The organism is Gordonia aichiensis NBRC 108223, assembly GCF_000332975.1.
Classification (GTDB): domain Bacteria; phylum Actinomycetota; class Actinomycetes; order Mycobacteriales; family Mycobacteriaceae; genus Gordonia; species Gordonia aichiensis.
This window is the reverse complement of sequence record NZ_BANR01000002.1, coordinates 1-57671: the sequence shown is the minus strand read 5'-3', so window position 1 is coordinate 57671 and position 57671 is coordinate 1. Positions and strand designations below refer to the sequence as shown.

General features: G+C 66.3%; 54 protein-coding genes and 1 pseudogene (1 of these 55 running past the window's edge). 18 read left to right on the top strand and 37 right to left on the bottom strand.

Features of this window, described 5'->3' with window-relative positions:
* From GOACH_RS01480 to GOACH_RS01440, 10 genes are all read right to left on the bottom strand, one after another.
* A protein-coding gene (locus GOACH_RS01480; RefSeq protein WP_005169402.1) for a zinc-binding dehydrogenase crosses the window boundary here: on the bottom strand, positions 1–691 show its 5' portion. Its footprint begins 473 nt before the window's first position; 691 of the gene's 1164 nt are visible here — the first part of the coding sequence; its start codon is at positions 689–691; its stop codon lies off the left edge, out of view.
* 175 nt (positions 692–866) lie between these two features.
* Positions 867–2024 (bottom strand): lysophospholipid acyltransferase family protein, encoded by a 1158-nt coding sequence (locus GOACH_RS01475; RefSeq protein ID WP_005169400.1) that lies wholly within the window; start codon positions 2022–2024, stop codon positions 867–869.
* A 218-nt stretch (positions 2025–2242) separates the two neighbouring features.
* Positions 2243–3307, bottom strand: a complete 1065-nt coding sequence (locus GOACH_RS01470) for an NAD-dependent epimerase/dehydratase family protein (protein WP_040517420.1) — start codon at positions 3305–3307, stop codon at positions 2243–2245.
* 110 nt (positions 3308–3417) lie between these two features.
* Entirely contained in the window at positions 3418–3519 is a 102-nt protein-coding gene (locus tag GOACH_RS23240; RefSeq protein ID WP_003402602.1) for a 30S ribosomal protein bS22, read from the bottom strand.
* A 276-nt stretch (positions 3520–3795) separates the two neighbouring features.
* A complete protein-coding gene (locus GOACH_RS01465; protein ID WP_005169398.1) occupies positions 3796–4026 on the bottom strand; it encodes a helix-turn-helix domain-containing protein in 231 nt (76 codons plus the stop codon).
* A 222-nt stretch (positions 4027–4248) separates the two neighbouring features.
* Complete coding sequence (proC, locus tag GOACH_RS01460) at positions 4249–5085, bottom strand: pyrroline-5-carboxylate reductase (protein ID WP_005169397.1); 837 nt, start codon at positions 5083–5085, stop codon at positions 4249–4251.
* 37 nt (positions 5086–5122) lie between these two features.
* A complete protein-coding gene (locus GOACH_RS01455; RefSeq protein WP_005169396.1) occupies positions 5123–6010 on the bottom strand; it encodes a thioesterase family protein in 888 nt (295 codons plus the stop codon).
* Complete coding sequence (locus GOACH_RS01450) at positions 6007–6903, bottom strand: sugar phosphate isomerase/epimerase family protein (protein ID WP_005169393.1); 897 nt, start codon at positions 6901–6903, stop codon at positions 6007–6009. The genes GOACH_RS01455 and GOACH_RS01450 overlap by 4 nt, the downstream gene beginning before the upstream one ends.
* A gap of 8 nt (positions 6904–6911) precedes the next feature.
* Positions 6912–8594 (bottom strand): Rv0497 family membrane protein, encoded by a 1683-nt coding sequence (locus GOACH_RS23075; protein ID WP_052003875.1) that lies wholly within the window; start codon positions 8592–8594, stop codon positions 6912–6914.
* A gap of 98 nt (positions 8595–8692) precedes the next feature.
* Positions 8693–9688 carry a Ppx/GppA family phosphatase gene (locus GOACH_RS01440; protein ID WP_174320791.1) on the bottom strand — a complete coding sequence of 332 codons (996 nt, stop codon included), beginning with the start codon at positions 9686–9688 and terminating at the stop codon, positions 8693–8695.
* A 127-nt stretch (positions 9689–9815) separates the two neighbouring features.
* Here GOACH_RS01440 and GOACH_RS01435 point away from each other — a divergent pair, with 127 nt between their 5' ends.
* From GOACH_RS01435 to GOACH_RS01425, 3 genes are all read left to right on the top strand, one after another.
* Positions 9816–10640 carry a DUF3109 family protein gene (locus GOACH_RS01435; protein ID WP_373279066.1) on the top strand — a complete coding sequence of 275 codons (825 nt, stop codon included), beginning with the start codon at positions 9816–9818 and terminating at the stop codon, positions 10638–10640.
* A 71-nt stretch (positions 10641–10711) separates the two neighbouring features.
* Positions 10712–11827, top strand: a complete 1116-nt coding sequence (locus tag GOACH_RS01430) for a GGDEF domain-containing protein (protein WP_005169383.1) — start codon at positions 10712–10714, stop codon at positions 11825–11827.
* A gap of 49 nt (positions 11828–11876) precedes the next feature.
* On the top strand, positions 11877–12995 hold the full coding sequence (locus GOACH_RS01425) for a GGDEF domain-containing protein (protein WP_005169381.1): 1119 nt from the start codon (positions 11877–11879) through the stop codon (positions 12993–12995).
* A 6-nt stretch (positions 12996–13001) separates the two neighbouring features.
* On the opposite strand, the gene GOACH_RS01420 is transcribed toward GOACH_RS01425, so the two are convergent.
* The 7 genes from GOACH_RS01420 to mshA all read right to left on the bottom strand — a co-directional run bounded on the left by GOACH_RS01420 (position 13002) and on the right by mshA (position 20317).
* Positions 13002–13688, bottom strand: coding sequence for a winged helix-turn-helix domain-containing protein (locus GOACH_RS01420; RefSeq protein WP_005169380.1), 687 nt, complete (start codon positions 13686–13688; stop codon positions 13002–13004).
* Complete coding sequence (locus tag GOACH_RS01415; protein ID WP_005169379.1) at positions 13685–15148, bottom strand: sensor histidine kinase; 1464 nt, start codon at positions 15146–15148, stop codon at positions 13685–13687. The genes GOACH_RS01420 and GOACH_RS01415 overlap by 4 nt, the downstream gene beginning before the upstream one ends.
* A 112-nt stretch (positions 15149–15260) precedes the next feature.
* Positions 15261–15599 carry a GNAT family N-acetyltransferase gene (locus tag GOACH_RS01410; RefSeq protein WP_005169378.1) on the bottom strand — a complete coding sequence of 113 codons (339 nt, stop codon included), beginning with the start codon at positions 15597–15599 and terminating at the stop codon, positions 15261–15263.
* Positions 15600–15676: 77 nt separating this feature from the next.
* Positions 15677–16423 (bottom strand): phosphoglyceromutase, encoded by a 747-nt coding sequence (locus GOACH_RS01405; RefSeq protein WP_005169377.1) that lies wholly within the window; start codon positions 16421–16423, stop codon positions 15677–15679.
* 146 nt (positions 16424–16569) lie between these two features.
* Positions 16570–18177: a 4-coumarate--CoA ligase family protein gene (locus GOACH_RS01400; protein ID WP_005169376.1), complete on the bottom strand. Its 1608-nt coding sequence runs from the start codon at positions 18175–18177 to the stop codon at positions 16570–16572.
* Positions 18178–18304: 127 nt separating this feature from the next.
* Positions 18305–18937 carry a type III secretion system chaperone family protein gene (locus GOACH_RS01395; protein WP_005169374.1) on the bottom strand — a complete coding sequence of 211 codons (633 nt, stop codon included), beginning with the start codon at positions 18935–18937 and terminating at the stop codon, positions 18305–18307.
* A 42-nt stretch (positions 18938–18979) separates the two neighbouring features.
* The gene (gene mshA, locus GOACH_RS01390) at positions 18980–20317 is read right to left on the bottom strand and encodes a D-inositol-3-phosphate glycosyltransferase (RefSeq protein ID WP_005169372.1); all 1338 of its coding nucleotides are present in this window, start codon (positions 20315–20317) and stop codon (positions 18980–18982) included.
* A 148-nt stretch (positions 20318–20465) separates the two neighbouring features.
* Here mshA and GOACH_RS01385 point away from each other — a divergent pair, with 148 nt between their 5' ends.
* The 5 genes from GOACH_RS01385 (at position 20466) to GOACH_RS01365 (ending at position 25060) form a co-directional block, all read left to right on the top strand.
* Positions 20466–21683, top strand: coding sequence for a cytochrome P450 (locus GOACH_RS01385; protein ID WP_040517419.1), 1218 nt, complete (start codon positions 20466–20468; stop codon positions 21681–21683).
* A complete protein-coding gene (locus GOACH_RS01380) occupies positions 21680–22261 on the top strand; it encodes a TetR/AcrR family transcriptional regulator (RefSeq protein WP_005169367.1) in 582 nt (193 codons plus the stop codon). Before GOACH_RS01385 ends, GOACH_RS01380 begins: the two co-directional genes overlap by 4 nt.
* Before the next feature lie 125 nt (positions 22262–22386).
* Complete coding sequence (locus GOACH_RS01375; RefSeq protein WP_040517417.1) at positions 22387–23304, top strand: metal ABC transporter solute-binding protein, Zn/Mn family; 918 nt, start codon at positions 22387–22389, stop codon at positions 23302–23304.
* Between the two features lie 2 nt (positions 23305–23306).
* The gene (locus GOACH_RS01370; RefSeq protein WP_005169363.1) at positions 23307–24143 is read left to right on the top strand and encodes a metal ABC transporter ATP-binding protein; all 837 of its coding nucleotides are present in this window, start codon (positions 23307–23309) and stop codon (positions 24141–24143) included.
* Positions 24140–25060 carry a metal ABC transporter permease gene (locus GOACH_RS01365; RefSeq protein WP_005169360.1) on the top strand — a complete coding sequence of 307 codons (921 nt, stop codon included), beginning with the start codon at positions 24140–24142 and terminating at the stop codon, positions 25058–25060. Before GOACH_RS01370 ends, GOACH_RS01365 begins: the two co-directional genes overlap by 4 nt.
* A gap of 355 nt (positions 25061–25415) precedes the next feature.
* On the opposite strand, the gene GOACH_RS01360 is transcribed toward GOACH_RS01365, so the two are convergent.
* Positions 25416–25940 carry a DUF2599 domain-containing protein gene (locus GOACH_RS01360; RefSeq protein WP_040517428.1) on the bottom strand — a complete coding sequence of 175 codons (525 nt, stop codon included), beginning with the start codon at positions 25938–25940 and terminating at the stop codon, positions 25416–25418.
* 36 nt (positions 25941–25976) lie between these two features.
* On the opposite strand from GOACH_RS01360, the gene GOACH_RS01355 reads away from it, so the two are divergent.
* On the top strand, positions 25977–27113 hold the full coding sequence (locus tag GOACH_RS01355; RefSeq protein WP_005169357.1) for a glycoside hydrolase 5 family protein: 1137 nt from the start codon (positions 25977–25979) through the stop codon (positions 27111–27113).
* Positions 27114–27128: 15 nt separating this feature from the next.
* Here the strand turns inward: GOACH_RS01355 and GOACH_RS01350 are convergent, their stop codons facing one another.
* From GOACH_RS01350 to GOACH_RS01335, 4 genes are read right to left on the bottom strand one after another with little or no spacing between them, the layout of a single operon-like run.
* Positions 27129–28817: an ArnT family glycosyltransferase gene (locus GOACH_RS01350; protein WP_005169355.1), complete on the bottom strand. Its 1689-nt coding sequence runs from the start codon at positions 28815–28817 to the stop codon at positions 27129–27131.
* Positions 28814–30466: a glycosyltransferase gene (locus GOACH_RS01345; protein WP_005169354.1), complete on the bottom strand. Its 1653-nt coding sequence runs from the start codon at positions 30464–30466 to the stop codon at positions 28814–28816. The genes GOACH_RS01350 and GOACH_RS01345 overlap by 4 nt, the downstream gene beginning before the upstream one ends.
* A complete protein-coding gene (locus GOACH_RS01340; RefSeq protein WP_005169352.1) occupies positions 30463–32001 on the bottom strand; it encodes a hypothetical protein in 1539 nt (512 codons plus the stop codon). Before GOACH_RS01340 ends, GOACH_RS01345 begins: the two co-directional genes overlap by 4 nt.
* Positions 31998–33935, bottom strand: a complete 1938-nt coding sequence (locus GOACH_RS01335) for a hypothetical protein (RefSeq protein ID WP_005169350.1) — start codon at positions 33933–33935, stop codon at positions 31998–32000. Before GOACH_RS01335 ends, GOACH_RS01340 begins: the two co-directional genes overlap by 4 nt.
* Positions 33936–34201: 266 nt before the next feature.
* On the opposite strand from GOACH_RS01335, the gene GOACH_RS01330 reads away from it, so the two are divergent.
* On the top strand, positions 34202–35011 hold the full coding sequence (locus GOACH_RS01330; protein WP_005169348.1) for an alpha/beta fold hydrolase: 810 nt from the start codon (positions 34202–34204) through the stop codon (positions 35009–35011).
* On the opposite strand, the gene GOACH_RS01325 is transcribed toward GOACH_RS01330, so the two are convergent.
* From GOACH_RS01325 to GOACH_RS01300, 6 genes are all read right to left on the bottom strand, one after another.
* On the bottom strand, positions 34982–36607 hold the full coding sequence (locus GOACH_RS01325; protein WP_005169347.1) for a carboxylesterase/lipase family protein: 1626 nt from the start codon (positions 36605–36607) through the stop codon (positions 34982–34984). The genes GOACH_RS01330 and GOACH_RS01325 overlap by 30 nt on opposite strands.
* A 68-nt stretch (positions 36608–36675) precedes the next feature.
* Positions 36676–37629: a 23S rRNA (guanosine(2251)-2'-O)-methyltransferase RlmB gene (gene rlmB / locus GOACH_RS01320; RefSeq protein ID WP_005169346.1), complete on the bottom strand. Its 954-nt coding sequence runs from the start codon at positions 37627–37629 to the stop codon at positions 36676–36678.
* Between the two features lie 27 nt (positions 37630–37656).
* On the bottom strand, positions 37657–39045 hold the full coding sequence (gene cysS / locus GOACH_RS01315) for a cysteine--tRNA ligase (protein ID WP_040517426.1): 1389 nt from the start codon (positions 39043–39045) through the stop codon (positions 37657–37659).
* A gap of 47 nt (positions 39046–39092) precedes the next feature.
* Complete coding sequence (ispF, locus tag GOACH_RS01310; RefSeq protein WP_005169344.1) at positions 39093–39575, bottom strand: 2-C-methyl-D-erythritol 2,4-cyclodiphosphate synthase; 483 nt, start codon at positions 39573–39575, stop codon at positions 39093–39095.
* Between the two features lie 10 nt (positions 39576–39585).
* Positions 39586–40335, bottom strand: coding sequence for a 2-C-methyl-D-erythritol 4-phosphate cytidylyltransferase (gene ispD, locus GOACH_RS01305; RefSeq protein ID WP_005169343.1), 750 nt, complete (start codon positions 40333–40335; stop codon positions 39586–39588).
* A gap of 22 nt (positions 40336–40357) precedes the next feature.
* On the bottom strand, positions 40358–40846 hold the full coding sequence (locus tag GOACH_RS01300) for a CarD family transcriptional regulator (RefSeq protein WP_005169342.1): 489 nt from the start codon (positions 40844–40846) through the stop codon (positions 40358–40360).
* A 429-nt stretch (positions 40847–41275) separates the two neighbouring features.
* Between GOACH_RS01300 and GOACH_RS01295 the strand changes: the two genes are divergently transcribed.
* Entirely contained in the window at positions 41276–41917 is a 642-nt protein-coding gene (locus GOACH_RS01295; RefSeq protein WP_005169341.1) for a copper chaperone PCu(A)C domain-containing protein, read from the top strand.
* A gap of 101 nt (positions 41918–42018) precedes the next feature.
* Complete coding sequence (gene radA, locus GOACH_RS01290) at positions 42019–43404, top strand: DNA repair protein RadA (RefSeq protein ID WP_005169340.1); 1386 nt, start codon at positions 42019–42021, stop codon at positions 43402–43404.
* 133 nt (positions 43405–43537) lie between these two features.
* Here radA and GOACH_RS01285 read toward each other — a convergent pair whose 3' ends face one another.
* Positions 43538–44086, bottom strand: coding sequence for a PaaI family thioesterase (locus GOACH_RS01285; RefSeq protein WP_005169338.1), 549 nt, complete (start codon positions 44084–44086; stop codon positions 43538–43540).
* A 66-nt stretch (positions 44087–44152) separates the two neighbouring features.
* On the opposite strand from GOACH_RS01285, the gene disA reads away from it, so the two are divergent.
* Entirely contained in the window at positions 44153–45253 is a 1101-nt protein-coding gene (disA, locus tag GOACH_RS01280; protein WP_005169336.1) for a DNA integrity scanning diadenylate cyclase DisA, read from the top strand.
* A gap of 58 nt (positions 45254–45311) precedes the next feature.
* Here the strand turns inward: disA and GOACH_RS01275 are convergent, their stop codons facing one another.
* Both GOACH_RS01275 and GOACH_RS01270 read right to left on the bottom strand, forming a co-directional pair.
* Positions 45312–46064: a hypothetical protein gene (locus GOACH_RS01275; RefSeq protein WP_040517414.1), complete on the bottom strand. Its 753-nt coding sequence runs from the start codon at positions 46062–46064 to the stop codon at positions 45312–45314.
* A 128-nt stretch (positions 46065–46192) separates the two neighbouring features.
* A complete protein-coding gene (locus tag GOACH_RS01270) occupies positions 46193–46912 on the bottom strand; it encodes a carbonic anhydrase (protein WP_005169333.1) in 720 nt (239 codons plus the stop codon).
* Here GOACH_RS01270 and GOACH_RS01265 point away from each other — a divergent pair.
* On the top strand, positions 46911–47804 hold the full coding sequence (locus tag GOACH_RS01265) for an iron-sulfur binding domain-containing protein (protein ID WP_005169332.1): 894 nt from the start codon (positions 46911–46913) through the stop codon (positions 47802–47804). The genes GOACH_RS01270 and GOACH_RS01265 overlap by 2 nt on opposite strands.
* A 69-nt stretch (positions 47805–47873) precedes the next feature.
* On the top strand, positions 47874–48977 hold the full coding sequence (locus GOACH_RS01260; protein WP_005169330.1) for a DUF2189 domain-containing protein: 1104 nt from the start codon (positions 47874–47876) through the stop codon (positions 48975–48977).
* Between the two features lie 68 nt (positions 48978–49045).
* On the opposite strand, the gene GOACH_RS01255 is transcribed toward GOACH_RS01260, so the two are convergent.
* Complete coding sequence (locus GOACH_RS01255; RefSeq protein ID WP_040517408.1) at positions 49046–49870, bottom strand: alpha/beta fold hydrolase; 825 nt, start codon at positions 49868–49870, stop codon at positions 49046–49048.
* A 67-nt stretch (positions 49871–49937) separates the two neighbouring features.
* Between GOACH_RS01255 and GOACH_RS01250 the strand changes: the two genes are divergently transcribed.
* From GOACH_RS01250 to GOACH_RS01240, 3 genes are all read left to right on the top strand, one after another.
* Positions 49938–50246, top strand: coding sequence for an antibiotic biosynthesis monooxygenase family protein (locus tag GOACH_RS01250; protein ID WP_005169327.1), 309 nt, complete (start codon positions 49938–49940; stop codon positions 50244–50246).
* Between the two features lie 69 nt (positions 50247–50315).
* Complete coding sequence (locus GOACH_RS01245) at positions 50316–50927, top strand: LON peptidase substrate-binding domain-containing protein (protein ID WP_005169325.1); 612 nt, start codon at positions 50316–50318, stop codon at positions 50925–50927.
* Positions 50928–51059: 132 nt separating this feature from the next.
* On the top strand, positions 51060–52553 hold the full coding sequence (locus tag GOACH_RS01240) for an aldehyde dehydrogenase (RefSeq protein ID WP_005169323.1): 1494 nt from the start codon (positions 51060–51062) through the stop codon (positions 52551–52553).
* Between the two features lie 127 nt (positions 52554–52680).
* Here the strand turns inward: GOACH_RS01240 and GOACH_RS01235 are convergent, their stop codons facing one another.
* From GOACH_RS01235 to GOACH_RS01215, 5 genes and pseudogenes are all read right to left on the bottom strand, one after another.
* Positions 52681–53451, bottom strand: a complete 771-nt coding sequence (locus tag GOACH_RS01235) for a hypothetical protein (RefSeq protein WP_005169320.1) — start codon at positions 53449–53451, stop codon at positions 52681–52683.
* A gap of 2 nt (positions 53452–53453) precedes the next feature.
* Positions 53454–54302 (bottom strand): Rv1363c family protein, encoded by an 849-nt coding sequence (locus GOACH_RS01230; protein ID WP_040517407.1) that lies wholly within the window; start codon positions 54300–54302, stop codon positions 53454–53456.
* A complete protein-coding gene (locus GOACH_RS01225; RefSeq protein ID WP_005169316.1) occupies positions 54299–55771 on the bottom strand; it encodes an MCE family protein in 1473 nt (490 codons plus the stop codon). Before GOACH_RS01225 ends, GOACH_RS01230 begins: the two co-directional genes overlap by 4 nt.
* Entirely contained in the window at positions 55768–57078 is a 1311-nt protein-coding gene (locus GOACH_RS01220) for an MCE family protein (RefSeq protein WP_005169314.1), read from the bottom strand. Before GOACH_RS01220 ends, GOACH_RS01225 begins: the two co-directional genes overlap by 4 nt.
* A pseudogene (locus GOACH_RS01215) lies at positions 57078–57671 on the bottom strand (MCE family protein); the annotation flags it as partial. The gene GOACH_RS01220 and the pseudogene GOACH_RS01215, both read right to left, overlap by 1 nt.

Genomic DNA, 57671 nt, shown 5'->3' with positions numbered 1-57671 from the left:
GGTATTTACCCTTCTTCGCGGCGATGTCCCAGGGCGACTCGACCGTCGGGTCGACGACGATGTCGGCGCCGCAGCGTCGGGCGAGGTCTCGACGACCCGCCGACAGGTCCGACGCGATGACCGTTCGCACGCCCTTGGCCTTGAGGACCAGTATCACCGACAGCCCGATCGGACCGCAGCCGACGACGACCGCCACGTCGCGCTTGCCCACGTCTCCACGGTTGACGGCGTGCACAGCCACCGACAGAGGTTCGGTCAGAGCGGCCTGGTCGATCGGCACGCCGTCGGGGACCGGCATCGTCATGTCCTCGGACACGACGACGTACTCGGCGTACGAACCGGGCGCGTCCGCGCTGAGTCCGACGAGATGCTCTGTCTCGCCGTGTTTGATGATCGGCAGCGCGGCCACCAGCGTGCCCGGCGCCCACTTCTTGCGGCATTTCGGACCGTAAGCGGCGATCTCGCCGATGAACTCATGGCCCATCACGACGTGATCGGACGATCGCATGAATCGGTCGTAGCCGACCTCCGCGGTGACGTCGGCGGTGTCGTCGCTGTGGGTTCGTGCATGCAGGTCGGAGCCACAGATGCCCGTGCGCACCACTTTCAGCAGAACCTGGCCCGGCCCGGGCTGCGGAGTCTCGATCTCCTCGACGCTCAGCTTGCCCTGGTGGCACACGACTGCACGCATCGGCTTCCTCTCCTCCGGCGGACGTTTCGTAGCAACGTGCGTTGCTACGTTCTACCGGACACTGTGCCAGATGGCTGTGACGCCGATCTCGTCGGGAGACGATTGCGGGCACGTGAACGTCTCGGCCACGCCGCGACCGACGGGTATGCCGTCGAGGTAGAGGCGCCGGGGGGATTCAGCCGAAGTACACGCTGCCCCGGCGGCTCAGCATGCGGAAGAGCGTCTGCTGGATCTCCTCGCGCACGTGGTCGGTGAGGTCGAAGACGACCATCGGGTCGTCGGCAGACGACTCGTCGTATCCGCCGGTCTCGATCGGACGCCCGAAGTGGATGTGCCACTTGGACGGAAGCGGCACCAGGCCGAGCGGCCCGAGCAACGGGAACGTCGGGGTGACGGGCAGATACGGGAGGCCGAGGATGCGGGCGATCGGTTTGAGGTCGGCGATCATCGGGTAGATCTCCTCCGATCCCACAATCGAGACCGGGATGATCGGGCTGGCGTTGCGCAGCGCCGTCGTCACGAAGCCGCCGCGACCGAACCGTGCGAGCTTGTAGCGGTCCTTGTAGAGCTTGCCGATCCCCTTGTAACCCTCGGGCCACACCGCGGTGAGTTCGCCCGCGCGCAGCAGGCGATCGGCGTCGTTGGTGCACGCGAGCGTCGCGCCGATGCGACGCGCCACCTCGCTGACCCCCGGGGTGTCAAAAGCCATGTCGGCGGCGAGGATTCGCAGATACCGCCCGGTCGGGTGATTGTCATGCACCGCGAGGCTGGTCATCAGTGCGTCGACAGGCAACGCTCCGGCGTGGTTGGCAACGAGCAGCGCTCCCCCGTCGACAGGCAGGTTCTCGACCCCGGTCACCTCGACGCGGAACCACTTCTCGTAGACCTGACGGATGGCCGGGAACCAGACGGACTCGGTGAAGTGCGGATCGAAGCCGAAATCGTCGATCTCGTAGTCGCCCGTCATCCGCTCACGAATGAAACCTGCTGTGGCAGTAAGTGAATCGGCAACGGCGCCTCGGATACCGCCGAGACTGAACAACGGGCTGCGCGCAGGACCACGCTGCTCGACGCCGAGCGCCTCCGTCCCGAGCGCGACGTCGTCTGTGATGGGGGTGACCGCAGCAGGCGGCCGACCGAAGCCATCCGTGTTGGGATGACCGATGGTCGACGGCGCCGTCGCCTGTTGACTCGGATGCCGACGACGTCCGGCCTCACGCGTGGCGCCGGGCTGATCACGTCGCGCGGCCTCGATGCCCGCGCCCGAGCTTGCGTACAACTGGATCACCTTTGCCGTGCGTGCATCACCGGAAGACGTCACGTGATTCGACAAGGTGCTCCACCCCCAACGGGTACGACGCAGAAGAATTGAGGAGGGGGAGAGCCCGGGTTCGCTGCGTCGACGCACCCGGGTCTGGCGTCCGAGTTTACGGGGTCATCTCTCATAGCGCACCTTGCACTGATGTATTTGCATTCTCATTGATTGCGTCGAATCGCGGATTCAAATTGACGCCTGAAACGGACACTCTGTGCGATTTACGCGGCTTCTCATCAGGCCAGCCGATGCGCCGCCGACACGACCCGCCGCTCGGCTCTGCGCCAGGCGTCCGGCGCGATCACCGGACTCACACCACTGCGCTCGACGAAGTCGTCGAGCGTCTCCGATGTCGAGAACCGCGGGGCGAATCCTAGCTCGGAACGCATCCGCGTGGTGTCGAGAACCCTTCCGTACGTGAGGAATTCGGTCTGCGACGAACGCAGCCGAGCGGATCGCAGGTTCTGCATCACCCCGGTGATCGGCGCGAGCAACCCTCCCACCACGGGGAGTTCGAGGTGACCGACCCGTCGGATCGCCTGCGTCAACGTGACCACTCCGTCACCCGCAATGTTGAAAGTTCCGGGTTTTCCGCGCAGCGTCACACGCTCCATTGCGGCGAGCGCATCCTCTTCATGGAGAAATTGCAACCGGGGCTGATACCCGATGACAGTCGGAACCACCGGGAGCGAAAGATATGAACTCATCCTGGTGTTGATTCGAGGCCCGAGCATGGCCTGCAATCGCATGATCGTCACGTCGATGTCCTGGCGCCGGCGCGCGAGGCCACGCACGTACCCCTCGACGTCGAGCATGTCGCGTCCGTAGCCTCGTCGCGGGTCTCGCTTGGCAGGCGTCTCCTCGGTGAACTGCGCGGGGTCACGCGGACTCGCTCCATAGACCATCGCCGTCGAGCGCAGGATGAGCCGCTTGACCGACGGACTGCGCTGACATGCGCCGCATACCTGCATCGCACCGAGAAGGTTGAACTCCTTGATGGCCGCCGAATGCGGGGCCGTCTCCATGATCGACGTCGCCGCATGCACCACGGTGTCGACCTCGTAGTGCGCGATCGCCTTCGCGATCGCGGGCCTTCGGATGTCGAGGCGCAGGAACTCAGCGCGCCCCATCCGGCGCATCAGGTCCTTGCGCGGCACGCGGGAGTCGACCGCCAGCACACGTTCGACGTCGGGGTTGGCAGCCAGTGCGGCGACGAGGTAGCCGCCCAGGAAGGTCGACGCCCCGGTGACCAGCACCGTGCGCGGAACCTGTTGAACGTCGGACGTTGAACCATCGGGCATGGTGGCAAGGCTAGCCCGACGAAAAAGAACCCGCACTCAGGCGGGTTCTTCGGCGCGCGGTCAGCAGTGTGACCGCGGGAAATCCTGTGACGCCTCGCGGCGCCGCAGGATCACTTACCGAGTTTGCGACGCTGCACGCGAGTCCGACGCAGAAGCTTACGGTGCTTCTTCTTCGACATGCGCTTGCGGCGCTTCTTGATCACTGAACCCATCGGGGCACTTCCTCACTTACACAGTCTCACGCGGTTTCACGGCACGCTGTCGTCGACACTCACACTTGGCGGTGAGGCCTGCCCGCCGGAACCAGCGGCGAGATCAGCTACGCGTTCATCAACACTACCGGTCGGTGTCGCCAAGAGAAAAATCAGGTCGCCTCTGGTGAACACCACAACTCCTGCCGACGGCCCGCACGGGGCCGAGCGACAGGAGTTGTCGGGACGTTCTCGGGTGCGCCCGGACCCGCGGTGCGGCTCCGACGGCTGCTGCGACTACCCGGCGTCGAAGTACGACGTCTCCAGGTAGTCGTGCACCGCCTTGGCGTGCACGCGGAACGAACGGCCCACGCGCACCGCGGGGAGTTCTCCGCTATGGACGAGACGATAAACGGTCATCTTCGAGACACGCATCAGGGATGCGACCTCGGCCACGGTCAGGAACTGCGAGCCTGAACCCGCATTGCCGACCGCACCTGACCTGTCACCAGGAGTCTCTGCTGCCATGAGTTACTCATACCTCCGGAGCACGCGTCGCGGCCGCCGGCTTCCCCTCCGGCGGACACCAGACACGCACGTGCTTAAAGCAGCTTAGCGTGGCAGATGTGAAAAAAGCGACGTAAGTGGCTTGGATCTGCGCCATTTGTGACGCTGAACCACAACATACTGGGGTTTTGCGTGCTCAGGACCCTAAATCTTGGGAGGCGCCGTTCGGGCGCGGTCGGGTGTTCAGCTGCCCAAACCCTCAACGTCGGGTCGACGTCCGGCCCGTGCACTGGCCTGTGCACAGGCCTCGGTCGCCCGATACATCGCCGCTCGAGCTCCGTTCTCCTCCAGCACACGGATGGCGGCTGCAGTGGTGCCACCTGGCGAGGTCACAGCTGCACGCAGATCCACCGCGGACACCCCGGAGTCGCTCATCAGGATTCCGGAACCCCGGATGGTCTGCACGGCCAGCTCGCTGGCCTGTGCACGGGTGAGGCCGAGAGCAACCCCGGCATCGATCATCGATTCGGCAAGGAGGAACACGTAGGCAGGCCCGGATCCCGAGATCGCAGTGACCGCATCCATCTGCTTCTCCGGCACGACGATGACCTTGCCGACGCTCTCGAGGAGTCCGACCACCGCGGTGAGCTGCTCGGGGTCGACGTGGCGTCCCGGCGACACCGCCGACATCGCCTCGTTCACGAGCATCGGCGTGTTGGGCATCACCCGCACGACCGGCACGCCTGCGGGCAGCGCGTTCTCATATCGTGCGATCGGCACTCCTGCCGCGAGGCTGATGGTGACGCGCTCGGATTCGCCGTCGTCGTCGACGCGGGCGAGTTGCCGCAGCACCGCGTCGACGATGTCGGGCTTGACCGCGATGAACACGTAGTGCGCGCCTTCCACCGCCGTCGGCACGTCTGTGACCAGCACGCCGTACTCATCGGCGAGTTCGCGAGCCCGCGCCTCGTCGAGTTCGGCCACCGCGAGGTTCTTGGCCTGGTGGCCCGATGCGATGAGTCCGGCGAGCAGTGCCTCACCTATCTTGCCGCCGCCGATGATGGCGATCCGTTCACTCACGTCGTGATGCCTTTCTTCTCGACTCAGGTGGCGCGGGTCAGCCCTGCCGCTGCGGGATGAGCGCGAGCTGACGGGACTGCGCGACCACAGTGCCCGTCGAGTCCACCACGAGGTGGTCCTCTTCGAACATTCCGGGCCCCACCTCAGTGCTCGACGCCGCGAATCGGAGCCACCCCGGTGCGGGGCGACGTCGGACGTAGGTGGTGAGCTGGACGGTCGGCGCCCAACCGAAGAGGGCGAGGTTCATCACCACCGGGGGCGAGATGTCGCAGACGAGCACCGAGAACTCGACATCGGGCTCGGTGTTCTTCGGACGAGTCCACCCACGGACGACGGGCTCACCGGTCTCGCCTCGCGCGACGGGGAAGCTCGTCGGATCGAGTACGAGGTCGAGGGCCGACCCGAGATGCATGACGTCACCGACCGGCGAGCCGTCGATGGAGATGCCGTCGGGTTGCGGCTGTGCGGGCAGGTCGTCGAGAACCGAGGGTGCCGAATGGTGCGGTGTTCCGCTGTCGGGTCGGGCCAGGGTGACCGACGACGAGACCATCAGTCGTCCGTTCTGGGCGAGGTCGACGGACAGCAGTGTGACCGTCCTGCCGCGCTTCCGCAGCGTCACCGAGAGGTCGACGGCTGCGGGGACGGGGGCCGCGAGGTAGTCGCTGGCGATGGCTACGGGCACGAGGTCGGCGCTGCGCAGCGTCGACGGGGCGGCGGTGGTCGAAGCGCCGCGGGTGGTCGAGTCGCCCGCTTCGGCCAGGTCGTCATACGCGCGCAGGGCCGCGCGGGCGACGAGCATCTGCATCGTGCCGCCGTGGACCTTTGGCCCGATCGTGAACGTCGGATCGATGGTCGCGCGGTAGTTGACGTCACCGGCTCCCTCGGTGGGATGCAGGGTCAACAGTCCGGCGATCTTGTCGCTCATTCGGTTTCGATCTCCTGGGTCGGTGCGGTACGCACGGGGTCGCGGCGCAGGTTGGTGCGCGCGAAGTCGAGGGCACGGCCGAGGAGGGCGGCGCGTTCGGGTTTGGTGCGCGCCGACCCGGTGCTCACCTCGAGGACCACGGAACCGGTGAAGTCACTGGCGGCGAGTCGTCGACACACCTCGACGCAGGGTTGCGAGCCGTCGCCGGGAATGAGGTGCTCATCAGTGGCCGCCCCGCTGCCGTCGGCGAGGTGTAGATGGCTCAGGCGTGATCCCATGCGCTCGAACAAACCGACTGCGTCGACTCCCGCTGTCGCCGTGTGCGAGAGGTCGAGGGTGTAGTGCGCGTACCCGTCGTCGGTGGGGTCAGTCGACTTGCCGAATGCCGACGCCGCACGTCCCGGGCCTCCCCCGCGCGCGTTGAGGCGCTGCGCCGAACGTTTGCCCGCACCGAAGAGCCGGTCGGCGCGCATGGGGAACATGTTCTCCACCGCGACGTCGACGCCGGTGTTCTCCTCGAGCTCGGCGACCAGATCGTCGAACGCCGCCGTGTACGCCCGCTGCCACCGGAACGGGGGATGCACGACCACGGTGGGAGCCCCGAGGTCTTCGGCCGCCGACACCGCGCGAGCCAGCTTCGCCTGCGGATCGCGGCCCCACACACGCTGCGAGATGAGCAGACACGGGGCGTGGATCGACAGCACCGGTACCTGATAGCGCTCGGAGAGATACTCGACGTGGGCGATGTCCTGGCTGACAGCCTCGCCCCACACCATGAGTTCGACACCGTCGAAACCCAACTCGGCTGCGTACGCGAATGCCGCCTCGGTGTTCTGCGGGTAGACCGAGGCCGTCGACAGCCCGATCGGGATGTCGGTCACGGGAGCGCGCATCTAGACCCTCACGTCGCGAGCAACACCAGCGGACCGATGGTCACGATGAGTCCGACCCCCAACGCCAACAGCGTGGTGAACAGGTCGCGAGAGTGCCGCACGGCGTGGGTGAACGAGACGATGCCGAAGATCACCAGCACTGCCAACACGAGGGCGAAATAGACATTCCACCGCCACAATTCGGTGAATCCCCAGAACAATCCCACACCGACCGCGAGCCCGAGAATCGCCTCGCCGATGACCAGCAGCCACGCCTTCAGGGGCGAGCGACCACCTTCGTCGACGTCTGCCCTACTCGGCTTCTCCGACGCTGTCCCGCCCGGCTTCGACGTGGTGGCGTCGGCTCCGGAGGTTGCGGTTGTGGTCGGATCATCAGTGGTCAGATCGGTCTTCGTCGTCGTCCGATCCGGCGCTGCCGTAAAGGCTGCCGCTGTGGTGGATGACGCCGCCGGCGCTGCCACCGTCTGCGCCGCGGTGGGGGCTGTTGCCGTGTCGTCGGTTCCGCCGGCGTCGTCGGCCGCGTCCTCCTCGCCTGCGGACTCGCCCGTCTGCCCCACCGCGAGCACCGACGCCTCGTCGGGCGTCGACGCCTCGTCCGGCGCGTCGGAGGGCTCGAGGTCATCACGCCGGTCGGTCGCAGGAGTCACGTCCAGCGAGTTCTCGACGAAGTCGAATGCCGCTGTCTCTGTCGCCAGCCTGGAGGCGAGGTCACCCTCGCCGTACTGGTCGTTCCCATACTGATCGTCCGCGTGCTGATCGTTGCTGCCGGGTCGATCAGTACCGGGTCGCGCGTCGGCCTCGATGTCGGAGTGATCGTCCCGCTTCGTCTTGCGCCCGAACCAGCCACGCTTGCGCTTGCCGCCACGTCGCTTCGCGTCACCGCGCTTGTCGGCGCCGTTTCGTCGCGCCGAGCGTCTGCTCGCCGACGAGTCGTTCTCATCCTCGTCGTACTCGGCGAAAGACCGGTACGCGTCGAAGTCGTCGTCGATGATGTCGCCGAAACGTCCTGCGCGAGTGGGGGGCGCCTCGAGTTCGACGACGTCGACGTCGTCGGCCTCGACGAGTCGCACGTCGCCGTCATCGCCATAGCCGACGACCGGGATGATTCCGGTGACGGCGTTCGAGTGCTCGTCACCGGCGTCGCCCTGGGCCGTGGGTGCCGGACGCGTGTCGGAAGCCTTGGTACTGCGCGACGCACGCTCGGCGACTGCGGAGGAGTTGAAGTCGCGGGTCTGCGGGGGCGCGTCGAATACCGAGCGGTCGAATCCGGTGGACGCACCTGCGGGATCGGCGGAGTCCTGCAACGGGCGGCTCTCGGATGCGCGTCGCGGTACCGGGCTGCTCGATCGCGGGAAATGCGGCTCTACGGCAGGCGCCTTCGGTTCGACTGTTCCTTGAGTACGCGCGCTGCCCTCGGGATGCTTGGTGCGCTCGGTGTCGTTGGTGCGCTCGGGATCGCGGGTCTGCGGTGCATCGGTGATACGTGGTATCTCGCCGGTCAGTTCCGACACCGATACCGCACCATCACGCCCCGCACGGCGCCTGCCACGACCTTCGCTGATCCGCGTGGCCCGCTCCTCGTCGGCGATGGCCGCATCGCGGCGAGCGAGCAGTTCAGATACGGATATCGGCCGCGACTCTGCAGCAGAGTCGTCCGATCCGCCTGCGGGTGACCCCGGTTGCTTGGCCATCGAAACTCGCTCTCCGTCCTCGTCCGTCGTCACAACTGCGTCATCTGTACGGGTGAACAGTGTGCAGGTAGACCCGGGCGTACATGTCGCCGACTCGCTTAACGCAGGCCCTGGGCTGCCGCTACCGAATCCACCGACTGTGTCGTCGCTGTCCGTTCTCGGGTGTCTGCCAACTCGGTATCGAGACGACGCAGGATCACGCCTTCACGCAACGCCCACGGACAGATCTCCAGTGTATCGACCGAGAGCGCACGCATCGCCGCCTCGGCGACGAGCGCTCCGGCAACGAGCTGACCAGCACGGTCGGCGCTGACTCCTTCGAGCTCTGCACGATCGTCGCGGGTCATCCGAGAGATGAAGGCGATCAGCTGTCGCAGTCCACTGGCCGTGAGCTGACGCTGCACCCGCAGCCCCGCACCTGAGGGAGCGGCGCCGGTCAGACGTGCGAGCGAACGGAAGGTCTTCGACGTCGCGACGGCGAGGTCGGGTTTGCCCGCTCCCCGCAACTCGCGTGCAGGTTCGCGGAGCTCGGCGTCGAGCCAGTCACGGAGCACGCCGATACGTCGCCGATCGGGCGGGTCGTCGGGAAGCCACTCTCTGGTCAGCCTGCCCGCACCGAGTGGCAGGCTGAGCGCGACGTCGGGTTCTTCGTCGACACCGTTGGAGATCTCCAGTGATCCGCCCCCGATGTCGAGCGCGAGGATGCGTCCGGCGCTCCAGCCGTACCAGCGCCGGACCGCCAGCGACGTCAGACGTGCCTCGTCGCGGCCGCTGAGCACCGTCACACGTACACCGGTCTTGGCCTCGATGCGATCGAGAACCTCATCGGAGTTGGTGGCATCGCGCACCGCCGACGTCGCAAACGCCATCGTCTGCTCACAGCCCGACGTCGAGGCGATGTGGGTGAATTCGTCAACCGCGTCGATCAGCGACCGGGCACCGCGCTCACTGAGCCTGCCCTTCGCGTCGATCTGCTCGGCGAGCCGGAGTACCGACTTGGTGGAGCTCATCGGTGTCGGGTGTCCGCCGCGATGGGCATCGACAACGAGCAGGTGAACAGTGTTGCTGCCCACGTCGAGCACTCCTAAACGCACGCGTACACGTTAGTGCTTCGACGATTCGCCACGTTGCGTGGGTGGGGAAACACACCCGTGCGGCCAGACGTCGCACAACCGATGCGACTACCGTGAACGCGTGCCCAGCCCCACCCCGTCCGCACAGATCTCGCCGGCCCCCGAGGTACCACTCGACTTCGCGCGGGAATGGTACGAGTTCTTCGATCCCGCGGACCCTGAACACCTCATCAGCGCCGACCTGACCTGGTTGTTGTCGCACTGGACGTGCGTCTTCGGCACTCCCGCGTGTCAGGGGATCATCGACGGCAGGCCCGACGACGGCTGCTGCAGTCACGGGGCCTATCTCACCGACAAAGACGACCGGAAGCACCTCGCGAAGTGCGTGTCGATGCTGACGCCCGACGACTGGCAGTTCCACGCGAAGGGTTCTGGCAAGGACCCCCTCGGCAAGCGCGGGTACCTCGAGGAGGGCGACCTCGACGACGAACCGGCGCTCAAGACGCGAAGTCACAAGGGCGCGTGCATCTTTCTGAACCGTCCCGGCTTCGATCGCGGTCCCGGATGCGCACTGCACGCGATGGCATTGCGCAAGGGAATCGAGCCGTGGAGCGTGAAACCCGATGTGTGCTGGCAACTTCCGATTCGTCGCGAGCAGGATTGGGTGGAACGCCCCGACGGAACACAGATCCTCAAGACCACGATCACCGAGTTCGACAGACGCGGCTGGGGCGAAGGCGGACACGACCTCAAGTGGTACTGCTCGGGATCGCCCGATGCCCACGTCGGCGCGACACAGGTCTTCGAGTCCTACGCCCCGGAGCTGACGGAACTGCTCGGCAAGCCCGCATACGACGAATTGGCGCGAGCCTGTCGGCGTCGCAACGGCCTCGGCATCGTGGCCGTCCATCCGGCGACGGCCGCAGCGACGACGCGGCGCGAGACCGACATCAAGTACGAGGAGCTCGGGTAGCCCCGGTCATGTTTACCAAAGAGAATGTTTTCATTGGTAACGGAAATCCGGCCGAATCGGAATGACACCGTATGCGATGCGTTCCTCGCTCCACGGTCAAGCAGCGGCCGCGGGGCAACGATTACGAGTGGCTGTTGTCCTATCTGGAGTCGAGAGGCTTCATCCTCAGGGTCAGATGCGCGATAGCATTCGGCGGTCTCGCGATCGCCGTCACCGCAGTTCTCGCTTCATTCGCGCCATCGGGTGTGCTGTGGCCTCACGGCAGGACGTTCATGCTCGCGGTGGCAGGGGTGGCTCTGTGCTGGGCAGCACGTTGGTTGTCGTGGTGCTGGCCATCACGAACCGAGTCGTTGGTGTTGATGACCGGCGCCGACATCGCGATCGCTGCGGCATGCTTCGTCCACAAGGACGTCGTGCTGGGGATCGCCGCCACCCCCCTTTTCGCTGTCATCGGTGCGTACATCTCGTTCTTCCACACCGTGCGAGCAAACCTGTGCCACGTCCTTTTCGCAGTACTGGTAGCTGTTTCCGCGGTGATCACGTGCGGCTACGTGCAGGGCACCGAGTGGATACCGCTTGCTGCAAGCAAAGCAGTCATCGGACTCCTGTCGACCGCACTGGTGTTGCCTGCCATTCAGATCGGCTACCACCTCATCCGTTCCAGCGCGGACGAATCCACGTTCGATACGCTCACCGGTCTGCTCAATCGACGCGGCCTCTGGCGAGAAGTCGCCAGAACGGAGACCGATGCACCGTTATCGGATTCGCCCTGGACCGTGCTGCTGATCGATGTCGACGACTTCAAGTCCGTCAATGACACGTACGGACACGACCGCGGCGACCAGGTCCTTGTCGCCGTCGCCGACGCCATAACCCGAGCCGTCGACGTGAATGGGCGCGTACTCCAAGCACGACTCGGTGGCGACGAGTTCGTGACGGCGACGCGAATGCCTGGCGATCATGGGCTGATGCTCGGCGAGCGCATTCGGGAATCACTGAGTAGTGCCACCAACCCCGCGATCTCCGCGAGTATCGGGGTTGCCACCGGCGAAGACCGACACAGCACCGTCTTCGAACTGATCACCGCGGCCGATCGGGCCATGTACAGCGCGAAACAACGGGGCGGCAATCGCGTGAGCTGTGCAGACCACATCTCGGATCGAGTCGAAGTCGCGGCCGACGACTGAGACTGGCCCATCGACCTCCTATACACCATGACCAATGCACAATGTGCCCATGGAAACTGATGGGGGGCGCGGCGTCCGGGATGCGGCGCGGCAGTGGTTGACGCAGGCCGATGACCGATGGATGCTCGACTTCTTCGGTTATCTCAACCTGGTCGACGTCACCAAGGTCATCGTCGCCGGTGGAGGTGTTCTCAACGGCACCATCGCCCTCCTGTCCCTGCTGGGACCCGACGGCGTCCTGTGGCCCGGCACAGGCCCTGCCGCGATGGTCGCGGTCATCGTCGTGTGTCTTGCCTGGACCGTCCGCTGGCTCGCGTGGCCGTGGCCGACGCGGACGGAATCGTTGACGCTGTGCGCCATCGCCGACGTCGTCATCGCGGTCACGATCTTCGCTCATCAGAACATGCTGATCGGCATTGCCTCGGCATCCCTGCTGGCGGCCACCAGCATCTACCTGACACTGTTCCACAACGCGGTGGCCAACCTCTGCCACATGGCCTTCACCGTGGTGACCGTCGTGGCCGCTGTCGTGACATGCGGCCTCGTGCAGGGCGTGAACTGGCTACCGATCGCGATCGCGGAGGCACTGGTGGTCGTCATGGCCGTGGTGGTGGCGCTGCCCATCCTCCATATCGGATTCGTCATGGTGCGCGGCAGCGCCGTCGACGCGGTGACCGATCCACTGACCGGGCTGCTCAATCGGCGGGGGTTCTACCGCGCGGTCACCGCGTCGTCGTTGCAGGTCTCGACGACGGCTGTGCGACACAGGCATTCGCGATGGATCGTCGCCGTCGTCGACATCGACAGCTTCAAGGTCGTCAACGATCTCCACGGTCACGTCCACGGTGACCGTGTACTGGCGGACGTCGCAGCCGAGATACGACGGTCCGTCGAAGTCCACACCATCATCGCGCGCTTCGGTGGCGATGAATTCGTTCTGGCCACCCAGTACGACACCCGATACCCGGACGCCGCCTGGTGCGTTGCCATCGCCGACAGACTCGTGCGCGCCGTCGTCGAGGCGAGCGGCGGTGCGGTGACGGCGAGCGTGGGGATCGCCAGCGGGGACAACGACGACAACGGACGCATCACCCGGGTGATCGCCGACGCCGACCACGCGATGTACGCAGCCAAAACCAACGGCGGCAACCGCTTCGAGCTCGGCTGAGATGCGTCAGGGTTCGAGCTTGTATCCGAGTCCGCGCACCGTGACCAGATGCTTCGGGTTCGCCGGGTCGGGCTCGATCTTGGAGCGCAGCCGTTTGACGTGTACGTCGAGGGTCTTGGTATCGCCGACGTAGTCGGCGCCCCAGACTCGGTCGATGAGCTGACCGCGGGTCAGTACCCGCCCCGAATTGCGCAGCAGGTACTCAAGGAGGTCGAACTCCTTGAGCGGCAACGTGATCTGTTGACCGTTGACCGCAACGATATGCCGCTCGACGTCCATCCGAACCGGTCCGGCCTCCAGGATGCCGATGGCGAGGTCGTCGTCGGCGGCATCACCGCCACGTCGCAGCACCGCACGGATACGGGCGATCAGTTCACGAGCGGAGTACGGCTTCGTGACGTAGTCGTCGGCGCCGAGTTCGAGTCCGACGACCTTGTCGATCTCACTGTCGCGCGCGGTCACCATGATCACCGGCACGCTCGACCGCGTGCGCAGCGATTTGCAGATCTCCGTGCCCGACATCCCGGGCAGCATCAGATCGAGCAGGACGATGTCGGGGCTGACGCGGTCGAAGGTGCCGAGCGCCGCCGAACCGTCGTTGACGACGGTGGCCTCGAATCCCTCCTTGCGCAACAGGAATGCCAGCGGATCGGCCAGCGATTCCTCGTCCTCGACGATCAGAACGTGAGTCACGTGTCGGTTTCCTTCGGTCGTGCTTTCGGCGCAGGCGGGAGTGCCTCGCCCCGGGTCACGGCATCTGCCGCGAGTTCAGAAATCTCGATGTCGCCTTCGATATCTGCGGCGTCCCAGTCTATTTCGGCAGTCATGTCCTGCGGGATGCACAGGGTGAACGTCGAGCCAGTCCCGGGCTTGCTCCACAACGAGATGACCCCGCCGTGATTGGCGGCGACATGTTTGACGATGGCAAGCCCCAGACCGGTGCCGCCGGTGCTCCGTGAGCGCGCCTTGTCGACACGGAAGAAGCGTTCGAAGACGCGTTGCTGATCCGCGGGTGCGATCCCGATCCCACGGTCGGTCACGGCGATCGCCACCATCGGTCGACCATCGTGCCGGGTCACCCGCCTGCTCACCGACACCGTGGTGTTCGGCGGCGAGTACGAGATGGCGTTGACGATCAGGTTGTTCAGCGCCGTGAGCAACAGCATGCGATCACCGCGCACGGTCAGGCCTGCCGGGGCGTCGGCGCGCAGGGAGATCGACGCCGCTTCGGCGGACACCGACGCCGACTCGATGGCTTCCTCGATGAGTGCGTCGACGTCGACGAGCGAGAAGTCGGCGGTCTCGCCGTCCTGCAGCCGCGACAACGCGAGCAGTTCGCTGACCATGTTGCCCATTCGCGTGGCCTCGGCAACGACGCGATTGCCGAAGTGCTGCACCGAATCCGAATCGTCTGACGACTCCAGCAGCGCCTCGGCGAGCAGACTGATGGCACCGACGGGCGTCTTCAGCTCGTGGGAGACGTTGGCGACGAAGTCGCGGCGGGTGGCCTCGACGCGCAGGTGTTCGGTGTCGTCGGCACCGTAGACCACGGCGTAGCGCTCGTCGCCCTCACGGACCAGACGTGCGATACAGCTCACCGATTCGACGCTCTTGCCGCGTGCACGCCCTGTCGACAGAAAACCCAACGCCGACGCCGGTGGCTCGAAAACGAATCGCCGCTCGGCTTCGGTATCGAGAACCTCTTTCGCTGCTTCCCACACCGAGTCGTCGAGCATCCGGTCGCGCACCAGCGCCAACTCAACAGCTCTGTGGTTGTAGAGGACGACGTCGCGAAACTGGTCGACGACGGCCACCGCGGTGTCGGAGTTTCGCACGATCAGGCCGAGGAGGCCCGCGGTCGTCATCCGGCCGTCCTCGGTGGTTCCGTGCACGTCGGTGTCGCGTAGCTCGGCGCTCTCGGGAACCACTCGCGGGCGTTCGGCAAGGGTCAGCGAATAGGTGGGCTGGTCGCCTGCAAACTCGGACGCGACGGCGGAGTCGTCGAGGCCGCGGTGTGTGTCGTCGTGACGCTGCGCCTGAGTGCTGCGGACGACGGCGTCGCGACGCCAGAACCGACCGAGTGCGAATCCGACGGCGACTGCCGCCACGAGGACGACGGCAACTGTCACACCGCCCACGAATACACCGGTCACAACTTCAGCTTACGGCTCACCAAACTACGGGAACACTCAGCGCAGCAGTGTTCGACCGCTGTTCACGCATCGTTCCACCCGCGGTCGACGTCGCACCCGGATGCGGCGGGAGTCAGGACGTGACCGAGGCCACCAGGTCGGCGTACTCAGGGTGTTCGTCGATGTAGTGGCGTACGTACGAGCACACGGGCACCACCTGTTTGCCCTGAGCGCGGATGTCATCGAGCACGGCCCGGACGAGCTGGCCGGCGTATCCCCGCCCGGAGTAGGCGTCGAGGATCACCGTGTGAGTCAGGATCACCTGGTACGGCTCGGAGACGTAGTCGAGGTACCCGACAAGGTGCTCGTCGGGTTCGGCGTCGCGCGGGACGGATTCGGTATCGGTGAGGATCGCTTCGTACCGCTCCTGCGGAGCCGAGTGGACTATGCGCAGGGTTCCAGAATCGGCCATACCACCAATGTAACCTCGGTCACTGCAACTCGTCCGTGACAATTAGGTCACGGACGAGCGTACGGGTATGTGTGCGCCTACTTCTTGCCCTGCGCCGCGACGGCAGCCGCGCCCGCTGCGGCCGCCTCCGGGTCCAGGTAGGTGCCTCCGGGGTTGAGCGGCTTCAGGTTCTCGTCGAGGTCGTAGCGCAGCGGATTTCCGGTTGGGATGTTGAGCCCGGCGATGTCGGCGTCGGAGATGCCATCGAGATACTTGACCAGTGCACGTAGTGAGTTTCCGTGCGCAGCGATGAGCACTGTCTTGCCTGCGCGAATGTCTGCGGCGATCGCGGATTCGAAGTACGGAATGAGTCGCTCGACGACATCCTTGAGGCACTCGGTCAGCGGTACCTCGTCGAGGTCGGCGTACCGGGGATCGTGCGTCTGGCTGTACTCCGACTCGGGATCGATCGGCGGCGGCGGGGTGTCGTAGGAGCGGCGCCACAGCATGAACTGCTCCTCGCCGAACTTCTCGAGGGTGTCGGCCTTGTTCAGACCCTGCAGCGCACCGTAGTGGCGTTCGTTGAGGCGCCAATCACGGACGACGGGAATCCAGAGCCTGTCGGCAGCATCGAGCGCGAGGTTCGCGGTGGTGATCGCCCGGCGCAGAAGCGAGGTGTAGAGCACGTCGGGCAGGACGTCGTGTTCGACGAGCAGTTCGCCTGCGTGTGTCGCCTCCGACCGCCCCTTGTCGGTGAGCGCGACGTCGACCCACCCGGTGAACTGGTTGGACGCGTTCCATTCACTCTCGCCGTGCCGCATGAGGATCAGGGTGCCGTTGCTCATGGAACAACAGTTTTCCACATCGGCTCGAACGCTTCGCGACGACGCGAGGGGTTCGCCGGGTGCGCCGGGCGTCGGCGACACCGACTCGCCTCAGACAGCAAGAAGGTGGGGGAGGAAATGCTCCTCCCCCACCTCGGTGGCCGGTCCTACTTACGCAGATCCTTGCGGAGGATCTTGCCCGACGACGACTTCGGGATGGCGTCGATGAACTCGACGCGGCGCACCTTCTTGTGCGGTGCCACCTTGGCCGCGACAAACTCCATGACCTCGGCCTCGGTCAGCGCGGCGTCGGCCTGCTTGACGACGAAAGCCTTCGGGATCTCCTCACCGCTCTCCTCGTCGATCACGCCGATCACGGCGGTGTCGGCGATCTGCGGGTGGGTGAGAAGCAGCGCCTCGAGTTCGGCGGGCGGCACCTGGTAGCCCTTGTACTTGATGAGCTCCTTGAGGCGATCGACGATGTACACCGCCCCGGTCGCGTCGAGCTGTGCCATGTCGCCGGTGTGCAGGAAGCCGTCGGCGTCGATGGTGTCGAGAGTGGCCTGCTCGTTGTTGAGGTAGCCGAGCATGACGTTCGGTCCGCGGACCCACAGCTCACCCGGCTCCGACATGCCCTCACTCGGCACGCCGACTTCCTCACCCGTGGCGGGGTCGACGATCTTGTTCTCGGAGTTGGGAATCGGCCACCCGACGGACGAGAGCGGCGGCTCGTCGAATCCGAGCACGGCCTGCGAATCCATCGGAATGAGATGGCTGACCGGCGACAACTCGCTCATGCCGTAACCCTGCAACATGTGCAGGTTCAGTCGTTTGGCCACGGCCTTGCCGAGCTCGTCGTCGAGCGGCGCAGCCCCCGAGAGCATGGTGTGCAGCGACGAGAGGTCGTAGTTCTCGACGACGGGGTGCTTGGCGAGCGCCACGGCGACCGGCGGCGCGATGAACGCGTAGGTGACCTTGTGGTTCTGGATGTTCTCCAGGAACTCGACGAGGTCGAACTTGGGCATCACGACGAGGCTCGCGCGTGCGCGGAGCGCGGCGTTGAGCAACACGGTCATGCCGTAGATGTGGAAGAACGGGAGCACGGCGACGATGACGTCGTCGCGGGCCATGCCCTGCAGCGGGGCGATCTGCGCGACGTTGGCGACGAGGTTGGTGTGAGAAAGCTTGACGCCCTTGGGGTTTCCGGTGGTTCCCGAGCTGTAGGGCAGCACGGCCACGTGGGTTGCTGGGTCGAACGAGACGTCCGGGGCAGGAAGCTTGGCGCCGAGCAGGTCTGCGGCATTCGGATGGCCGGACGCGTCAAGCCCCTCACCGTCGAGGATGACCACGGCGTCGTCGGCGATCCCCACCTCCTTGGCCGCCTCGAGCGCCTGCGACGCCATCGGCGAGATGGTGACGAGCATCTTGGCGCCGGAATCGGTGAGCTGCTTGGCTATCTCGCGCGCGGTGAAGAGCGCATTGATCGTGGTCGCCGTCGCGCCCGCACGCAAAACGCCGTGGAATACGGTCGCGAACGCGGGGATGTTCGGCGAGAGAATGCCGACGACGTCGCCGACGCCGATACCACGATCCGCGAGTGCGCCTGCGGCAGCGTTGATCTGGGCGATCAGCTGACCATAGGCGGTCTTCGCGTCGGACTTGGGATCGATGAGCGCGACTCGGTCGAGATCGTCGTCGGCGATACTGCCGAACAGGTAGTCGTAGACGCTGACATTCGGGATCTCGACGTCGGGGTAGGGACTCTTGACGCTCATGGCACCTCCGTTGGTAAATCAGTCGCCACGATCTTACCAACGAGCGTTGCCATGGTGTGACGCCCCTCTCTGCCTCGCCGCCAGTCCGGAACAGTCACGGAGGACGCCGACTCGCGCGATGGGCGCCTCAATCGTCGAGCTGCGCACCGCCGTCCGGCGCGTCCTGCGCGGCGTCGATCACCGAGCCGTTGCTCGCGTCTTCCGCCTCCCCGGGCACATACCGGCCCGGCAGTGGTTCGCCCGGCTCGGGCAGTGACTCCTTGTCGATGAGGTGCTCGAAGGCGAGGAGGTTGCGGAGCGATTCGCCGCGCGAGACTCGCCACGCCCATTCACGACGGATCGACGTCGCGAAACCGAGTTCGAGGAGTGTGTTGAAGTCGCCGTCCGCCGCCTCGAGAACCTGCCCGAGAACACGGTCGATCTCGTCGGATGTCAACGCATCCACCGAGATTCGACCCACAAGGTAGATGTCACCGATGTTGTCGATGGTGTACGCGACGCCGTAGAGACGACGGTTGCGTTTGAGCAGATACCGATACACCGCCTCGTGGTTCTCGTCGGCATGCCGACACACGAATGCCTCGACGCGCACGCCATACGGTCCCGCCGTCAGCAGCACCGTCGTCTTGAGCTTCTTCTCGCCGGGAAGCTCGAGGACGACGTGCTCGGATTTCGCGCCGCCGGAACGCTTTCGGCTGTACGGGATGTCGCGCTCGGTCAGCGACTTCTCCAACAGCTCGAGATTCTCGATGTGGTTCACCGCTATCACTCCTGACGACGCTGGGTCGGTTACCTGTTCGGATCACACATTGGTGCGATGACGCCGCCGCCACCGCCTCGACGCACGCCGTGCCGCGCCGGTCGGACCCACCCGCGCGCCGGGTGCCGCGGCGAAGGAGGCCATCGCACGCGAGTAGCTCTCCTGCAGGGCATCTGCGGTGTGCTCCCAGGAGAAGTTCTCGGCATGTGCGCGCGCATGACGACGCATCGCGGCGAGCTCGTCCGGTGAAGCGATCATCTTCTCCAGCGCGTTGGTCCAGTCGCCGATCGCGTGGCCGTTGACCAGCACGCCGCTGCGCCCGGACGACACCGCGACAGACAAGCCCCCCACATCGGCGGCGATCACGGGGGTGCCGCATGCCTGCGCCTCGATCGCCACGAGACCGAAGGACTCCGAATAGCTCGGCACCGCAACAATATTCGACGCCCGATAGACGTCGGCGAGCCGAGCCGGCGGCTGCGGCGGAAGGAAGATGACGTCGTCGGAAATGCCGAGCTGTGCGGCGAGATCGATGAGCGCGGAAGGCGTGTCGAGTCCCGAACCCGACGGCCCGCCGACGACGAGCACGCGCACGGGGCGCGCCGAGTCGCGCGACCTCTCGATCAGCGGCGCTGCGGCGCGTAACAGGATGTCGGGGGCCTTCAGCGGCTGGATTCGGCCTACGAACGTCAACAGTGTTGCGTCAGAAGGTAATCCGAGTTCGGTGCGCGCTTTCTCCATCGATCCGGGCGTGTAGCAGTCGAGGTCGGCCCCCGGGGTCACGACATCGATGCGGGAGGGGTCGGCCTGATACATCGACACCAGCTCATGTGCCTCGGTCTCGGTGTTCGCGACGAGACGATCGGCCTCGTTGACGACCTGCTGCTCGCCAACCACCCGCAGCATCGGCTCGGCGGTGTCGCCCGCTGCGAGTGAGGCGTTCTTGACCGCTGCCAGGGTATGCGCTGTGTGCACCAGCGGAACCCCCCATCGGTCGCGGGCGAGCCAGCCGACCTGCCCCGACAGCCAGTAGTGCGAGTGGATGAGGTCGTAGTAGCCGGGCCGCTGCTGCGCCTCGGCCCGCAGGACGCCTGCCGTGAAGGCACACAGCTGTGTCGGCAGATCGCGCTTGTCGAGGCCCTCGAACGGTCCGGCCACCACGTTGCGCACCGTCACGCCGGGCGCGGCGACCACGATGGGCGCATCCGACGACGACGTCGCCCTGGTGAAGATCTCCACCTCGACGCCGCGTCGGGCGAGGCGCTGCGCGGTCTGCCACACGTACACATTCATGCCGCCGGCGTCGCCCGTCCCGGGCTGCGCCAGCGGAGAGGTGTGCACCGAGACGAGCGCGACACGCCGCGGCCCCCTGAAGCTCATCACTCCACTGTAGAGAAGGTCTGCACGTCGTCGATCGTCCGCTCACCCGGACGACGCTGGTAGACGCCTGCCGTCAGCCGTCTCAGCGCGAGTTCGGTTCCGACGGCCGGGCATTGACAGGTCGCGATAAATGCCTCAGTGTCGAGACATGGAGACTATTCTGTCTCAGGGCGGTGCGCCAGCGTTCGAGCTGCGTTCTGACGACTCGTGGCGCAACCCGTTCGAGATGTACGCACGCCTTCGGCGCTTATCGCCGGTTCACCACGTGGTCGCTCAGGACTACTGGGTGCTCACCCGACACGCGGACGTCCTCGCCGCGGCATCGGACCCGACGGCCTTCTCCTCGGCTGCGGGGTTGACCGTGGTCTACGGCGAGCTCGAGGCGATCGGCCTCGCCGACAACCCACCGCTTGTCATGCAGGATCCGCCCCAGCACACGTCGTTTCGATCACTGGTCGCGCGCGGGTTCACCCCGCGGCAGGTGACGGCGATCGAACCGCGGGTGCGGGAGTTCGTCATCGATCGGCTCGACCGCCTCGACACCGACGGACCCGCCGACATCGTCGGCGAGCTGTTCAAGCCGTTGCCGAGCATGGTCGTCGCGCATTACCTCGGTGTGCCCGAGGAGGACTGGACGCGCTTCGACGACTGGACCACCGCCATCGTTGGCTCGTCGAATGGTGCCGGCGCGGCAGCTGCCACGACGGAGCTGCTCTCGTACTTCGGCGACCTCGTCGAACACCGACGCGCCCACCCCGGCGACGACACCGTCTCGGCCCTCGTGGAGGCGGGCGTTGCCGACGAGCCCGCGGGTCTGGTCTCCGTCCTCGCCTTCGTGTTCACCATGATCACCGGGGGCAACGACACGACGACGGGCATGCTCGGCGGAAGCGTCGAACTGCTTTCGGCATACCCTGACCAGCGTCGACGTCTCGTCGAGCAGCCGGACTTGATCGGGGATGCGATCGACGAGTTGCTGCGGCTGACCTCACCGGTGCAGGGACTCGCGCGCACCACCACCCGTGCGGTCACCTACGACGACACCCCGCACGGACCGGTCACGATCGAGGCGGGCCGGAAGGTGTTGCTCTGCTACGCGGCGGCCAACCGTGATGAGTCGGTCTTCGGGCCGGATGCCGAACACCTCGACGTCGGCCGCGCACCTCGCCGCATCCTGTCGTTCAGCCACGGTCATCACCACTGTCTCGGAGCGGCCGCGGCGCGCATGCAGGCTCGGGTGGCGCTCACCGAACTACTCGCGCGCCATAGGGATTTCGAGGTCGACCGCGATGGGATCACCTATGCGTCGGGGAACTACGTCCGACGACCCACCTACGTGCCGTTCTATCCGCAGGGGCGCCGATGAGCGGCGGGGTCGCGAGCGACTGGCTCGCCGACGACCGGGCACAGATCGCACACACCCGGATCCTCGACACCGCCGTCGAGCTCTTCACGCAACGCGGCGTCGGAGCGGTCACGATGCGCGACGTCGCCGACGCCGCGGGATGTTCGCGCGCCACCCTGTACCGATACTTCCCCGGTAAGCAGGAACTGATGGCTGCCTACGTCGAGCGGGCGACGCGTGAGGTGGCGAGCGACGTCGACTCCGCCATCGACGAATTCGCCCCTCCAGAGAAGCAACTGCTGACCGCAACGCTGGCAGCGTTGCGCGGGGTCCGCACCGATCCCGCACTGTCTTCGTGGTTCACCACCGACATGGCTGCGACGTCGGGGCACCTGGCCCTGCTCTCCCCTGCCATCGACTCGGTGGCAACGGAATTCCTGAGGCGTGTCCTTTCCGACGATGTCGCCCGTGACGACCTCGCTCTGCGTGCCGCGTGGCTGGTCCGGGTCATCGTGTCGCTGCTCACCTCGCCCGAATCCGATGCCGACGCCGAGCGCGCCCTGCTCGCACGATTCGTCGTGCCGGCGTTAACAACGTAGACATCAGCGCAGAAACGCATACGCGCTGATCACGCGCGTATGACAACCCCGCGGCGCGTCGTCGACTCCCATCGCCTACACTTCTGTCGGTAACGATTGTCATTAGCGAAAAGGGTGGGCTGACCATGAGACGAGCTGTGCTGGCACTGACCACGGCACTGGCGCTGGGCGGAGCACTGACGCTCGCCGGGTGTTCGAGCAGCGACTCAGGTGGTTCCGACGGCACACCAACCGTCGTCACCTCGACCAACGTGTGGGGCGCCGTGGCCTCGGCGGTCGCCGGCGACAAGGCATCGGTGACCGTGTTGTTCAACGACCCGACCGGCGACCCCCACGAGTTCGAACCGTCGGCAGCGGACTCGGCGAAGGTCGTCGACGCCGACGTGGTGCTCATGAACGGCGGTCACTACGACGAGTACATGGAGAAGGCGTCGCAGAACAGCAAGGGCACGGTGATCAACGCGTTCGACACGATGACCAGCCACCACGAGAACACCGTTCCCGAGGCGCACGGCGAGACCAACGAGCACGTCTTCTACAACCTGCCCGTCGTCGGACAGGTGGCCACCGAACTCGCCGACGACCTGGCACAAAAGGACGAGGCCAACGCCACCACCTACCGCGACAACGCCAAGGCGTTCAACGAGAAGATCGACGCCCTGCGTGGGTCACTCGGCGAGATCAAGAAGGCGCACAACGGCACGAAGGTCGCGCAGACCGAACCGCTCGCGGCATACCTGCTCTCCGAGGCAGGTCTCGACGACGTGGCACCCGAGGGCTTCACCGCCGCGGTCGAGGAGGGCCAGTCGCCGTCTGCGGCCGACCGCGCCGCGATGGAGGATCTGCTCCGCACCCGACAGGTGAAGGCGTTCGTCTACAACACGCAGGCCGTCGACGCCGTCACCGATGCGTTGCTGTCGACCGCAAAGTCTGCCAACGTTCCTGTTGTGAAGTTCACCGAGACGCTGCCCGAGGGTCAGCACAGCTACACCGATTGGCAGCAGAAGCAGATCGCCGCGCTCTCGTCGGCACTCGCGGCGTGAGCGTGCCCGCTTCCGACGGCCGCGAACCCGATGGCAGCGAACCCGACGGTCACGAACCGGTTGCCTCGTTTCGGCATGCGCGACTGGCCTTCGGTGCCCGGGTGCTCTGGGACGACCTCGATCTCGACATCATGCCGGGAGAGTTCGTCGCCGTTCTCGGCCCGAACGGCTCGGGCAAGACGTCGTTTCTACGCACTCTGCTGCACCAGTACCCGTTGTCGGCCGGTGAGCTGACCGTCACCGACCACGTCGGCTACATCCCGCAGCAGCACGCCGACGACGCCGACTCGATGGCGATCCGCGGGCGCGATCTCGTGGGCTTCGGCGTCGACGGCGCGCAGTGGGGTCTCGGGCTGCGCGGCAGAAAAACGCGCAAGGTGAAGGTCGACGCCGCGCTCGCCGAGGTCGACGCGACCGCCTTCGCCGACGCACCCGTCGGGCTGCTCTCCGGCGGCGAGCAGCAGCGGTTGCGCGTGGCGCAGGCATTGACCACCGATCCGGACCTGCTGCTCTGCGACGAGCCCCTCGCCAGCCTCGACCCCGCCAACCAGGAACGCGTCGTCGAACTCATCGACAAACGACGCCGAGACGCCGATACCGCCGTCGTGTTCGTCACCCATGAGATCAACCCGGTACTGCCCTACGTCGACCGCGTGCTGTATCTGGTCGGCGGCAGATTCCGCATCGGCACCACCGACGAGGTGATGAACACTGCGACGTTGTCGGAGTTGTACGGCAGCGACGTCGAGGTGTTGCGGGTCAACGGCAGACTGCTCGTCGTCGGCGGTGAAGAGGACGCGCATCACTGCACCGCACCCGAGGGACTACCCGCGACATGACGATCAGTTCATCCGTTGCGGGCGGAACGTCGAGCGTGCTCGCAGCCGACAGGCACTGGAGCGATTTCTGGGACTTCTCCGTCACTGCCGACCTGCTCCACTACGACTTCGTGCTGCAGGCCATGCTCGCCCTCGCGCTGCTCGGGCTACTCGGCGGCGTACTCGCCCCGCTGATCGTGGTGCGACAGATGTCGTTCGCAGTTCACGGCGCCAGCGAGTTGTCGGTGACCGGCGCGGCCGCGGCGCTCCTCGCGGGCATCAGCGTGAACATCGGCGGGATCATCGGCGCCGTCGTCGCCGCAGGCGTGTTCGGTTATCTGGGAAACAAAGCGCGCGAACGTGATTCCGTGATCGGCGTCGTGATGGCGTTCGGCCTCGGACTCGGCGTGCTGTTCCTCGCACTCTACGGCCGCATCGGCACGGGCTTCGCTTTGCTGACCGGTCAGGTGGTGAGCGTCGGCGTGCAGGGGCTGGCGGCGATCGCGATCACCACCGTCGTCGTCCTGGCGGTCCTTGCGGTGATCTACCGTCCACTGCTGTTCGCCTCGATGGACCCGCGAGTCGCGGAAGCCAACGGCGTCCCGATCCGCGCACTGTCGGTGATCTTCGCGATCCTGATGGGCCTCGCCTGCGCGCAGGGCGTCCAGATCATCGGAGCGCTACTGGTGATGTCGCTGATGATCACTCCGGGCGCCGCTGCCGCCAGGCTCACCGCCAACCCCACGCTGATGATGGTCCTGTCGGTGATCTTCGCCGAGATTGCCGCCGTCGGCGGGCTGATCCTCTCACTGGCCCCCAAGCTGCCGGTGTCGGTGTTCGTCACGACGATCTCGTTCGTGATCTACGTCGTCTGCCGACAGATCGGCGCACGGCGCGAACACACCACGCGCCGAGAGATCACCGCGGCGGCGGCGTAGGGCCGGCCGACAGCAGGCGGGCGCGCAGGGGCGAGGCGTAAGGCCGGGCCGTTTCCGCGGGTTTCGGACGTTGTCGCGCCGGAGTGTTCGGCACCGGGCGTGGCGGGGGTCCACGCCCCGACGCTTCCCCTGCTTTTCGACGCTCCTGCCAGAAAATTTCCGCGCCGAAAGTAGCGGAAGAGTCCACGCCCCGACGCTTCCCCCACTCTTCGACGTCCCCGCCAGGAACTACCCGCGGAAAGCACAGAAACCCGCGAAAAGCCCCCTCCCCCCACTTTCTGCACCCCCGAAACGCGCACACCCCCGAACCACCGGCGCCCCCAGAAGCGCACCAACCCGAGGCCGCCGCCACGCGTCACTCCTCCGGGCCGCCAGGGTTGCAGCGGGTCGCGATCATCGTCGAGTTGTCGACGACGGGCCGCTGCGGTTCGATGTTCCAGCTCGGTTTGTTCGGCTCGACGGCTCGCGCGAAGTCCCAGTGGCACACGAACTGTGCCCGCATGCCGGGAGTGTCGGCGTCGGGTGCCAGTGCGAGCACCTCGCGCCACGCGACCTGCGCGCCGTCGTCGGCGATGCTTGCGCGTCCGTTCGGCGTGGGGTAGATCTGCAGGCTTGGGCCGACCGCGGTGTCCACCCATGAGACGTGCTCGATGTAGGGCGGGGGGTGCGCGGGGTCGAGGACAGGACCGCTGCTCGACGCCATACCGGTCGAACTGCTCCGCGCGACCGACCCAGCAGGTCCCGCCTCTACGGAGGAGGGATTGGACGAGGAGCCGGGAGTCGACGCGTCGCTCCCGCAACCCGCCAGCAGCGCTGCACTGATGAGCACGACCGCGGATACCACCCCGACCACCACACGCGACGCCCGAACTCTTCTCACCACCCCGACCGTAGTCGGCGGAGTAACGTTCGACCCGTGACGCTCCGGCACGCACTCAGACTCTGTGTGAGCGCTGTGCTGATCGTCCTGATCGCAGCAGCGTGCGGCCAGCCCGCTCCGACACCGCTCGAGGACGATGCCTCGACGCCTGCACCGTCGGTGCACCACGACTTTCCGGGACGGGTGACGACCACCGACACGGGACTGGTCCTCGACGGACGCCACTGGTTTCCGGCAGGTTTCAACAGCTACCAACTCGGCACGGACTGGTCGCTCAACGCCGGCTGCGGCGCACAGGTCGACCTCGACGACTATTTCGGCAAGCTACCGCCACGCGCGCTCACCCGATTCAACCTCTACTCGGCATTCCTCGTGGACAAGAAATCAGGGGCGAACAACTACGGTCGCCTCGACGCGATCTTCGCCTCGGCCCGAAGTCACAACCAGATGGTGCTGCCGGTCCTGACCGGCAGCTCGGGCGCATGCGAGGACGAGAAGTTCAAGGAGCGGACCTGGTACCAGAATGGCTGGCACACAACCGAAACCGCTGCGGGCATGACATTCGCCGACTGGCTGACGACGGCCATCACCCGGTGGCGCACCGAACCGTCACTCGCCGGCTGGGAGCCCGTGGGCGAGCCGGAGGCCAGCGTCTGCGGGCCAACGGGATGCGCCTGGCAGAACCGCACGTGCCCCGCCGACGGTGCGACGGTACTGCGTACGTTCTTCGACCAGGTCGGCGAACGGATTCGGGCCATCGACCCCAAGCACCCGATCTTCGCCGGCTTCGTCGGTGGAGACCAATGCGGGCTCGCGGGAAGCGATTACGGGCGCGTGGCAGCGTCTTCGGGCCTCGATGTCCTCGACTTTCACGATTACAGCGCCGGCGGCGCGATTGCGCCGGGAGGCAGCGACCTGCCCACGCGCATCTCCCAGGCACGCCGACTCGGTAAACCCTTGGTGGTCAATGAGATCGGCATCGACGCTGGATCGTGTCTACCGCTGGACACACGTGCGCGTCAGTTCAGCAGCAAGTACGAGACGATGCGCTCGGTGGGGGTCGCCGGCGCACTGCTGTGGGCATTTGTCCCCGATCCCCGTCCCGACGAATGCACCTTCGACATCGGCTACGACGACCCGGCGTGGCAGGTTGTCGCGCGCGAGAGTTCCTGAGCCCGGGCAGAGCCACTACCGCGGACCGTCGCCCTGCGACGGGTTGACCTCGTACACCCGCCATGTCGGCATGTTGGTGCCCTGGTTGCGTGCCTCGAGCGCGAGCGTCGAGATCTGATTGCCGTTCTCGTACAGCGTCGGATATCGGATATTCAAAGCGTCCGACGACCCGCGACCCGCACGCGGCACGGCGAGGAGGAACCGCACCCCGAATCGGGCGGGTTCGTTGAGAACTCTGTCGAAATCCTGATCCGATGGGATGACGAACTGCTTGGGATGGCGCGATTGCACGACGACGGCGAATCCGTACACGGTATCGGTGAGCACGCTGCCGTCGGGAAGATGCAACGAGTCGAGGTATTCCGCGAGGGCTCGCTCGGTCGAAAACGACCTCAGCACTCGCTCCTCGTCGAGGTAGCGCTTCTCGGTCGAATCCGGTTGTGGTGCAATGACAGATCGGTAGGCAAACTCCTGCGGTGCGTACTTCGGCGACGTCATCCCCGCCGCGGTCACCGGGAGTCCCACAGCGAACGCGAGCACAGCAACCACCCCGACGACGCCGTACCGCCATCCGCGTCCGGCGCGCGAATCGGCATGAGGCAGTGCGGCCCTCGGACCGAGACGTCGGTAGGGTTCGATACGTCGAGCGGGCGTCGCGAGCAGTGCCGTCACCGCCGCCAACACGATGACGGTCATGTAGAAGCGCAGGAATCCGAAGGTGGTTCCGCGCATGTAGCTGTATACCTGGAAGGCGACCACCGCCCCGATGATCAGTACGGGCACCGCGAGCGGATACAGCCGGTGACGCCGGATACGTACCCACGCAACGAGTACGAACAGCACCAGATACAGCGGTGCCAGGATGAGTAGCTCGGTGATCGAGAAGCGCAGGGCGTCGAATCCGGTGGCACTGCCGGTTCCGCCCGACTGGTCGATGATGGCGCTGTTGCCGTATTGAGAGGTGAACTGCGCGAACGCCTGCCCGGTGATCAACCAACTCGTTGCAGCCCACACGATGAACGCCAGCAGGCTCGGCGACGCGACCAGCACGACGTCGAGCAATGCGCGTTGTGTGCGGAGCCTTCGCCCGGCCGCCTTGTCGCTTCGTCGATAGGTGACGAAGGCGACGAAGCAGCCCGCGACGAAGGCGGCGACAGCACCGTCGTACCTTGTGAGGTACGCGAGGCCGAGAGCGATTCCGGCGACGATCAATTCGTGTACATCGTCGGTGTCGACCCAGCGGATCAGCCGTCGAACCGCCCAGGCGAGGAAGAAGAGGTAGGGCGCCTCGCTCATACCGTTCGCCGCATACAGCACGATCATCGGGTTGAGTGCGAACACGAGGGTCACGATGACGGTCATCGTCTTCGGTAATGCGCGGTCGCGCGCGATTCCCGACACCTGGACCACCGCGCCCGCCATGAACGACGACGACATGATCGCAGCCGACAACGCGTCCGTGGTCAGCTGCGGCCACCACACCGACAACGCGGTGAGCGGCAGCTGAACCAGTGCGGTCAGCGGGGTGAAGATGAATCCGATTGCGGCAAGGTGCGGATCGCGACTGAACAACACGCTCTGTGCCGCCTGGACCCGCGACAACGAGTCGCCGAAGTACACGTGCAGACCTGCAGCCAGATACACCCCGAAGGCCAGATAGGCCAGCCACACGACCAGCCAGAGCGCAACAGATGGGCGATTCACCGAGCCGCCTGCGCCGAGTCCGCACCGCCCGAGTCCGCACCGCCCGGATCCGCACCCCCCGGACCCGCACCGCCCGGACCCGCACCGCCCCGATCCACGGCGGCCGATCCCCCGCCGGCCGGATCCGAAATGTTCGCGGCACTCTCCGTCGGCGTCGCGTCCGAGGTGAGTCCGTGCGCGGTCTTCTCCCAGTACGACGGCCGGAACAGCAACTGCCACATCCCCTTGATCGCGGCGATGCTCATCATCACCCAGTAGGCCGGGACGATCAGACCCGACCAGAGGAGTTCTCCCCGGTCGTCCTCTCGGTTGGCGACGAGCGTCATGTAAATGGCTGCGCTGTTTCCGATCACGAACGAGACCAGCGACAGATAGTAGATCGGGCCGGGAAACAACTCCGCGATGAATGCAGGCTGCCCGGCGATCCACACGATCAGGATGAGCCAGAAGATCATGTTCATACATGCGATGAACGGAGTACCCGCGATCAGCAGGGTGAAGCGCACCATACCGAGGAGCCCCATGAAGTGAAACAGCCGACGCGGCCTGCGCATGTGGACCAGCCACGTCTGCATGTAACCCTTGTACCAGCGCGAGCGCTGCCGAATCCAGTTGATGCCATCGACATTGGCTTCCTCGAGCGTGACCGAATCGAGTACCGCGGTGCGATAGCCCTGCCCCGCGATGCGGACCCCGAGGTCGGCATCCTCGGTGACGTTGAACGGATCCCACGCGCCCAACTCGATCAGCATGTCCTTGCGGAAGTGATTCGAGGTGCCGCCGAGCGGAATCGTCGCCTTGCTGACCATCAGCCCCGGCAACAGATAGCCGAACCAGATGCCGTAGTCGGCGGTGAACCATTGTGTCAGAACGTTGTCGGTGACGTTGTAGAAGCTCAGCTTGCCCTGCACGCAGATGACGGAGTCGTCGTCGAGCTCCCGTAACGTCGCGACGACCCTCCGCAACTGCAGCGGGTCGGGATGGTCCTCCGCGTCGAAGATCGTGACGATATCTCCTGTGGCGAAGTGCAATCCGTAGTTGCACGCCTTCGGTTTGGTCCGCGGGTCGCCCGGCGGTGTGAGCACCGTGGTGATGATCGGCGACGAGTCGACGGCGTGGGCGGCCTCGATGGTCGGGGCGTCGTCCTCCTCGAGCAGGAGCAACACCTGAAGCTTCTCCTGCGGATACTCGAACGACTCCATCGCCTCGATCAGCTGCCCGACGACCTCCGGCTCACCGTACGCGGGCACGAGGACGGTGTAACGCGGCAGCTCGTCGTCGGGGATGGCGCGGGCGTCATCGTCGGAGATTCTGATCGCACCGTTGACGAGGCCGAGCCGAAACGTGTTGAGCCGCTCGATGAGTGCCACGATGTAGATCACCGTGGCAATGGAGACGAGCGTCGCCGCGGTACCGATCGGCCAGAACACGAAGCCGACGACGATGACGGCGAGTATGACGACCCCGATGATCTTCTGCGCGCGGCTGAACGCCACCGATGCCGTCATCATCGGGTCCTCGCGGCGCAATCGGTTGATTGCGTCGTCGAGAGCCGCAGTGCGATACTCCTGGTCCGAAAGCCGTTGGTCGACTTCGGCTCTCGTCGTCGGCGGAGTGAAATGCGCCTGCTCGCCACCGGATCCGGTCATGGCTGATCCTCTCGCCGGACGCCGTCGAGCTGTGCGTTGACGACGTCTCGCCCCGCGTCGAGAACCAGCTGACGGTCTTTGAAATCCGGTCTGTCGTCGCGGATCACGGCGCCGCCACGCAGCGTGACGTTGAACAGCTCACGCAGGTTCTTGGCGATCGTCTGATCGGGCTGGGGGAAGTAGGCGTCCGGCTCATGGTTGTCCACCGACCACAGCGCCACCTTCTGCGCATGCTCGCCGTTGCCCCACTGCCACGACAGCACGGTGTAGGTCAGGTAGCGGGTGTCGTCGAGGATCACCTCGAGGACCGCGGGAATGCCGTGCGGCAGCATCACGAGCACCGGATCGGAGAAGCGGTCTCCGAAGAGGTCGTAGGTGAACACCACCGGGTAGAGATCGAAGCGAAACGGATACAGCGTCTCGATGGTGTCGACGATCAGCTTGCGCGGACGGGCCTCCTTGTCGAACGCCACGTCACCGCTCCGTTGCAACAGATTCTGGCGTGCCAGCACGGCTCCCGGACCATAGAAATCCCCTGCCCAGTCGTAGCGCAGCGTCGGCCCGTCCTGACGCCACGCGTCCGGCACGATCAGCGGCGCCGTGGTGCTCAGGCCCGCGATGGTCACCGTGGGAGTCACCATCACCCGCTGGTACGGCAGCAGCAACGTGATGACCGCTGAGACGACAAGGACGCCGGCTGCCCCGATCTTGATACGGTCGACGCCGGGCTCGTAGAGGGGCCGGTCGAATGGGCGCGGCGACGTGTTCCTTCGCCGACGCAGGTAGGCGATCAGACCGACGACGAACACACTGCCGACGGCAGGCAGTGCCTGATAGACGAGCAGGGGCGCGCTCGGATGGGCGAGCCGCACGACCGCGACGATCACTCCTCCCACCACTCCCGCGCCCACGAAGCCGATCAACGCCGACGTGCGGTCACGTCCGACAGCGATGGCCGCGGCGAAGGCGCCGAACACGGTCATCACCGCGCCCGCGGCCACCTCGTTGCCGCCGAGGGACAGCACGGCGACCCGGTAGGCGATCGGGAACGTCATCAGGCCGAACAACCAGACCCAGTGGTACCGCATCGTCGGACGAAGACCGAACATCAGGATGCAGCCGCCGAAGAAGAAGGTCCACAGTCCGAGGATGTCGAGGTGCGTCAACAGGTACAGCGAGCCGGTGAACCTGTTGGTCAGTGCGCCCGCGAAGCAGAACGACAACAGCATCACGATGACCCCGACGATGATGTCGGTCTGTCGATCGCGGATCGCTCGCTCGTCGCTGCGCCGCAGTGTCACGCCGTAGGTCGCCATGAGCGCAAGCACCAGCACGACCACGATGTAGTCGAGGTCGGAGCCGAAGGTGACGATCTCGCGGTAGAACTGGCCGATGTTGTGCCAATAGGCGATGACGGTGAGCGCGATCAGCGCGAGCCACCGCAGCAACAGCCGCGACGTGATCGACCGCCCGGCGCGTCCCGACTCCTCCGACGCCGCGCCGGAGGAGTCAGCGGGTGCCGCGGTGACGGTCATCCCGCGTCGTCGTCGCCGAGACGTCGACGCCGTAGGAGCCGCAGCGCTGCGGCGACGATGAGAAACAGGATGACCGCTCCCAGCAGCACACAGACGACCACCAACCACCCCAGCGGATGAGTGTTCGACGCCGCGTCGTGACCGTTCGCGGTGGCGTCGACGGTGATCGGCTCACGACCCGAAATCTGGAGGACCGCATCGCCGTTGGCGTTCGACGCGTTGTCGGTGTCGGAGAACCACCGCAGCAGCCCGTCGAGGTCGGCCGCGTCATTCGTCGAGGTCGCGACCATCACGCTGCGATCTCCCGAGCGCGTCACCTGCAGCGAACCGAACGACACCCCGGGATTGAGCGTGACCCTGGATGAAGTGCCCGACGACGTGCGCACGGTGACCGTGCCCGACTTCTGGGTCACCGGCAGCGCGACGCCATCGGGCAGCCCCTGCCCGTCGGCGGCGATGAGCACCGCGGGCTGCGTCGACGACGCGGCATCGGCCATCGATACCACGTCGACGCCGAGCGGTATTGCCGACAAGCGCTGCATGGTCGTCATGATCGACACCGCGCGCGCAACGTCGGGCACGTCGCCTGTGGTCCACGCGAGTTGCGTACGCGGCATCAGTGCCTGCGGCATCGAGCCCAGTCCGGCGGGCAACGGCGGACTGGCGGGCGAACTGCGTATCTCTCCTGCAGCCGAGACACTCAGCGATCCCCGCGTACCGTTGCCGCACCCCTCCCGCACGTCACCTCGTTCGAGGGTCACGACCAGCCCGTTGTACCTGCTCAGCGCATCGTTGGGCAGGTCGACCCACTGGTCGAATGCGCCCGACCCGTCGGTCTTGATCGTCGCGATGACGCGTTGCCCCAGTCGCACCGACACCACCGGCGACGATCCGTTCGCCGCCGGGGTCGCCGACCCGATGAGCTGTACGCGGATGTCCTTCGACGGCCTGCCCAGGCGGGTCTGGTCGATACCGAGAGTGATCGACGGCCAGGCCGACGAGGTGACGAGCTGATCGGTGACGCCCACGTCTGCGAGTGTCTGCACCTCCGGAGCCAACTGCGGCGCGGTGTGGAGCGGGCCGGCGACAGCAGAGGAGCTCTGTGCGATCGACGACAGGTTCGACGTCAGGACGCGTGCCTGCGTGGTCAGCTCGTTGGCTGCACCACCGATCACCAGATAGGCAGCGTCGTCGCGGTTCTGCACGGCCAGCCCTGCGGGCGCCGCCTCACTGATGACGATCTGACGCTCCAGCGAGTCCGGTCTCCCGCTGGGCGCGAGCGAGCCCGCCGCCAGTGGCGCCACATCGATGTCGAAGTCGGCGGTGCCGTAGTTGCCCGCGACGGACGTGGCGAGACCGACCGCAGCCGACGCTTCGGCCGACGTCGGTTTCTGCGGGACGAAGATCGTGAGCTTACGCAGGATCGGGGGAAGAAACTCGGCGACGTTGCGTGGGATCGCCTCGCGCCCGCTGAACGAGAGCGTCGCATCACGTATGTGAAAGGCGTTGTCGGGGTCGAACTGACAGATTCCGCTCACGGTCAGGTAGGCCCGCAACGTGATATCGGCGGCGTTGCGGGTCACGCGGGTGCCGGCGAGAGGCAACTCGATCGGCGAGTTCGGCGCCGGGTTGATCGGCGTCCGCGAGATCACCCTGTCGCCCTGCAGGACGTCGACGGTGCCCCCGGTGACGAACGGCGGAACGTCGGTGATCCCGCGTAGCTTGTCCGGCGCGAGATTCTGCGGCACCGGAATCGACATGCTGACCTGCGCCTGCTGACCGGCGAACGTGATGTCGGGAGCGGCCCCGATCGACCGTAGACCGAGCGGGGGCGGCGTATCGCCCTGTGCGGCCAGCGCGTCACCGACCCCGGACAGGGACAGCACGGCACACAGTGCCGCGGCGATCACGACAATCCGACGGCACACGCCCACTCTTCACACCCAATCCCCCGTGACGGGAATCACCGATCTCATCCGACTCACAGCGCTCGCACGTACGAGGCTAATGCCGCACTATGCGATCTGTCAGTGAACACACAAGGCCGTGTCAGCGTTGGGCCAGGCTCCCGGTGGCGTGTGCTCGCCGTTGTGGTTTCGAGTCCTTTCCGTGTCCGAACGCCTCACGGCGTCTGGAAGCATGGGCGCATGTCCAACGGCAGTAGTCGCCGCCTGGGAGGGTTGGCCGGAGAATCGAGCGGATGATCGACACGCATTTCCGCAACGCACCACCCGGTGTCGGCGACAGGGCCGACGGGGGGACATTCGTCGACATCGACGGCGACCTCCTGTGGCATTTCCAGGGAGGCGACCCGATGGGGCCGCCGACGGTCCTCCTGCATGGATCGTTCTCATCGGCATCGAGCTGGGGTGCTCAGTTGGGCGACTTCGCCGACGCCGGCCTACGCCTGTTCGTACCCGAACGCAGCGGTCACGGTCACAGCCCCGACCAACCAGGGCCCTACACGTTCGCGTCGATGGCGCAACAGGTCATCGCCTACCTCGAGAACGTGGTGCGCGCGCCCGCAAACCTCGTCGGGTGGAGCGACGGCGGGGTGCTCGCGTTGATGGTCGCCCGACGCCGCCCCGACCTCGTCGCGCGTCTCGTCGTCACAGGCAGCTACGTGAATCGAGGCGGGCTACTGGTCTCCGAACTGTTCGATCGACTCGGGGACGACGACGAGCACGTCATCGCATGCCTGCGCGACAGCTTTCTGCACGACGATGCCGAGGCCGACGCCGTATTCGACAAGACGGTGGCGATGCTGCGCGTCGAGCCGAACTTCGACACCACCGACTTCGCGGCTGTGGCCGCGCCGACCCTCATCATCGCGGCCGACCGCGGCATCGTGCGCGTCGAGCACTCCGTCGATCTTGCTGCGACCCTGCCTTGTGGCCGACTGGCCGTCCTGCCCGGGACCCACATCCTGCCGCTCGAATCGCCGCACCTGTTCAACCCGCTGGTACTGACCTATCTTGCGTCAGATCCCCCGAGCAGCGTCGAACTCTGATCCCGGCGTCGGGTCACCGACCCCATCCGTTGCCGAGCCCACCGGCTCTGCGATCAGTCCGACGCCGCGGTGCCACGCCAGTCGACGCTCGCCGTCCGGGTCTGCCTCGATGCGATCGGAACGGTCGATGACCAGTGTCTCGCGGTCGTCGACCGAGTAGCGAGGCCAGTCGTCGCCGGGCACGCCGGTATGCGCGAATGCGCCCCACCGCGACTGCACGTCGGCGGTGACGCGCGCGGTGGCACCCCAGTCCCCGACGCTCAGTGGCGCGCCGAGAGCCGAACGATACGCACCGAACACCGCGAACAGTTCGGTCGCGTGCGTCGCGCCGACGCCGAGCTTGCCGAGCACCTTGGTGTAGAAGTCGTAGCGGTAGGCGTAGGTCGGTGCGACGCGACTGTGACCATCGGCGAACGCCAACGCCGGCGCCCAGAACGTCGCATCCGCGGAAAGCCGCAGGCGTTCCCCGGGGCCTGTGTAGAGCGCGGAGATCTGCTCCCGTGCACCCTCGTCCTCGACGCGGAGGAGCATGCGCTCGGCGTCGGGCAGCATGTTCCACAGCTTCTCGAACAGTTTGCCCTCGTCCCTGTTTCCGCCGACGATCAGCGGAACCGGGTGCGTCTTGCCGGCCTGCGCCGCGTCGACAGGTAGGTGCGGTAGGAGCCTGCTGCCCGCGACGGGCGCAAACGGCACGGGTTCTGGCGTCTGCGCCCGCGACGCGAAACGCATCAACCGGTTGCTCGCACGGAAAATCTCCTCGGTGCTCGCACCGTCGAGGAGTTCGCGCGCGTGCTCGGGAGCGATCGGCTCGCCCCGATCGGCGATGTCGCTGCTTCGACGCTCCGGCTCGCGCAGCAGACGCAGGAACTCGTCTGCGAACACCTCGGCACTCGGCTTGCCGACGACGAGTTCAGGGGCCGGGCTCTCGGCGATCGCGCGTGCGAACAATCCCTCGGCGTCCGGCGTCGCGAGCAATGTCAGCACCGCCGATCCGCCCGCACTCTCGCCGAACACCGTCACGGCGTCGGGGTCGCCACCGAAGGCCGCGATGTTGCGTTGCACCCAGCGCAGCGCGGCGAGCATGTCCGATAGTCCGGGGTTCTCGTCGAAGGTGCGCTCGGGCGTCGAATACGCGCTGAAGTCGAGCAGCCCGAACGCGCCGAACCGGTACTGCACGGTCACGACGATCACGTCGGCTGCGCGTGCCAGCGCCGAACCGTCGTAGAGCGGTGTCGCCGCGGTCCCGAGGATGTAGGCACCGCCGTGGATGAACACCATCACCGGGCGCGGTGTCGACGACTGCGAGCTGGGCGAGAAGACGTTGAGCGTGAGGCAGTCCTCGCTGGTCGGTGCGTAGCGGCCCGGTCCGGTAGCGGTGAATCGACGTTCCTGGACCGCGGCGTTGCCGAAGCTCGTGCAGTCGCGGACACCTGGCCATGCAGCCACCGGCTGCGCCTCACGGAATCGGCCTCTGCCGACGGGCGGAGCCGCGAACGGGATGCCCTTCCAGCTGATCGTGCCGCGTCGCGTACGTCTACCCCTGCGGCCGCCGACAAGCCCGTCGGTGGTGGTCACGATGGTGTCGATCAACGTCATTGCCCCAACCTAACGAATACCGCGAGACCGCGGTCACACCGGCCCGACAGAGTTCCGGTGCGGATCGCTCAGCGGTGGCGACGCTGGCGGGCGAACTCCGCGAGCACCACGCCCGCGGCCACCGACGCATTGAGGCTTTCGACATCGCCCGCCATCGGGATCGACAGGACCGAGTCGCAGGTCTCACGCACGAGCCGCGACAGGCCCTTGCCCTCCGAGCCGACGACGATCACCGTCGGCCCGGTGCCGTCGTAGTCGTCGAGCGTCACGTCGCCCTCGGTGTCGAGGCCGACGATCTGCGCGCCGGTCTGCGCCCAGTCCTTGAGCGTGCGGGTCAGATTCGGTGCCTGCGCGACCGGAAGCCGCGCGGCAGCACCGGCACTGGTCCGCCAGGCAACCGCGGTGACACTCGCGCTGCGACGTGCCGGAATGACGACGCCGTGTCCACCGAATGCGGCCACCGATCGGATCACCGCGCCCAAATTGCGCGGATCTGTGATGTTGTCGAGTGCCACGAGTAGCGGCGGCACACCCGACTCCATGGCGTCGCGCATCAGGTCGTCGGGGTGGGCGTACTGGTATTCGGGCACCTGCAGCGCGATGCCCTGATGCAGTCCGTTCGACGACATCCGGTCGAGTTCGGGCTTACCCACCTCGAGGATCGCGATTCCGCGGTCGCCGGCAAGCTTCACCGATTCGGCGACACGCTCATCGGGTTCGCTGTTGACCGCGATGTAGAGGGCTGTGGCGGGAACTCCCGCGCGAAGACACTCGAGCACGGGGTTACGGCCGAGCACATACTCCGGACCGTCGTCCTTTCGACGCGAATTAGCGCGTCCCGCAACGCTTTTACCGGCGGCCTTCGCCTTCTTGTGCGCCGGATGGTAGGGACGGTCGACGGCCTTCGGGGTGGCTCCACGCCCTTCTAATCCACGTCGCCGCTGACCGCCCGAACCGACGGTCTGACCCTTCTTGCTGCCCGACTTACGCACCGCGCCACGGCGTTTGGAGTTTCCGGCCATCGTTGTCGTCCCGTCCGCTTGAGTTGCTTACTTGCCCTTGAGCGCCCAGGTGGGGCCATCGGGGGTGTCGGTGACCTCGATACCTGCCTCCGACATGCGATCTCGCACGGCATCGGCCGTAGCCCAGTCCTTGTCGGCGCGTGCCTGCGCGCGCCGATCGAGTTCTGCATGCACCAGCACGTCGAGCGCCGACATCGCATCGGTGTCGTCGGAACCCTCCACCCAGTGCTCGTCGAGAGGGTCGACGCCGAGCACGCCCATCATCGCGCGCACCGAACCGGCAGCCTCGAGCGCGGTGGCCCCGTCCCCCGCCTCGAGCGCAGTGTTCCCCTCGCGTACGACATTGTGGATCGTCGCCAATGCCGCCGGTACGCCGAGATCGTCGTCGAGCGCCGCCGCGAAGTCGGGATGCACCTGTCCGACGGCGACCGGTCCCACACGCGAAAGCACCCGTCCCACAAACGATTCGATACGTCGATAGCCCGCGGCAGCCTCTGTGAGCGCACCCTCGGAATACTCCAACATCGAACGATAGTGCGCACTCCCGAGGTAATAACGGAGTTCGACGGCCCGCACCCTCTGCAGCATCGCCGGGATGGCCACGACGTTACCCAGCGACTTGCTCATCTTCTCGCCGCCCATGGTGACCCAGCCGTTGTGCAACCAGTATCGGGCGAACGGGTCACCGGCGCCATGCGCCTGCGCGATCTCGTTCTCGTGGTGCGGAAAGATCAGATCCATTCCACCGCAATGAATGTCGAATTCGGCGCCGAGGAGCGACGTCGCCATCGCCGAGCATTCCAGGTGCCAGCCCGGTCGGCCAGGACCCCAGGGGGTCGGCCACGACGGCTCGCCGGGTTTCGCAGCCTTCCAGAGGGTGAAGTCCTGCGGGTTGCGTTTGCCGGTGCCCGCGCTCTCACCCTGGTGCATGTCGTCGAGCTTCTGCCCCGACAGCGCACCGTAGTCGGGAAGACTACGGACGTCGAAGTAGACGTTACCGTCGGAGGCGTAGGCGTGCCCGCGCGCGATGAGACGCTCCATGTATTCGACCATCTGCGTCACGAAGCCGGTCGCACGCGGCTCGGCCGACGGCGGCTGCACGCCGAGTGCGTCGTAGGCGCTCGAGAACTCGCGCTCATGCGTGGCGGCCCACTCCCACCAGGGGCGTTCGGCTTCGGCCGCCTTGCGCAGAATCTTGTCGTCGATATCGGTGACGTTACGGACGAACAGGACGTCGTTGCCCTGGTACTCGAGCCAGCGGCGCAGCACGTCGAACGCGATACCGCTGCGCACGTGACCGATGTGCGGAACACCCTGCACGGTTGCGCCACACAGGTAGATCGTCACTCGGCCGGGGTGCAGCGGAACGAAGTCGCGCACCTCTCGAGCAGCGGTGTCATGTAGGCGCAAGGTCACGACGTGCAATTCTACCTGCCCGGCTCCACGCGCCCTGCCACCGACCGTCACGGGGTATGGGTGTCGGAGGACTCCCTCACCAGTGCCGTCGCCACCGCTGCCACACCCTCCCCGCGGCCGGTCATGCCGAGCCCGTCGGTGGTCGTCGCCGAGACCGACACCGGAGCGCCCAACGCGTCGCCGAGAACCCGCTGCGCCTCCGCACGGCGGGGGCCGATCTTGGGTCTGTTGCCGATCACCTGGACGGCCGCATTGACCACCGCGAATCCCTCGACCTCGAGCATCCGGGAGACGTGAGCGAGCATCGTCACGCCCGACACCCCGTCCCATTCGGGCCGACCGGTGCCGAAGACGGAGCCGACGTCGCCGAGACCTGCCGCCGAGAGCACGGCGTCACACAGGGCATGGGCGCCGACGTCGCCGTCGGAATGGCCGGCGCATCCGGGCGTGTCGGGAAAGAAAAGGCCGACCATCCAACACGGGACGGTCGGGTCGAGTGCGTGTGCGTCGGTGCCGATTCCGACTCTCATCGTCCGACTCTCATCGCAGTGCTCCCGGTGTCGTCGTCGGCTCGAGGACAAGATCGCGCGCTATGCGCAGATCCCACGGCGTGGTGATCTTGAAGGCGAGCGGATCACCGGCGACGACGTGGACGTCGATACCGATCCGTTCGGCCAACCCGGCGTCGTCGGTGGCGAGACCGGAGTCGTCGGCGTGAGCTGCGATGAGCGCATCGCGCGAGAAGCCCTGTGGCGTCTGGATGGCGCGGAGTGGTTCACGGTCGACGGTGTCGAGTACGCGTCCCGCGCCGTCGACACGCTTGAGGGTGTCGGCCACCGGTAGACCCGGCACGACGGCGAGATGTCCGGCGAGAACCGCGTCGAGTACGGCACGGAAGACGCGCGGGGGTGTCAGCGGCCGCGCGGCGTCGTGCACGAGCACGACGTCGGCGTTGCCGCAGACCGCGATGCCGGCACGCACGGACTCGGATCGATGCGCTCCGCCCGCGACCACGACGGCCGACGGGACGAGCGCTGCGGCGCGGTCGACGAGGTCGGCGGGAACGACGACAACCACCTCGGCGTCGATGTCGGCGGCGAGAACACCGTCGACACAACGCTCGAGAATGGTCGAACCGCCGAGATCGACGAACGCCTTGGGCTGATCGAGTCCGAGGCGTGTACCCGAGCCGGCGGCCGGGATGATGACGCTCGTCGTCGGGCTTCCGGAGGCGGTCGTCCTACCGCCAGAGGCGGAGGCACCGCCCGACGAAGTACTCCCCGGGGCCACGCCGGTCAGCGGACCGTCAGCGTCAAGACGCTGCGGCCAACACCTCGTCGAGAATGCTGGTGGCCTTCTCGTCATCGGTGTTCTGGGCGAGCGACAACTCGTCGACCAGCACGCGCCGAGCACGTGTCAGCATGCGCTTCTCGCCCGCGGACAGTCCGCGGTCCTGCTCGCGCCGCCACAGGTCGCGGACGATCTCGGCCACCTTGATGATGTCGCCGGAGATCAGCTTCTCCTGATTGGCCTTGAAACGTCGGGCCCAGTTGGTGGGCTCCTCGGTGTGGGGTGCCCGAAGCACCTGGAACACCTGGTCGAGTCCCTCTTCGCCGACAACGTCTCGGACGCCGACGTATTCGAGCTTTGTCGAGGGAATCTGAACGGTCATATCACCATCGGCAACCTTGAGAACGAGGTATTCGATCTGCTCACCCTTGATGGTTCGGGTAACGATGTCTTCGACCCGAGCAGCACCGTGATGGGGGTAGACAACGGTGTCGCCAACTTTGAAATTCAATGTTCCATGCCCCTTTCGAGTAAGGCCAGTCTAGCACGGTGGTCATTTGGGTCACATCCAACGGTGCAGGTCAAGGCACTACTGCGCACCTGCGGCCCCGTGGATTTCACTGTTGCAGCAGGTGAGCGGGTGAGGCCATAACAGCCTCGGCCGCAACGCGCAAGCATCCGATTCACAGGCCGCCGCGACGCCGTATTCGACGTCCCCGCAGCCGCTCGGAGAAGGCCGTCGAATACGGTTCGTCGGTACCAATCCGGTACCCCGCCGGGATTTTGGCACGCCCGCCCACTACGCTGCGTAGTGCAGGGTTCGCGCCAACGCGATTTCGGCCTTTCGATTACCTGGGAGGAACGGGTGTCTGTGTCATCGCAGAATGAGGCAACTCGGAGTGGGACAACTCGGAGTGGGTCGAGCCATCCGACTCGTCGTGTGCGTCGGTTCGCCGAAGCCACAGCCATCGCAGCAGTCGGAATCGCGATCGCGTTCGGGACCACCGGTTGCGGTGCCGGACAGATCTCGCAGACAGCGAACCAGTTGCCCGCGGTCAACGGCAACAGCGCCAACCTCGGCAAGATCGAGTTGCGCGACGTGCAGATCATCTACCCGGCACAGAACGCGGCGTCGGTGTTCGACAACGGCGGCCCCTTCGAACTGTCCTGGGTGATCGCCAACCAGAGCGAGATCGACACCTACCGGCTCGTGAACGTGACGGCCGAACACGGCAACGTCACGCTCAAGGACCGCTACGACCTGCAGCCGGGCAAGGCCCTGCGCGCCGGTGAGCCCGCCGCACTGATCCAGCAGACCGACATCCCGAACCCGGTCGAGGAGAAGCGGATGACCGCGACGCTCGACGGCACCGGCAAGTCCGTCGCCGTCGGACTGACCACCAAGCTCACCTTCACTTTCGAGAAGGTCAATGCGAACGGGTCGACCTCACCGGCCGGTTCGGTCACCATCGACACCCCGATCGACTCCGGCACGCTGCTCACCCGCCAGGACAAGGTCCGCGAGGCGGAGGCACCGGCCGACGAGCACGCCGAGGACACCCCCAACGTCTTGCCGCACTGATCTCGGCACTACACAGACCCTCACGACGAGCCCCGGAGCAACCGCTTCGGGGCTCGTCTGCGCATTGCGGCATTGTCGGTGCCCTGCCCTAGTCTTGTGCCGTGGCAAAACCCAAGTCGACGTTCCGCTGTTCCGCGTGTGGCCATACCGTCGCCAAGTGGGTTGGCCGATGCCCGGAGTGCGGCGAGTGGGGCACCGTCGACGAGGTGGCGTCGCTGCCCACAGCAGTCGCTGCGCACAGTGCTGTCGCACCGTCGAGTCCCGCCGTCCCGATCACCGAGGTCGACGCCGCGTCGTCGAATGCGATCCCTACGGGCATAGCCGAATTCGACCGAGTACTCGGGCGTGGAGTGGTGCCGGGATCGGTGATCCTGCTGGCAGGCGAGCCGGGCGTCGGGAAGTCGACACTGCTCCTCGAAACCGTCAAGCACTGGGCGCGCGGCGGGCGTAAGGCGTTGTATCTGACCGGCGAGGAATCCGCCGGACAGGTCCGGCTGCGTGCCGAACGCACCGATGCCGTGCATGAAAACGTCTATCTCGCAGCCGAAACCGACCTCGCGACAGTCCTCGGACATGTCGACGCCGTCCGGCCCTCGCTCCTCGTGGTCGACTCGGTGCAGACCATGGTCGCCACCGGGACCGACGGCGTGACAGGCGGGGTCACGCAGATCCGCGCAGTCACCACCGCACTCGTCTCGCTCGCCAAGAACCGCGGGATCGCTGTCATCCTCGTCGGGCACGTCACCAAGGACGGCAGCGTCGCCGGACCGCGGTCGCTCGAGCACCTCGTCGACGTCGTGCTGTCGTTCGAGGGCGACCGCCACACGGCTCTGCGCATGGTGCGCGGTATCAAGAACCGGTTCGGATCGGCCGACGAGGTCGGTTGCTTCGAGCAGCGCTCCGACGGCATCCATCAGGTCACCGATCCGTCTGGAATTTTTGTCCACCAACATGATTCGGACGTGAGCGGGTCGTCGTCGATCGTCGCGATGGACGGCAAGCGTGCACTCGTCGGCGAGATCCAGGCCCTGCTCGCCGATTCCAAGATGGCCAACCCGCGTCGCGCGGTGTCCGGTCTCGATTCCGCGCGTGCCGCAATGGTCCTCGCCGTACTGCAGGGACGGTCGGGGCTACCGCTCGGCGAGCGCGAGGTCTACCTGTCCACGGTCGGTGGCATGAAGGTCACCGAACCGGCCGCCGACCTCGGGATCGCGCTCGCGGTGAACTCCTTCATCAAGAACACTCCGACGCCGCGCACCACGGTCGCGATCGGAGAGGTCGGCCTCGCCGGCGAGGTGCGCCGCGTCTCGGCAGTCGGGCGTCGGGTCGCCGAAGCCAAACGATTGGGCTTCACCCACGCGATCATCCCCGCGGGCTCCGACGACCAGCTCCCCAAGGGCATCAAGATCACCCGCGTGTCGGTGCTCGCCGACGCCATGCGTGCGGCCTTCATCGCCCCGGTCGACGCCTCCCGCGCACCGTTCTGACCTGAGACCGTACAGACCTCGGGTCCGGCGATCTCGGCCCAACGCCGCACGAGCAGGTGGACGCGGTTGGTGCACCGACCGCGTCCACCGGTTCGGGCCGCGTCTGCGACCTCCTGCTCGGTGGCCGCCGGACTCACGGACGCGACATGCGCTGCTTGTACTCGTCGGCCATCGAACTGTTCTCGACGTGCTTCGCAAAGTGTTCGCGCGCGTTGATGGTCACAAAGATGCTGTGCCCCACCACCACCGGTTGCGACGGATCACCGAGGTGCCCGACGGCCTCGACGAAGACCTTGCGCCGCTGCCTGCCGAGGATCTCCGCGCGAAGCTGCAGCGTCGAGCCGATCGGTACCGGCGCGACGAAGTCGACCTCGAGATGCACGGTGACCGCCGACGGACCGACCAACAGCGGGGCCGTCCCCATCACCTCGTCCATCGCCGTCGACAGGATGCCGCCGTGGATCACGCCGGGACCGCCCTCGAACCGGGGCTCGACGAGCATCGACGTCTCGACCGCGAAGCCCTCCGCCGCGCGCACCTCGAGGTGGAGTCCCTGCGCCGACTCGGCGCCACACCCGAAACACAGCGGATTGTGCATCCGGATCGGTTCGCCCGGAGCCGCCGCTTTCGGGTGACGGACCAGGGGGTCGAGGTCGGTGGGCACCACGAAGTCACGTTTCACGTGCCGTTACCCTAGTCTCCGACGGCTCGTGCTTCTCACGCGCGGCCGCGAGAAGGGACGCACACCATGAGCGACATCGCGCGAACCGAGCCGGGGACACGCTCGGAACTGATGCGCGAGACCCTTGCTCGCGTCGCGCCGGGCACCGGGCTCCGCGACGGTCTCGAACGCATCCTGCGCGGTGGCACCGGCGCGTTGATCGTCATCGGGCACGATTCCGACGTCGAGAAGATCTGCGATGGCGGGTTCCACCTCGACGTCGAGTTCGCCCCGACACGCCTTCGCGAACTGGCCAAGATGGACGGCGCGGTGGTGCTCTCCACCGACGGCAAGCGGATCGTCCGCGCCAACGTCCAACTCGTGCCGGATCCCTCGATCCCGACCGAGGAGTCCGGGACGAGACATCGGTCGGCCGAACGCACGGCTATCCAGACCGGACATCCGGTGATCTCGGTCAGTGCGTCGATGTCGATCGTGAGCGTCTACGTCGATGGCCTGCGCAAGGTGGTCGAGAGTCCCGACCCGATCCTCTCGCGCGCCAACGTCGCGCTCTCGACCCTCGAGCGCTACAAGATGCGGCTCGACGACGTCAGCGCCGCGCTGTCGCGAGCCGAGATCGAGGACTACGTCCTCCTCCGCGACGCGATGTCGACTGCTCAGCGCATGGAGATGGTGCGTCGCGTGTCGGCCGAGATCGACGACTACGTCCTGGAACTCGGAGTCAACGGGCGACAGGTCAGTCTGCAGCTCGAAGAGCTCATCGCCGAAAACGACACGATGCGTGAACTACTCGTCCGCGACTACTACGCGAGCCCCGAGCCGGCGACGACCGAGGAGGTGCGCAGCTCGCTCGAGGCGATCGAAGCCCTCTCCGACGCCGATCTCCTCGACCTCACACTCCTCGCGGGCGCATTCGGTTATCCGACGACCATCGAAGCCCAGGACACCGCGATGAGCCCACGCGGCTACCGCCTCCTCGCGGGCATCTCGCGGCTGCAGTTCGCCCACATCGACCGCCTCGTGCGCAGTTTCGGGACGTTGCAGGCGCTGCTCGCGTCGTCTGCCGCCGATCTGCAGGCCATCGAGGGCATCGGCGGTATCTGGGCACGGCACATCCGCGAGGGTCTGTCGCGGCTCGCCGAGACCAGCATCGAGAGATTCGACTAGCCCGGTCAAGCCCACCACGACGTCGCAGGAACTCAGGACATTGCTCGACGGTCAGCTGCTACTGCTGTGCGGGGGCCACGACGTTGAACGTGATCGGCGCCGATTCCTTCTCGCCGATCTTTCCGATGGCCTGATACGACCCGGCAGCCACCGCGACGCGCGGCTTGTCGCAACCGGGGTTGCTCGTCGTTCCCGACCACGTGATGGTGTCCTTGGCCTGCTGTTGCGGCTGCAGCACGACGTTGTTCACGTCCTTCAGCGGCGAGCAGTCCTGCGCCGACCACAGCGTGCGGGTCCCGTCGAGCGTCCGCACGACGACGTTCTGTGCTGCTTTCCCCACGTCACGGGTGCACGCGGTCAATCCTGCGTTGGTGGTGACGATCGTGAACACCGGCTGATCTCCGACGGTGTAGGTCGGCTTGTCGGTGTAAAGCACTACGGCGATGTTCTGGTCGGGGCACAGCGGAGTCCCGTTCACTCCGCTGGCCGGAGCGGGCGCATCCCCGGATGCTGGTGACTGTCCCGGCTGACCGGACACGCCCGCGGAGCCGTTCGCCGGATTCCCGCCACCGCCGCCAGACCCGCCCTGGCCGGACGGGGCCTGCGACGACTCCGACGATCCGTAGGCGGGAGATGTCGTCGTCGAGACGGACGACGCCGACGCCGTGTTCGACGGCGACTTGTCGCCTCCCGAGGTTGTCCACACGATCAGACCGATGACCAGAGCCAGCGCTGCCACCGCTACACCACCGGCGACGATACGTCGACGCCAATAGATCTCGGATGGAAGCGGGCCCTGCGGTTCGATCACGCGTCCACGCTAACGGCCACCCAGCGCACCGCAGTTGACCCCGGGCGGCGTGTCGTCGAGAAAAACGCGCCTGACCGGCGCAAAGTCTAAAGGTTGACTTAAGCTGCGCGCCGCTGCGACGGGGCGTCCTAGGCCGAAGCAGCCTCGTCGGCAACCACGTGGTCGACGCCCGCCGACGCCTCGTGTGCCCCCTTGTGCGCGTTGCCGTCGGACCCATCGATCTCGACATACGCCTGACCGATGTCACCGTAGGCGCCCTGCAACTGCACAGCACCCTCGTTGAGCGCGTAGGTCAGGCCGACGATCGCGAGCTTTCCGTTGGCCACCCGGTCGGCGATGATCCGACTCCGCTGCATCAGTAACCGGCCCGTTTCGACGACGTGCCTGGCCTCGAACTCGTCAACCCTGGTCAGTCCCTCGCTACGGCCCGCGAGGATGCTCGGCGTGACCCGCTCGACGACGTCGCGGATATAGCCACCGGGAATCTGCAGGTCGTCGAGGGCGTCGAGGGTCGCCTTGACCGCCCCACAACTGTCGTGGCCGAGGATCACCACGAGCGGTACCTCGAGGACCTCGGCGGCGTACTCGAGCGAGCCCATCACCGCCGAGTCGACCACGTGGCCTGCCGTGCGAACGACGAACATGTCGCCGAGTCCCTGGTCGAAAATGATCTCGGCCGCGAGGCGCGAGTCCGCGCAGCCGAACAACACGACGTGCGGGTGCTGGCCCGCGACGAGTCGCGCACGGTCCTCGATACCCTGGCTGGGATGTTCAGACTCTCCGTTGATGAAGCGCCGATTGCCTTCGCGCAGTACGTCCCACGCCTGTCTCGGGGTCAATCCGATCATGCCGTTTAGTCTGCCACCTCAAGTGCTTCTGGGTTGGTTCGACGCCAACGAACGCGATCTGCCGTGGCGCGAGCCCGGCCTTTCCGGCTGGCAGATACTCATCAGCGAGATCATGCTCCAGCAGACGCCGGTGGCCCGCGTCGTCGAACCGTGGCGCGAGTGGGTCCGACGCTGGCCTGTGCCGTCGGCGATGGCTGCGGCGTCGCCCGGTGATGTGCTGCGGGCGTGGGGCAAGCTCGGCTATCCGCGACGTGCCCTGCGCCTGCACGAATGTGCCCGGGTACTCGCCACCGACCATGACGACAGGGTTCCCGACGACGTCGAGACGATGCTCACCCTGCCCGGCATCGGCGACTACACCGCGCGTGCGGTCGCCTGCTTCGCCTACGGACAGGCGGTGCCGGTCGTCGACACCAATGTCCGACGCGTACTCGCGCGTGCCGTTCACGGACGTGCCGAGCCGGGCAATCCGTCGAAGCGAGACCTCGCCGACGCCGAGGCCGTGCTGCCACGCAACGCGGACGGGACCTACGCGGCGTCGGCCCCCAGGTTCAGTGCCGCTCTGATGGAACTGGGCGCACTGGTCTGCACCGCCCGGAACCCCGACTGCGCGCGCTGCCCGCTGACGTGCGCCTGGGTCGACGCGGGGAAACCCGCGCACACCGGACCGCCCAAACGGGTGCAGAAGTTCGCGGGCACCGACCGGCAGGTCCGCGGACTGCTCCTCGACGTCCTGCGCGGCACCGACGGCCCGGTCATCCGTGACCGGCTCGACGTCGTCTGGCTCAGCGACACCGCCCAGCGCGACCGCGCACTCGACTCGTTGCTCGTCGACGGCCTCGTCGAGATCACCGCCGACGGCCGCTTCTGTCTGGCGGGCGAGGGCGGATGACAGCGACACGTCCCCATGTATGACGTTCGAACGCTTCACCTGCGCCCGCAGGGTTGCTAGCTTTGCCTGATGACTGAGCCGCCGAACGACTCGACGCCCTCTTCCGGATCCACTCCCGACCAGCCTCACGGCACCAATCCCGCTCCTGGTCAGCCACAGTACGGACAGCCGAATCCCGGCCAACCCCAGTACGGGCAACCCGCGCCAGGCCAACCTCAGTACGGCCAACCCCAATACGGGCAACCTCAGTACGGCCAACCCGCGCCCGGACAACCCCAGTACGGGCAACCTGCACCGGGGCAATCCCAGTACGGGCAACCCGCGCCCGGACAACCTCAGTACGGACAGCCCCAGTACGGCACCCCCGCGCCGGGTTCGGTTCCGCCGGGCACCCCACCGCCCTCGAATCCGTACGGCACGGCTCCCGGTTACGCCGCCGCTCCGCCGCCCGGTGCACCGGGGACCCCGTTCAGCGTCGGCGAGAGCTTCAGCTGGGCGTGGAGCCAGTTCAAGGCGCACCCCGGCCCGATGGTCCTGCCCGGTGTGATCATGGCGGTCGTCGGAATCGTGTTCTGGGTCCTGATCCTCTGGGGCTCGTCCTTGTTCGGAACTACGACCACCAACACCGTGGGCGGCAGCGCGTACGGCGGTTACACCGCCAGCTACGAGACAACGACGATGAGTGGCGGAGCACTGGCAGGCCTGATCGTGATCTACATTCTCGGGCTCCTGCTCCTGCTGTACATCCAGGTCTCGATCCTCTCCGGCGCCGTCCGCGTCGCAAACGGCGAACCGGTCGACGCGAAGTCGTTCCTGGTCCCGATCCGATTCTGGCCGGTCATCGGGACGACGATCCTCGTCGCCCTGATCACTTTCGTACTCGGTTTCTGTGTCATCGGTGGAGTCATCGCAGCGTTCTTCTTGCAGTTCGCGGTGCTCGCGACGATCAGTGAGGGCCGCTCCCCCGGAGATGCGATCGGACGTTCGTTCCGTGTGACCACCAACAAGATCGGTGACTCGATCCTCACCCTGATCATCGTGTGGTTGACGAACTTCGTGGGTGCACTGCTGTTCGGCATCGGACTGATCGTCTCCGCGCCGCTGGCGGCGCTGTTCCAGGTCCACGCGTTCCGCCGCATCGTCGGCGAGCCGGTCGCGCCGCCCGCCTCCTGAGCGGGCTTACGGCCACATCCGAAAGACCCAACCAGCTAAGACCACAACCTAATTCGACGCCGCGCCGATCAGCGATACGGCAACGCGGAGAGAAACGCTTCGACGGCGCCCCGGAAGACCTCCGGGGCGTCGTCGTGTACGAGGTGACCCGCTCCGCTGATCCGCAGATGCGTGGCGTGGTCGTTGATCGATGCCATCTTCCGCATCTGCCCGTCGGGCGTCACGGTGTTCTCCGCCTCGATGAGCAGGCTCGGCACCGGAACGCGACGCCACTGTTCCCAGAAGTCACGCGTGCCCCACTCCTGCGCGATCGCCGTCCATGTATCGAGCTGACCGTGCAGTCGGCCGTCGTCGAATGCCTCGTAGAAGTACCGTCCGGCGACAGGTCCGAACATCTGCTGCGCGTGCGCAAGTGAGGTGAAACGGTCCGGCCACGAGTTGAACCATGGTGTCCACTCGGTGGTAGTCCGGCCGCGGAAGTCCGGCGCCATGTCTTCGACTACAAGTGCGCTGACCAACTCCGGATACTCTGCGGCGGCACACCAGGCGTGCAGCGCACCCATCGAATGGCCGACAAGCACAGCAGGTCCCAGGTCGATCCAGGTGAGGATCTCGGCAAGGTCGGCGACGAATCGCTCGGTCGAGACCTCTGCGGGATCGGAGATGTGCGCGGCGTCGACTCCGGTGTGGAACGCGGCGTCGAAGGTGAAGACCCGGCCGTACCGCCGCAGCCAGGGAATCTGTCGCCGCCAGGTACGACCGCGTCCCATGAGCCCGTGGAGCAGCACGATCGGCCCCACGCCCTGCTCACCCGTCGGCTGCTGCGCATCAAGGCCCCGATCGGGACCACCGTGGTCGAGCAGTCCCGTCTCGGCCCTCACGTACGCAGTCACAGTCAACGAGGTTAATCCGACGCGCGGGCATTCCGAACCAGGCAGCACCGCGAACTAGGCTGGGGTCATGACAGTTGTGAAGATCAACGCAATCCAGGTCCCCGAGGGCGCAGGCCCCGAACTCGAGAAGCGCTTCGCCAACCGCGCGCACTCGGTCGACGGATCGAAGGGCTTCCTCGGATTCCAGTTGTTGCGCCCGGTCAAGGGCGACGACCGGTACTTCGTCGTCACGCAGTGGGAGACCGAAGAGGATTTCCAGGCGTGGGCGTCGGGTCCCGCGCGCGAGGCTCATTCGGGTGAGCGCGCCAAGCCGGTCGCCAGCGGTGCAGACCTCCTCGAGTTCGAGGTGGTTCTCGACGCGAAACCCTCTTCCTGACAACTCATTTCCGCGTGGCCGCATGCGCGGCCCGCACAGCCGGAGTGCACACTCATGAGCGCACAACCGATGTTCCCGCTCGGCACAGCACTATTGCCGGGTGAGGTGCTTCCATTACGGATTTTCGAACCGCGCTACCGGGCGATGCTCGACGACTGCCTCGCCACCGCCGACGGCCCGCCGCGTTTCGGTGTCGTGCTCATCGCGCGCGGGTCGGAGGTCGGCGGCGGTGACGTCCGGCACGACGTCGGGACCTTCGCCGCCATTGAGCGGGTGAGCCGCGATCCGGTCGGGCTGTCGTTCGTGCACTGCGTCGGCACCCGACGGTTCCGGGTGACCGAGTGGCTGCCGGACGATCCGTACCCGCGCGCCGAGGTGGCTCTGCTCGACGAGCCGAAGATCAGCACGACCTCCCGCGCCGACTCGCTCGCGCTCGGAGCACGCATCCGCGAGATCGTCGTCGACGCCTACGCCAGGCGAGGCGAACACCTGCCCGACGATCTCCCCTCGTTCGATGCAGCCGATCTCGACGACGCCGGACTGTTCGGCTGGGCCGCCCGCCTACCGATCGGTGCCGCCGATCGGCAATCCCTTCTCGAGGCGCCCGACTTTCCCGCCCGCATCGCGATCCTCGACGACGCGGTCGAGGGGTTCGCCGCCCGCATCGCGTTCGACGCCTGATCTCGACACCAGAGTTAGAACGTGTTCTAGTATTGGATGTGCGGTGGTTCACACCTGTCCGCGCCCCTCCCCGGCTCTGTCCGTCAACCGCTGGTCGAGGGAAAACATCGGGTACCAACATCAGGAGCACGCATGACCCAGACCGTCGAACCCCGTTCATCGAATGGGGCAGGCACCTCCGACGACCGGACCGAGCTCTACATCGGCGGTACGTGGGTGGCGCCTCATTCGACCGAGACCCTCGAGGTGTTCTCGCCCACGACCGGCGAGCGGGTCGCCTCGGTCCCACTCGCCGATGAGGTCGACGTCGACACAGCGGTCCGCACCGCCAGGGCCGCCTTCGAGTCGGGCGTCTGGTCGCAGAAACCCGCAGCCGAGCGGGCCGCCGTACTCGAACGGGTCGCCGACATCATCGACGAACGCGCAGAGTCGATCTCGGCCCTCGTGTCCTCTGAGATGGGCGCACCGCCGAGCGCCGTCGACATGCTGCAGAAGCTCCCCGGCACCGGTGTGCTGCGCTCGTATGCCGAGGCCGCGCGCACGTACGACTGGACCGAGTACCGCACCGGCCTGTTCGGAACCACGCGCATCACCCGCGAGCCGGTCGGCGTCGTCGGTGCGATCACCGCGTGGAATGTGCCGCTGTTCCTCGTCTGCAACAAGCTCGGCGCCGCACTCGCCGCGGGGTGCTCGGTGGTGCTCAAGCCCGCACCGGAGACCCCGCGGACAGCCAACGCCATCGCCGAGATCTTCGCCGAGGCCGGGGTTCCCGACGGCGTCATCTCGGTGATCCCCGGCGGACCGGAGACCGGCAAGGCCCTCGTCGCGCACCCCGATGTCGACAAGATCACGTTCACCGGCTCTACCGCAGCGGGCCGTCAGATCGGCGCAGCGTGCGCAGAGTCGCTCAAGCGGTGTTCGCTCGAACTCGGCGGCAAGTCAGCCGCAATCGTCCTCGACGACGTCGACATCAACAACATCCCCATGATGGTCTTCCTCGGACTGTTCAACACCGGTCAGGCGTGCGTCGCGCAGACCAGGGTGCTCGTACCGGCCAATCGCAAGGACGAGATCGTTGCGGCGATGATCGAGGCCGCCAAGGCCATGAAGGTCGGTCTGCCCAGCGAGGCCGACAGCCAGCTCGGACCGGTGATCAGCAAGCGCCAGCTCGAGAAGATCGAGGGCTACATCGCCAAGGGCAAGGAGGAGGGCGCCACCGCAGCACTCGAGGGCGGCCGTCCCGAGGGCCTCGACGACGGCTACTTCCTCACCCCGACGATCTTCACCGACGTCACCAATGACATGACGATCGCGCAGGAGGAGATCTTCGGGCCGGTGCTGTCGGTCATCACCTACGACGACGTCGACGAGGCGATCGCCATCGCCAACGACTCCGACTACGGGCTGGCGGGCACCGTCTGGACCGCCGACGTCGAGCGTGGCATCGAGATCTCGGAGAAGATCAGGACCGGCACGTTCGGGATCAACTTCTACGCCATCGACCCCGGTTCACCATTCGGCGGCTTCAAGAACTCCGGCATCGGCCGCGAATGCGGCCCAGAGGGTCTCGAGGCGTTCATCGAACACAAGTCGACGATGCTCCCGATGGGGTACCAGGTCTCCTGACCACACTCGACAGTCCTCCCCTGATGATCGCCATCGGGGGAGGACTGTTCTTTTCCGACGTGCCGACACGATCAATCGACGCCGCGGCGCGCCACCTGCCAGCCCGGCAACCTCAAGCCCGGCAACCTCAGGGCGTTGGCGGCGCGCTCGATTCGGGAGTGGCGGGGGCACTCGTGGCGGGCGCCGAACCTGACTCGGGGCCCGGCAGCGGAACCGCTCCCGGGGGCGGTGTCGCGGTCTGTTCGATACGACTGCGGAACGAGTCGTCGGTGATGATCTCGATCTTCTCGATCATCCAGGTGTCGTCGCGACGAACCATCGAGAACGTGAGTCTGCTCGGATCGACGCGCACGAGGTCTTTGCCGTCCCGGCTGACCGATTGGTTCATGAAGAGCAGGACGGTCGAGGTGTCGCGCGTGTTGGTCACGACACCGGCGTCCTGGATGACCGCCTGCGAGACCACCCGCTGCTTGCGGACGCCCTCGACGAAATCGTCCTTCTCGTTGGGCAGAGGTTTCGCGATCAGACGGTCGTACTCAGCCTTCGCATCGCCGGTGACGACTCGCTGGGAACGCTGGACGTGGTCGGCGACATTGACCGGGTCGTAGCCGAACATCGTTGTCGCGTAATCCCGCGCGGCGTCGAGCGACGACTCGCGAGCGTCCTCGGTGGCACGTACGTCCCAATATCTGAACCCGAGAAATCCCGTGAGGACCGCACAGGCAACAGCGACGACAACGAGACCCAATCCGACCAGACGCCCCGTGGTGAGCCACTTTCTCGCGCTCCCGCTGCGCGTGACGTTGCTGCCTCGCACTGCGCCGGTGGCCGCCGCCCCGGTGTTCTTCGTTCCCGTCGCGTCCGCTCCGGCGGTGTCCTTCTCGGCCGTGTTCACCATGCTCAGATCACCCACTCGAAGTTGGTCATCTTGAGGGCATTGTTGATCCGCGTGATGTCCACCCGCCAGCGGAACGTCTGAACGACGGTCTCCTGCTTCGGGTCCTGCGACTTCATCTCCCAGCCGTAGACCACGATCACCGACCCCTCGTCGTCGGTCGCCTTGGTCACCGCGTCGGTGATCACCGACGAGGTCACGGTCTGATTCTGCGTACGGATGAGGTCGGTAACCTGCGCCATCGACTGTCTGATGCGTTGCTGCGCATCACCACTGGTCTTGTCCTGCACGGTCTGCAGCGCTTTGTCGACGTTGCCCGGATTGAGTGAAGTGAGGTCGATGGTCATCTGCCGCGCGAACGTCGAGTACGACGCCCGGAGATCGTTCTGATGCTCGAGTCGATTGGTACCGACGGCAAACAACGTTGACGCGATCAGGCACGCGACGATGAACACCCCGCATACCGCGCCCGCGACCATCCACCAGAAGTTGCGCCCTCGACTCACGCGGGCCCGACGCTCGACGGGTCGACGCTGAGTACTCGCCTGCCGACGAGCGCGACGCTCGCGATAACTGACCGGGCGCCCCGCAGCGTCGGCGGGTTCCGCTGTGGCGTCGGCGGGTTCTGCGGGATCGGCGGCTTCGGCGGGCTCCACAGTGCCGTCGGGGCGCTCGCCAGCGTCGGCGACGGGTTCCGTGGCGGCGACGGGATCGGCGGCACCGTCGACGAGATCTGTGGCGGCCTCGGCAGGTTCTGCAATGCCATCGGCCACCGGCTCGTCGACGCTGCGTCGACCGCGCCGCCGTAGCGGCGCCGAGCGGACGGGACGGCGCGTCGTCGTCTGTCGACTCACTCGTCGATCCCGCTGGTGATCAGTCCCTGCCACGTGTCCCGCTGTCCTTGATCGTCGTTCTGTCCTTGAGCGGCGCCATGCCCCTGGTCGTCACTTCGTCCACGGGTGCCTGTACCTGTTCCGGCGTTGTACGTCTTTCCGTCAGGGCCGATGAAGTCACCCGTATCCGGATCGTACGTGGTGCCGTAAACGGCAGGCCCCGGCTCATACGCGTCAGGGGTGGCCTGCGTCGTGTACCCGGCGGGAGCGGGCACCAGGCCAGGGATTCCGTTGGGTAGGGCGACGTTCTTCTTCGGACTGGCCTTGAAGCCGGTTCGGCACTCCTCGGGTGTCGGTGCGCGTCTGCCGGGGAACTCGACACAGGGGAAGTTCCTCGCGCCACGGACCGCGATCTGCGTGTCCTGCGGTAGCCGGCACAGCAGACCGGGCGGAAGTTCCTGGGCGGTTTGCACCGCCGGGCTGCGCCATTGATCCGATGGCAGGAAGCCGACGGTGCACGGCGCGGGATCCTGGAAGCCGAGTGAGAACAGCACGCTGGGTCCGTATTCGGCCGATCCCTGGTGGACGGCAGTCAGCAGCGCACCGATGAGCCGCGGGTAGATCACCACGACCTGCTGGAGATTCGGTAGGTAGAGAGCGAGTGTCTTCGACGCGACCCCCAGATTGTTGATCAACATCGGCAACGTCTGGTCCATGCCCGCGAATAGTTGCTGCGATTTCGAGGCCGTCGACGGCCCCTTCGCGAGGATGTCGGTGATCTCGGGTTTGTTCGCCCGCAATTGATCGGTCACCTTGACCGCGTCGGCGGTCCAGGCGCGTATCGAGTCGGCGGTCCTGTTCTGGGTTTCCAGCAGTGGGCCGGTCTGCTTGACCAGATCGATGGTCGCGTCGACGTTCTTGTCGGCGTCGTCGACGAGAAGTGTCATCGAGTCGAGCAGTCGACGCAGGTCCTCGCCGGTCCCGTTGAACGCGGTGAACGCCTCGTCCATCACATCGCGCAGCCGGGTGTCACCGACCTTCTCCAGTAGCGCGTTGGCCTGTTCGAGTACCGACGAGATCTCCACGGGCACATCGGTGCTGTGGACCACCGCGCCATCGCCGAGGTACTGCCCTCCCGATCCGGACGTCGGCGTGAATTCGACGAACTGCTCGCCGACGGCCGACACGCTGCGGATCGACGCCTTCGAATCGGCCGGGATCTTCGCAGAGCTCTCGATCGACAACGCCGCCGCGACGCCGTTCTCGGTCAAGCGCACCTGCGTCACCTTGCCGACGTTCACACCGCGATAGCTCACGTTCGCGTTGGTGTAGATTCCGCCCGTACTCGGCAGTTCGAGGGTGACCGCGTATCGTCCGACGCCGGCCATTGCAGGCAGCCGCACGTAGTACACGGCCATCGCGACGAGCGCGACGACGGTGACGATCGCGAAGATCGTGAGCTGCATCCGCACGAACCTGGTGATCTTCATCGACCGCCCCCGTTCCGCGATGCCCCCGCCGAAGGCTGCGCCTGCGGCGACGGGGATGTGCCCGTGGCGGTCGATTCCGGCGAACCGGCAGGAACCGGTTCGGTGCTGTCGGGGCGCTTCTCACCACCGGGAACAAGTGGCGAGGTGAAGGGATCGAGCCCGCGTTTCGCCGCGCCGGCCGGCTGGCCTGTCACACCCTCCGGACCCACGAGCCCAGAGGTCATGAGAATGGTCTGCTTGAGCCGGTCGACGGTCAGGTCGAGCACGAGATCGGAATTGACGTAATCGCCCTTGACGATCTGCGGAATCGTCTCCTCGAGGAAGGGGAAGGTGAACAGGATCTTGGTGGCCGCAGGCAGCGATGGCCCCGCCGCCGCGAGCGCACCGACCGTCGGATTCAGATTCGCGACGATGGTCTTGATGTCATCGGTGTTGGCGCGGAGCACGTCGTTGACCGTCTTCGACAATCCACTCAATGCCGACAGCGCACCGGTGAACTTGTCCCGCTCGTCGTTGAGCATCCGCAAAATGTCCGGGCCGTCGGCAAGCGCTTTCTCGACGGTCGGCTTCTGTCGGTTGATGGTGGCACTCAACCTGTCGAGCCCGTTCATCGCGTCGATGATGTTGCCCGACTGTCCGGCGAGGTCGGAGATGAGCGTGTCAAGCCGCGGGACGAGTTGTCGGATCGACTCTGCGTTGCCACCGAGGATCTGGCTCAGCTCGTGGGTGACATCGCCGAGCTGTGAGAGTCCACCGCCGTTGAGCACCACAGAGAGTGCGCTGAGCACCTGCTCTGTGGTCGGAAATGCGCACTGCGGGACCTGTTGTGCCGAATTGATGTCCGCGACACGCTGGCCCGACGGCGCTGCGATGTTCTTCTGTTCCGGGCACGACGGCAGGGGAATCTGATCCCCGGCGTGCAGATAGCCCGCGGTGACCTTCTCGGGCGGCACGATGGCCAGGTGCGTCGAACCGAGCACGCTCGTCATCCCGACCTTCACGTACGAACCGCGGGGAACCTTGATCCCCGGGTTCAGCCGGATCGGGAGCTTGGCATGCCAGCCGGAGTCCACCTCGATGTTGCCGACACTGCCGACGGTCACATCGTTCAACATGACAGGCGAATTGTTGGTCAGTCCCGCTGCGGTCGGAATGACCGCCGAGATCTCCCACGACCCGTTACCCGTTCCCTGAGCCCCGGGCACCGGGAGGCTGTCGGCGCCGTCGAATCCGCACGCCGTCGCGATGGTGGCGACCACGGCAACCATGAGGGCGGTACGCAACCCACGGGAGCGCCTGCGCGACATCAGCCCTCGCCTCCCCACGGCACGAGGAGATCACCGAGTCCGCCGCCGTTGCCACGCCGGGTGGCAGCATCCTGGTCACGGATTCCCTGCTGGGCACGGGCTTTGACGTCTGCGTTCTGATAGGTGATCTGGCTGGGCAGTGCGCTCTTGCCGACCACGGGGTCGGACATGAACGGAGGGTAGGCCACCGACAGTGAGCCGAGAACGGGCGCGAGAACGTCGACGCACTTCTCGACGTCGGCCTCGCTCTGTCCGGGGCGGTTGTTGGCCTCGATCGTCCCGCACAGCAAGGTGATGAGGTTGTTCCCCATACCCAGCCCGAAGACACCGGAGAGCGAGCCGGTCAGCGGGTTGTAGATGTTGTAGAAGTTGGCGAGCTGATTGGGTGCCGAGTGCAGCAGTCCGCGGACCTTGTCGTCCTTCTCGGCAAGGATGCGCGTGGTGTCCGACAGTTTGGCCACCGACGACGTCAGTGCATCCTTGTTCTGGTCGATGAACGTCTGAATGTCGGCCATCGCCGAGTCGAGGTTGTGCATCGCACCGTCGAGCTGCGTTGTGTTGTCGGCGAGAACGTCTGTCACCGAAGCGATGCG

What these genes read in the sequence shown, in the direction of transcription:
- GOACH_RS01380 (WP_005169367.1), top strand. Translation starts at nt 21,680, where the DNA reads ATGAGCGGCGGGGTCGCGAGCGACTGGCTCGCCGACGACCGGGCACAG.
- ispF (WP_005169344.1), bottom strand. Translation starts at nt 39,575, where the DNA reads ATGAGAGTCGGAATCGGCACCGACGCACACGCACTCGACCCGACCGTC.
- GOACH_RS01430 (WP_005169383.1), top strand. Translation starts at nt 10,712, where the DNA reads ATGCGATGCGTTCCTCGCTCCACGGTCAAGCAGCGGCCGCGGGGCAAC.
- mshA (WP_005169372.1), bottom strand. Translation starts at nt 20,317, where the DNA reads ATGAGCTTCAGGGGGCCGCGGCGTGTCGCGCTCGTCTCGGTGCACACC.
- GOACH_RS01455 (WP_005169396.1), bottom strand. Translation starts at nt 6,010, where the DNA reads ATGAGCGACAAGATCGCCGGACTGTTGACCCTGCATCCCACCGAGGGA.
- GOACH_RS01375 (WP_040517417.1), top strand. Translation starts at nt 22,387, where the DNA reads ATGAGACGAGCTGTGCTGGCACTGACCACGGCACTGGCGCTGGGCGGA.
- GOACH_RS01405 (WP_005169377.1), bottom strand. Translation starts at nt 16,423, where the DNA reads ATGAGCAACGGCACCCTGATCCTCATGCGGCACGGCGAGAGTGAATGG.
- GOACH_RS23075 (WP_052003875.1), bottom strand. Translation starts at nt 8,594, where the DNA reads ATGGCCAAGCAACCGGGGTCACCCGCAGGCGGATCGGACGACTCTGCT.
- GOACH_RS01470 (WP_040517420.1), bottom strand. Translation starts at nt 3,307, where the DNA reads ATGCCCGATGGTTCAACGTCCGACGTTCAACAGGTTCCGCGCACGGTG.
- GOACH_RS01225 (WP_005169316.1), bottom strand. Translation starts at nt 55,771, where the DNA reads ATGAAGATCACCAGGTTCGTGCGGATGCAGCTCACGATCTTCGCGATC.
- GOACH_RS01450 (WP_005169393.1), bottom strand. Translation starts at nt 6,903, where the DNA reads ATGCGCGCTCCCGTGACCGACATCCCGATCGGGCTGTCGACGGCCTCG.
- GOACH_RS01220 (WP_005169314.1), bottom strand. Translation starts at nt 57,078, where the DNA reads ATGTCGCGCAGGCGCTCCCGTGGGTTGCGTACCGCCCTCATGGTTGCC.
- GOACH_RS01330 (WP_005169348.1), top strand. Translation starts at nt 34,202, where the DNA reads ATGATCGACACGCATTTCCGCAACGCACCACCCGGTGTCGGCGACAGG.
- GOACH_RS01265 (WP_005169332.1), top strand. Translation starts at nt 46,911, where the DNA reads ATGCCGTTTAGTCTGCCACCTCAAGTGCTTCTGGGTTGGTTCGACGCC.
- GOACH_RS01245 (WP_005169325.1), top strand. Translation starts at nt 50,316, where the DNA reads ATGTTCCCGCTCGGCACAGCACTATTGCCGGGTGAGGTGCTTCCATTA.
- GOACH_RS01400 (WP_005169376.1), bottom strand. Translation starts at nt 18,177, where the DNA reads ATGAGCGTCAAGAGTCCCTACCCCGACGTCGAGATCCCGAATGTCAGC.
- GOACH_RS01340 (WP_005169352.1), bottom strand. Translation starts at nt 32,001, where the DNA reads ATGACCGTCACCGCGGCACCCGCTGACTCCTCCGGCGCGGCGTCGGAG.
- GOACH_RS23240 (WP_003402602.1), bottom strand. Translation starts at nt 3,519, where the DNA reads ATGGGTTCAGTGATCAAGAAGCGCCGCAAGCGCATGTCGAAGAAGAAG.
- GOACH_RS01270 (WP_005169333.1), bottom strand. Translation starts at nt 46,912, where the DNA reads ATGATCGGATTGACCCCGAGACAGGCGTGGGACGTACTGCGCGAAGGC.
- disA (WP_005169336.1), top strand. Translation starts at nt 44,153, where the DNA reads ATGAGCGACATCGCGCGAACCGAGCCGGGGACACGCTCGGAACTGATG.
- GOACH_RS01365 (WP_005169360.1), top strand. Translation starts at nt 24,140, where the DNA reads ATGACGATCAGTTCATCCGTTGCGGGCGGAACGTCGAGCGTGCTCGCA.
- GOACH_RS01325 (WP_005169347.1), bottom strand. Translation starts at nt 36,607, where the DNA reads ATGACGTTGATCGACACCATCGTGACCACCACCGACGGGCTTGTCGGC.
- rlmB (WP_005169346.1), bottom strand. Translation starts at nt 37,629, where the DNA reads ATGGCCGGAAACTCCAAACGCCGTGGCGCGGTGCGTAAGTCGGGCAGC.
- GOACH_RS01425 (WP_005169381.1), top strand. Translation starts at nt 11,877, where the DNA reads ATGGAAACTGATGGGGGGCGCGGCGTCCGGGATGCGGCGCGGCAGTGG.
- GOACH_RS01260 (WP_005169330.1), top strand. Translation starts at nt 47,874, where the DNA reads ATGACTGAGCCGCCGAACGACTCGACGCCCTCTTCCGGATCCACTCCC.
- GOACH_RS01250 (WP_005169327.1), top strand. Translation starts at nt 49,938, where the DNA reads ATGACAGTTGTGAAGATCAACGCAATCCAGGTCCCCGAGGGCGCAGGC.
- GOACH_RS01235 (WP_005169320.1), bottom strand. Translation starts at nt 53,451, where the DNA reads ATGGTGAACACGGCCGAGAAGGACACCGCCGGAGCGGACGCGACGGGA.
- GOACH_RS01410 (WP_005169378.1), bottom strand. Translation starts at nt 15,599, where the DNA reads ATGGCCGATTCTGGAACCCTGCGCATAGTCCACTCGGCTCCGCAGGAG.
- GOACH_RS01465 (WP_005169398.1), bottom strand. Translation starts at nt 4,026, where the DNA reads ATGGCAGCAGAGACTCCTGGTGACAGGTCAGGTGCGGTCGGCAATGCG.
- GOACH_RS01345 (WP_005169354.1), bottom strand. Translation starts at nt 30,466, where the DNA reads ATGACCGGATCCGGTGGCGAGCAGGCGCATTTCACTCCGCCGACGACG.
- GOACH_RS01240 (WP_005169323.1), top strand. Translation starts at nt 51,060, where the DNA reads ATGACCCAGACCGTCGAACCCCGTTCATCGAATGGGGCAGGCACCTCC.
- GOACH_RS01385 (WP_040517419.1), top strand. Translation starts at nt 20,466, where the DNA reads ATGGAGACTATTCTGTCTCAGGGCGGTGCGCCAGCGTTCGAGCTGCGT.